At 57.1% G+C, this 56,366-nt stretch carries 59 protein-coding genes, 5 tRNA genes and 2 rRNA genes (2 of these 66 cut by a window edge); 63 read left to right on the plus strand and 3 right to left on the minus strand.

The window, feature by feature from the left end; translation table 11 throughout:
- The 52 genes from ACP6KB_RS02270 to bfr form a co-directional block, all read left to right on the plus strand.
- Nucleotides 1–2,310 (plus strand): 23S ribosomal RNA (locus ACP6KB_RS02270); it begins 581 nt to the left of the window's first position.
- Nucleotides 2,311–2,439: 129 nt separating this feature from the next.
- Nucleotides 2,440–2,555, plus strand: a 5S ribosomal RNA gene (gene rrf / locus ACP6KB_RS02275).
- A 226-nt stretch (nt 2,556–2,781) separates the two neighbouring features.
- Nucleotides 2,782–3,741, plus strand: a complete 960-nt coding sequence (gene birA / locus ACP6KB_RS02280) for a bifunctional biotin--[acetyl-CoA-carboxylase] ligase/biotin operon repressor BirA (protein ID WP_442114243.1) — start codon at nt 2,782–2,784, stop codon at nt 3,739–3,741.
- A complete protein-coding gene (locus tag ACP6KB_RS02285; protein WP_442114244.1) occupies nt 3,731–4,477 on the plus strand; it encodes a pantothenate kinase in 747 nt (248 codons plus the stop codon). Before birA ends, ACP6KB_RS02285 begins: the two co-directional genes overlap by 11 nt.
- 7 nt (nt 4,478–4,484) lie before the next feature.
- On the plus strand, nt 4,485–4,913 hold the full coding sequence (locus tag ACP6KB_RS02290; protein WP_442111840.1) for a hypothetical protein: 429 nt from the start codon (nt 4,485–4,487) through the stop codon (nt 4,911–4,913).
- A gap of 143 nt (nt 4,914–5,056) precedes the next feature.
- Nucleotides 5,057–5,141: transfer RNA gene (locus ACP6KB_RS02295), tRNA-Tyr, on the plus strand.
- A gap of 23 nt (nt 5,142–5,164) precedes the next feature.
- A tRNA-Gly gene (locus ACP6KB_RS02300) sits at nt 5,165–5,238 on the plus strand.
- Nucleotides 5,239–5,264: 26 nt separating this feature from the next.
- Nucleotides 5,265–5,340, plus strand: a tRNA-Thr gene (locus ACP6KB_RS02305).
- A gap of 85 nt (nt 5,341–5,425) precedes the next feature.
- Nucleotides 5,426–6,619: an elongation factor Tu gene (tuf, locus tag ACP6KB_RS02310; RefSeq protein WP_442111841.1), complete on the plus strand. Its 1,194-nt coding sequence runs from the start codon at nt 5,426–5,428 to the stop codon at nt 6,617–6,619.
- 53 nt (nt 6,620–6,672) lie between these two features.
- Nucleotides 6,673–6,748, plus strand: a tRNA-Trp gene (locus ACP6KB_RS02315).
- 45 nt (nt 6,749–6,793) lie between these two features.
- A complete protein-coding gene (secE, locus tag ACP6KB_RS02320) occupies nt 6,794–7,162 on the plus strand; it encodes a preprotein translocase subunit SecE (protein ID WP_442111843.1) in 369 nt (122 codons plus the stop codon).
- A gap of 9 nt (nt 7,163–7,171) precedes the next feature.
- Complete coding sequence (gene nusG / locus ACP6KB_RS02325) at nt 7,172–7,705, plus strand: transcription termination/antitermination protein NusG (RefSeq protein ID WP_010220294.1); 534 nt, start codon at nt 7,172–7,174, stop codon at nt 7,703–7,705.
- Nucleotides 7,706–7,824: 119 nt separating this feature from the next.
- On the plus strand, nt 7,825–8,256 hold the full coding sequence (gene rplK / locus ACP6KB_RS02330) for a 50S ribosomal protein L11 (protein WP_442111845.1): 432 nt from the start codon (nt 7,825–7,827) through the stop codon (nt 8,254–8,256).
- Nucleotides 8,256–8,951, plus strand: coding sequence for a 50S ribosomal protein L1 (rplA, locus tag ACP6KB_RS02335; RefSeq protein WP_442111847.1), 696 nt, complete (start codon nt 8,256–8,258; stop codon nt 8,949–8,951). Before rplK ends, rplA begins: the two co-directional genes overlap by 1 nt.
- A 199-nt stretch (nt 8,952–9,150) precedes the next feature.
- Entirely contained in the window at nt 9,151–9,651 is a 501-nt protein-coding gene (gene rplJ, locus ACP6KB_RS02340) for a 50S ribosomal protein L10 (protein WP_442111849.1), read from the plus strand.
- A 78-nt stretch (nt 9,652–9,729) separates the two neighbouring features.
- Complete coding sequence (gene rplL, locus ACP6KB_RS02345) at nt 9,730–10,095, plus strand: 50S ribosomal protein L7/L12 (protein ID WP_442111851.1); 366 nt, start codon at nt 9,730–9,732, stop codon at nt 10,093–10,095.
- Nucleotides 10,096–10,313: 218 nt separating this feature from the next.
- A complete protein-coding gene (gene rpoB, locus ACP6KB_RS02350; protein ID WP_442111853.1) occupies nt 10,314–14,387 on the plus strand; it encodes a DNA-directed RNA polymerase subunit beta in 4,074 nt (1,357 codons plus the stop codon).
- Between the two features lie 64 nt (nt 14,388–14,451).
- The gene (gene rpoC / locus ACP6KB_RS02355) at nt 14,452–18,651 is read left to right on the plus strand and encodes a DNA-directed RNA polymerase subunit beta' (protein ID WP_442111855.1); all 4,200 of its coding nucleotides are present in this window, start codon (nt 14,452–14,454) and stop codon (nt 18,649–18,651) included.
- A gap of 210 nt (nt 18,652–18,861) precedes the next feature.
- Nucleotides 18,862–19,233, plus strand: a complete 372-nt coding sequence (rpsL, locus tag ACP6KB_RS02360; protein ID WP_003186084.1) for a 30S ribosomal protein S12 — start codon at nt 18,862–18,864, stop codon at nt 19,231–19,233.
- A gap of 121 nt (nt 19,234–19,354) precedes the next feature.
- Nucleotides 19,355–19,825, plus strand: coding sequence for a 30S ribosomal protein S7 (gene rpsG / locus ACP6KB_RS02365; RefSeq protein WP_008089143.1), 471 nt, complete (start codon nt 19,355–19,357; stop codon nt 19,823–19,825).
- Between the two features lie 30 nt (nt 19,826–19,855).
- Nucleotides 19,856–22,003, plus strand: coding sequence for an elongation factor G (fusA, locus tag ACP6KB_RS02370; protein ID WP_442111858.1), 2,148 nt, complete (start codon nt 19,856–19,858; stop codon nt 22,001–22,003).
- Between the two features lie 30 nt (nt 22,004–22,033).
- Entirely contained in the window at nt 22,034–23,227 is a 1,194-nt protein-coding gene (gene tuf / locus ACP6KB_RS02375; RefSeq protein ID WP_442111841.1) for an elongation factor Tu, read from the plus strand.
- A 143-nt stretch (nt 23,228–23,370) separates the two neighbouring features.
- The gene (rpsJ, locus tag ACP6KB_RS02380) at nt 23,371–23,682 is read left to right on the plus strand and encodes a 30S ribosomal protein S10 (RefSeq protein ID WP_003186070.1); all 312 of its coding nucleotides are present in this window, start codon (nt 23,371–23,373) and stop codon (nt 23,680–23,682) included.
- Nucleotides 23,683–23,762: 80 nt separating this feature from the next.
- A complete protein-coding gene (rplC, locus tag ACP6KB_RS02385; RefSeq protein WP_133210707.1) occupies nt 23,763–24,398 on the plus strand; it encodes a 50S ribosomal protein L3 in 636 nt (211 codons plus the stop codon).
- 12 nt (nt 24,399–24,410) lie between these two features.
- Entirely contained in the window at nt 24,411–25,013 is a 603-nt protein-coding gene (gene rplD, locus ACP6KB_RS02390; protein WP_442111860.1) for a 50S ribosomal protein L4, read from the plus strand.
- Complete coding sequence (gene rplW, locus ACP6KB_RS02395) at nt 25,010–25,309, plus strand: 50S ribosomal protein L23 (RefSeq protein ID WP_010220306.1); 300 nt, start codon at nt 25,010–25,012, stop codon at nt 25,307–25,309. The genes rplD and rplW overlap by 4 nt, the downstream gene beginning before the upstream one ends.
- 14 nt (nt 25,310–25,323) lie before the next feature.
- Nucleotides 25,324–26,148, plus strand: coding sequence for a 50S ribosomal protein L2 (gene rplB, locus ACP6KB_RS02400; RefSeq protein WP_133210703.1), 825 nt, complete (start codon nt 25,324–25,326; stop codon nt 26,146–26,148).
- Between the two features lie 16 nt (nt 26,149–26,164).
- The gene (gene rpsS / locus ACP6KB_RS02405; RefSeq protein WP_442111863.1) at nt 26,165–26,440 is read left to right on the plus strand and encodes a 30S ribosomal protein S19; all 276 of its coding nucleotides are present in this window, start codon (nt 26,165–26,167) and stop codon (nt 26,438–26,440) included.
- A gap of 11 nt (nt 26,441–26,451) precedes the next feature.
- A complete protein-coding gene (rplV, locus tag ACP6KB_RS02410; protein ID WP_003103908.1) occupies nt 26,452–26,784 on the plus strand; it encodes a 50S ribosomal protein L22 in 333 nt (110 codons plus the stop codon).
- Between the two features lie 13 nt (nt 26,785–26,797).
- Complete coding sequence (gene rpsC / locus ACP6KB_RS02415; RefSeq protein WP_010220308.1) at nt 26,798–27,484, plus strand: 30S ribosomal protein S3; 687 nt, start codon at nt 26,798–26,800, stop codon at nt 27,482–27,484.
- 12 nt (nt 27,485–27,496) lie between these two features.
- A complete protein-coding gene (gene rplP / locus ACP6KB_RS02420) occupies nt 27,497–27,910 on the plus strand; it encodes a 50S ribosomal protein L16 (protein WP_003255479.1) in 414 nt (137 codons plus the stop codon).
- Nucleotides 27,910–28,101, plus strand: a complete 192-nt coding sequence (rpmC, locus tag ACP6KB_RS02425) for a 50S ribosomal protein L29 (RefSeq protein WP_002555481.1) — start codon at nt 27,910–27,912, stop codon at nt 28,099–28,101. The genes rplP and rpmC overlap by 1 nt, the downstream gene beginning before the upstream one ends.
- A gap of 2 nt (nt 28,102–28,103) precedes the next feature.
- The gene (gene rpsQ / locus ACP6KB_RS02430; protein WP_133210701.1) at nt 28,104–28,370 is read left to right on the plus strand and encodes a 30S ribosomal protein S17; all 267 of its coding nucleotides are present in this window, start codon (nt 28,104–28,106) and stop codon (nt 28,368–28,370) included.
- A 23-nt stretch (nt 28,371–28,393) separates the two neighbouring features.
- The gene (rplN, locus tag ACP6KB_RS02435) at nt 28,394–28,762 is read left to right on the plus strand and encodes a 50S ribosomal protein L14 (protein WP_002555479.1); all 369 of its coding nucleotides are present in this window, start codon (nt 28,394–28,396) and stop codon (nt 28,760–28,762) included.
- A gap of 11 nt (nt 28,763–28,773) precedes the next feature.
- Nucleotides 28,774–29,088 (plus strand): 50S ribosomal protein L24, encoded by a 315-nt coding sequence (gene rplX, locus ACP6KB_RS02440; RefSeq protein WP_009397501.1) that lies wholly within the window; start codon nt 28,774–28,776, stop codon nt 29,086–29,088.
- A 20-nt stretch (nt 29,089–29,108) separates the two neighbouring features.
- A complete protein-coding gene (gene rplE, locus ACP6KB_RS02445) occupies nt 29,109–29,648 on the plus strand; it encodes a 50S ribosomal protein L5 (protein WP_028944480.1) in 540 nt (179 codons plus the stop codon).
- A gap of 13 nt (nt 29,649–29,661) precedes the next feature.
- Nucleotides 29,662–29,967: a 30S ribosomal protein S14 gene (gene rpsN / locus ACP6KB_RS02450; protein WP_010220312.1), complete on the plus strand. Its 306-nt coding sequence runs from the start codon at nt 29,662–29,664 to the stop codon at nt 29,965–29,967.
- Between the two features lie 208 nt (nt 29,968–30,175).
- A complete protein-coding gene (rpsH, locus tag ACP6KB_RS02455; protein ID WP_045182484.1) occupies nt 30,176–30,568 on the plus strand; it encodes a 30S ribosomal protein S8 in 393 nt (130 codons plus the stop codon).
- A 12-nt stretch (nt 30,569–30,580) separates the two neighbouring features.
- Complete coding sequence (gene rplF, locus ACP6KB_RS02460) at nt 30,581–31,114, plus strand: 50S ribosomal protein L6 (RefSeq protein WP_442111867.1); 534 nt, start codon at nt 30,581–30,583, stop codon at nt 31,112–31,114.
- A 10-nt stretch (nt 31,115–31,124) separates the two neighbouring features.
- On the plus strand, nt 31,125–31,475 hold the full coding sequence (rplR, locus tag ACP6KB_RS02465) for a 50S ribosomal protein L18 (RefSeq protein ID WP_038606178.1): 351 nt from the start codon (nt 31,125–31,127) through the stop codon (nt 31,473–31,475).
- 3 nt (nt 31,476–31,478) lie between these two features.
- Nucleotides 31,479–31,979 (plus strand): 30S ribosomal protein S5, encoded by a 501-nt coding sequence (gene rpsE / locus ACP6KB_RS02470; RefSeq protein ID WP_010220316.1) that lies wholly within the window; start codon nt 31,479–31,481, stop codon nt 31,977–31,979.
- Between the two features lie 2 nt (nt 31,980–31,981).
- Nucleotides 31,982–32,158, plus strand: a complete 177-nt coding sequence (gene rpmD, locus ACP6KB_RS02475; protein WP_009397493.1) for a 50S ribosomal protein L30 — start codon at nt 31,982–31,984, stop codon at nt 32,156–32,158.
- Nucleotides 32,159–32,161: 3 nt separating this feature from the next.
- Complete coding sequence (gene rplO / locus ACP6KB_RS02480; protein WP_010220318.1) at nt 32,162–32,596, plus strand: 50S ribosomal protein L15; 435 nt, start codon at nt 32,162–32,164, stop codon at nt 32,594–32,596.
- A complete protein-coding gene (gene secY / locus ACP6KB_RS02485) occupies nt 32,597–33,928 on the plus strand; it encodes a preprotein translocase subunit SecY (RefSeq protein ID WP_133210696.1) in 1,332 nt (443 codons plus the stop codon). It abuts the gene before it with no gap.
- 28 nt (nt 33,929–33,956) lie between these two features.
- Entirely contained in the window at nt 33,957–34,073 is a 117-nt protein-coding gene (rpmJ, locus tag ACP6KB_RS02490) for a 50S ribosomal protein L36 (RefSeq protein ID WP_002555468.1), read from the plus strand.
- Between the two features lie 131 nt (nt 34,074–34,204).
- Nucleotides 34,205–34,561 carry a 30S ribosomal protein S13 gene (gene rpsM, locus ACP6KB_RS02495; RefSeq protein ID WP_133210694.1) on the plus strand — a complete coding sequence of 119 codons (357 nt, stop codon included), beginning with the start codon at nt 34,205–34,207 and terminating at the stop codon, nt 34,559–34,561.
- A 30-nt stretch (nt 34,562–34,591) separates the two neighbouring features.
- Nucleotides 34,592–34,981, plus strand: coding sequence for a 30S ribosomal protein S11 (rpsK, locus tag ACP6KB_RS02500; protein ID WP_002555466.1), 390 nt, complete (start codon nt 34,592–34,594; stop codon nt 34,979–34,981).
- 15 nt (nt 34,982–34,996) lie between these two features.
- Nucleotides 34,997–35,617 (plus strand): 30S ribosomal protein S4, encoded by a 621-nt coding sequence (gene rpsD / locus ACP6KB_RS02505; protein WP_133210692.1) that lies wholly within the window; start codon nt 34,997–34,999, stop codon nt 35,615–35,617.
- A 22-nt stretch (nt 35,618–35,639) separates the two neighbouring features.
- Entirely contained in the window at nt 35,640–36,641 is a 1,002-nt protein-coding gene (locus ACP6KB_RS02510; RefSeq protein ID WP_003186012.1) for a DNA-directed RNA polymerase subunit alpha, read from the plus strand.
- Between the two features lie 42 nt (nt 36,642–36,683).
- Nucleotides 36,684–37,070, plus strand: a complete 387-nt coding sequence (gene rplQ / locus ACP6KB_RS02515) for a 50S ribosomal protein L17 (RefSeq protein WP_133210690.1) — start codon at nt 36,684–36,686, stop codon at nt 37,068–37,070.
- A 172-nt stretch (nt 37,071–37,242) separates the two neighbouring features.
- On the plus strand, nt 37,243–38,691 hold the full coding sequence (locus tag ACP6KB_RS02520) for a catalase (RefSeq protein WP_442111872.1): 1,449 nt from the start codon (nt 37,243–37,245) through the stop codon (nt 38,689–38,691).
- 155 nt (nt 38,692–38,846) lie between these two features.
- Nucleotides 38,847–39,311 (plus strand): bacterioferritin, encoded by a 465-nt coding sequence (gene bfr / locus ACP6KB_RS02525; RefSeq protein ID WP_442111874.1) that lies wholly within the window; start codon nt 38,847–38,849, stop codon nt 39,309–39,311.
- 134 nt (nt 39,312–39,445) lie between these two features.
- On the opposite strand, the gene uvrA is transcribed toward bfr, so the two are convergent.
- Nucleotides 39,446–42,280 (minus strand): excinuclease ABC subunit UvrA, encoded by a 2,835-nt coding sequence (gene uvrA / locus ACP6KB_RS02530; protein ID WP_442111876.1) that lies wholly within the window; start codon nt 42,278–42,280, stop codon nt 39,446–39,448.
- Nucleotides 42,281–42,414: 134 nt separating this feature from the next.
- Here uvrA and ACP6KB_RS02535 point away from each other — a divergent pair, with 134 nt between their 5' ends.
- The 4 genes from ACP6KB_RS02535 (at nt 42,415) to ACP6KB_RS02550 (ending at nt 45,646) form a co-directional block, all read left to right on the plus strand.
- Nucleotides 42,415–43,809, plus strand: coding sequence for an MFS transporter (locus tag ACP6KB_RS02535; RefSeq protein ID WP_442111878.1), 1,395 nt, complete (start codon nt 42,415–42,417; stop codon nt 43,807–43,809).
- 9 nt (nt 43,810–43,818) lie between these two features.
- Complete coding sequence (locus ACP6KB_RS02540) at nt 43,819–44,346, plus strand: single-stranded DNA-binding protein (RefSeq protein ID WP_133210680.1); 528 nt, start codon at nt 43,819–43,821, stop codon at nt 44,344–44,346.
- 328 nt (nt 44,347–44,674) lie between these two features.
- On the plus strand, nt 44,675–45,145 hold the full coding sequence (locus tag ACP6KB_RS02545; protein ID WP_442111880.1) for a hypothetical protein: 471 nt from the start codon (nt 44,675–44,677) through the stop codon (nt 45,143–45,145).
- 33 nt (nt 45,146–45,178) lie between these two features.
- Nucleotides 45,179–45,646, plus strand: coding sequence for a hypothetical protein (locus ACP6KB_RS02550; RefSeq protein ID WP_442111882.1), 468 nt, complete (start codon nt 45,179–45,181; stop codon nt 45,644–45,646).
- A 106-nt stretch (nt 45,647–45,752) separates the two neighbouring features.
- Here ACP6KB_RS02550 and ACP6KB_RS02555 read toward each other — a convergent pair whose 3' ends face one another.
- Entirely contained in the window at nt 45,753–46,196 is a 444-nt protein-coding gene (locus ACP6KB_RS02555) for a TM2 domain-containing protein (RefSeq protein ID WP_442111884.1), read from the minus strand.
- 323 nt (nt 46,197–46,519) lie between these two features.
- Here ACP6KB_RS02555 and fdnG point away from each other — a divergent pair, with 323 nt between their 5' ends.
- From fdnG to ACP6KB_RS02590, 7 genes are all read left to right on the plus strand, one after another.
- Nucleotides 46,520–49,585: a formate dehydrogenase-N subunit alpha gene (gene fdnG / locus ACP6KB_RS02560; protein WP_442111886.1), complete on the plus strand. Its 3,066-nt coding sequence runs from the start codon at nt 46,520–46,522 to the stop codon at nt 49,583–49,585.
- Nucleotides 49,585–50,535, plus strand: coding sequence for a formate dehydrogenase subunit beta (gene fdxH, locus ACP6KB_RS02565; protein WP_442111888.1), 951 nt, complete (start codon nt 49,585–49,587; stop codon nt 50,533–50,535). Before fdnG ends, fdxH begins: the two co-directional genes overlap by 1 nt.
- The gene (locus ACP6KB_RS02570) at nt 50,532–51,185 is read left to right on the plus strand and encodes a formate dehydrogenase subunit gamma (protein WP_442111890.1); all 654 of its coding nucleotides are present in this window, start codon (nt 50,532–50,534) and stop codon (nt 51,183–51,185) included. Before fdxH ends, ACP6KB_RS02570 begins: the two co-directional genes overlap by 4 nt.
- 4 nt (nt 51,186–51,189) lie before the next feature.
- Nucleotides 51,190–52,116: a formate dehydrogenase accessory protein FdhE gene (gene fdhE / locus ACP6KB_RS02575; protein ID WP_442111892.1), complete on the plus strand. Its 927-nt coding sequence runs from the start codon at nt 51,190–51,192 to the stop codon at nt 52,114–52,116.
- Between the two features lie 80 nt (nt 52,117–52,196).
- Nucleotides 52,197–53,627 (plus strand): L-seryl-tRNA(Sec) selenium transferase, encoded by a 1,431-nt coding sequence (selA, locus tag ACP6KB_RS02580; protein WP_442111894.1) that lies wholly within the window; start codon nt 52,197–52,199, stop codon nt 53,625–53,627.
- Nucleotides 53,624–55,543 (plus strand): selenocysteine-specific translation elongation factor, encoded by a 1,920-nt coding sequence (gene selB, locus ACP6KB_RS02585; RefSeq protein WP_442111896.1) that lies wholly within the window; start codon nt 53,624–53,626, stop codon nt 55,541–55,543. Before selA ends, selB begins: the two co-directional genes overlap by 4 nt.
- Nucleotides 55,544–55,549: 6 nt before the next feature.
- Nucleotides 55,550–55,645, plus strand: a tRNA-Sec gene (locus ACP6KB_RS02590).
- A 3-nt stretch (nt 55,646–55,648) separates the two neighbouring features.
- On the opposite strand, the gene ACP6KB_RS02595 is transcribed toward ACP6KB_RS02590, so the two are convergent.
- Nucleotides 55,649–56,366: the 3' portion of an asparaginase gene (locus ACP6KB_RS02595; RefSeq protein WP_442111898.1), read on the minus strand. Its footprint extends 275 nt past the window's final position; only the last 718 of its 993 coding nucleotides appear in the window; its start codon lies off the right edge, out of view; it ends in the stop codon at nt 55,649–55,651.

The following is a 56,366-nucleotide window of genomic DNA, read 5'->3' on the forward strand; positions in this document are numbered from 1 at the left end:
TATTCAGTGGCGAGCTTAACCGAATAGGGGAGGCGTAGCGAAAGCGAGTCTTAATAGGGCGTTTAGTCGCTGGGTATAGACCCGAAACCGGGCGATCTATCCATGGGCAGGTTGAAGGTTAGGTAACACTGACTGGAGGACCGAACCGACTACCGTTGAAAAGTTAGCGGATGACCTGTGGATCGGAGTGAAAGGCTAATCAAGCTCGGAGATAGCTGGTTCTCCTCGAAAGCTATTTAGGTAGCGCCTCATGTATCACTGTAGGGGGTAGAGCACTGTTTCGGCTAGGGGGTCATCCCGACTTACCAAACCGATGCAAACTCCGAATACCTACAAGTGCCGAGCATGGGAGACACACGGCGGGTGCTAACGTCCGTCGTGAAAAGGGAAACAACCCAGACCGTCAGCTAAGGTCCCAAAGTCATGGTTAAGTGGGAAACGATGTGGGAAGGCTTAGACAGCTAGGAGGTTGGCTTAGAAGCAGCCACCCTTTAAAGAAAGCGTAATAGCTCACTAGTCGAGTCGGCCTGCGCGGAAGATGTAACGGGGCTCAAACCATGCACCGAAGCTACGGGTGTCACTTAGGTGACGCGGTAGAGGAGCGTTCTGTAAGCCTGTGAAGGTGAGTTGAGAAGCTTGCTGGAGGTATCAGAAGTGCGAATGCTGACATGAGTAACGACAATGGGAGTGAAAAACTCCCACGCCGAAAGACCAAGGTTTCCTGCGCAACGTTAATCGACGCAGGGTTAGTCGGTCCCTAAGGCGAGGCTGAAAAGCGTAGTCGATGGAAAACAGGTTAATATTCCTGTACTTCTAGTTATTGCGATGGAGGGACGGAGAAGGCTAGGCCAGCTTGGCGTTGGTTGTCCAAGTTTAAGGTGGTAGGCTGAGATCTTAGGTAAATCCGGGATCTTAAGGCCGAGAGCTGATGACGAGTTGCCTTTAGGCGACGAAGTGGTTGATGCCATGCTTCCAAGAAAAGCTTCTAAGCTTCAGATAACTAGGAACCGTACCCCAAACCGACACAGGTGGTTGGGTAGAGAATACCAAGGCGCTTGAGAGAACTCGGGTGAAGGAACTAGGCAAAATGGCACCGTAACTTCGGGAGAAGGTGCGCCGGTGAGGGTGAAGGACTTGCTCCGTAAGCCCATGCCGGTCGAAGATACCAGGCCGCTGCGACTGTTTATTAAAAACACAGCACTCTGCAAACACGAAAGTGGACGTATAGGGTGTGACGCCTGCCCGGTGCCGGAAGGTTAATTGATGGGGTTAGCTAACGCGAAGCTCTTGATCGAAGCCCCGGTAAACGGCGGCCGTAACTATAACGGTCCTAAGGTAGCGAAATTCCTTGTCGGGTAAGTTCCGACCTGCACGAATGGCGTAACGATGGCGGCGCTGTCTCCACCCGAGACTCAGTGAAATTGAAATCGCTGTGAAGATGCAGTGTATCCGCGGCTAGACGGAAAGACCCCGTGAACCTTTACTATAGCTTTGCACTGGACTTTGAATTTGCTTGTGTAGGATAGGTGGGAGGCTTTGAAGCGTGGACGCCAGTTCGCGTGGAGCCATCCTTGAAATACCACCCTGGCAACTTTGAGGTTCTAACTCAGGTCCGTTATCCGGATCGAGGACAGTGTATGGTGGGTAGTTTGACTGGGGCGGTCTCCTCCTAAAGAGTAACGGAGGAGTACGAAGGTGCGCTCAGACCGGTCGGAAATCGGTCGTAGAGTATAAAGGCAAAAGCGCGCTTGACTGCGAGACAGACACGTCGAGCAGGTACGAAAGTAGGTCTTAGTGATCCGGTGGTTCTGTATGGAAGGGCCATCGCTCAACGGATAAAAGGTACTCCGGGGATAACAGGCTGATACCGCCCAAGAGTTCATATCGACGGCGGTGTTTGGCACCTCGATGTCGGCTCATCACATCCTGGGGCTGAAGCCGGTCCCAAGGGTATGGCTGTTCGCCATTTAAAGTGGTACGCGAGCTGGGTTTAGAACGTCGTGAGACAGTTCGGTCCCTATCTGCCGTGGACGTTTGAGATTTGAGAGGGGCTGCTCCTAGTACGAGAGGACCGGAGTGGACGAACCTCTGGTGTTCCGGTTGTCACGCCAGTGGCATTGCCGGGTAGCTATGTTCGGGAGAGATAACCGCTGAAAGCATCTAAGCGGGAAACTTGCCTCAAGATGAGATCTCACTGGAGCCTTGAGCTCCCTGAAGGGCCGTCGAAGACTACGACGTTGATAGGTTGGGTGTGTAAGCGCTGTGAGGCGTTGAGCTAACCAATACTAATTGCCCGTGAGGCTTGACCATATAACACCCAAGCAATCTGCAGCGCAGATTGTGGTGGTGAAGACGAAAGTCACCGAAAGTTTGCAAAACCACAGAGTCACATACCCAATTCGCTGGAGTGTCTAACAAGACCTTCTGGCAACAGAATTTCTTGACGACCATAGAGCATTGGAACCACCTGATCCCATCCCGAACTCAGCAGTGAAACGATGCATCGCCGATGGTAGTGTGGGGTTTCCCCATGTGAGAGTAGGTCATCGTCAAGATTAAATTCCGAAACCCCTATCTGCGCATGCAGGTAGGGGTTTTGTCTTTCCGCCGACCAAAATCTGCTGGGATGGGCTTCTTCTTGTGGGAGCGGGCTTGCCCCGCGATCTCAATCTGCCTGACACACCGCATCGCGGCTCCAGCCAGGCCGCCGAGCCTACTGTTTTCTATGCAATCCCCGCCTGCATGGCTATCATGCCAGCCTCATTACGATTCGAGATTGGCATGCTGAAGTTGTTGAAGCTCCTCGCGGATGGTCGGTTCCATTCCGGGCAGGACCTGGGGGTCGCCCTTGGCGTCAGTCGTAGTGCTGTCTGGAAGCAGTTGCAGCACCTCGAGGCCGAGCTGAATCTACCTATTCATAAGGTCCGTGGTCGTGGCTATCAGTTGGCGAAGCCGCTGGCCTTGCTGGAGGAGTCGGCAATCGTCGAGCACTCGCAAGGTGAGTGTTGGCCAGCACTTATCTTTGACAGCATCGATTCGACCAACGCCCAGGCCTTGCGCGCAATTGCTGAAGGCCAGGTTGCCCCCTTCCTGGTGCTGGCCGAGCGCCAGACTGCAGGTCGCGGACGCCGTGGGCGGCAGTGGGCCAGTCCTTTTGCTGAAAACCTCTACTACAGTCTGGTGCTGCGTATCGATGGCGGTATGCGCCAGCTCGAAGGGTTGAGTCTGGTTGTGGGGCTTGCGGTCTTGCGTACGTTGCAATCATTTGCAGTCGCTGAAGCCGGCTTGAAGTGGCCGAACGACATCTTGGTCAACAACCATAAGATTGCTGGCATCCTCCTGGAGCTCGTCGGTGATCCAGCAGATGTTTGTCATGTTGTGCTGGGGATCGGCATTAACGTGAATATGTTGGCTACCGAGGAGGTCGATCAGCAGTGGACTTCTGTATGCCGTGAGACGGGTGCCGCAATCGATCGCAACCTATTGGTCGCCAGGCTCAATGACAGCTTGCAGGTTTACCTGGAGAAGCATCGGCAATCCGGTTTCGGCGGGTTACAGCAAGAATGGGAGCAGGCACATGTTTGGCAGGGTAGGCCGGTGTCCTTGATTGCTGGCGTCAATAAGATCGATGGTGTGGTATTGGGTATCGACGGGCAGGGTGCATTACGTCTTGCGGTCGATGGAGTAGAGAAGAGCTTCAGTGGTGGTGAGCTCAGTTTGAGGTTGCGTGATGATTCTTGAGCTCGATTGCGGTAACAGCTTTATAAAGTGGCGTGTTATCCGCAGCGCTGATGCGTCTATCGTTGCGGGTGGGGTAGTGGCCTCTGATCAGGCCCTATTGGCAGAAATCAGCGCTCTTCCTGAGGCCCCTCGACGTGGCCGCCTCGTCAGTGTTCGCAGTGAGGAGGAGACAAGCAGTCTTTCGGCGCTATTGTTCGAGCGCTTTGGGCTGCAGATATTGGTTGCCCAGCCAGCCAAAGAGGTTGGCGGTGTGCGCAACGGATATGAGGACTACCAGCGTCTTGGTCTGGATCGCTGGCTGGCAGTGCTGGGGGCATATCGCCTGGCGGCCGGTGCGTGTCTGGTCATGGACTTTGGCACGGCGGCCAAGGCTGATTTTGTCGCTGCTGATGGCGAGCACCTGGGGGGCTTCATCTGCCCGGGGATGCCATTGATGCGCAGTCAGTTGCGCACTCACACCCGACGGATTCGCTACGACGATGCGTCCGCTGAGCGAGCGTTGTCGAGTATGGCGCCCGGACGCTCAACGGTTGAAGCGGTTGAGCGGGGTTGTGTGCATATGCTGCAGGGTTTTGTGCGCTCTCAGTTGGAGCACGCGCAGGCTTTGTGGGGCAATGACTTCACCGTATTGCTGACGGGGGGCGATGCGCCTCTGGTGCAAGAGGCTGCGCCGCAGGCTCGGGTGGTGCCTGACCTGGTGTTTGTTGGTCTGGCAATGGCTTGTCCCCTGGACTGAGGTGATTATGCGCTGGTTGTTTCTGTTGTTGGTGGTGCTCAATGGCGTCTATTACGTCTGGCATCAGCAGGAGGCGCCCTTGAAGGTTAAAGAGGTAGCGCCGCTATCGCTGTATAAGGGCAGTCAGCAGGATATTCATCTGCTCAGCGAGTCGCAGCAGGGTAAACCGTCTTCCAAGCGGGGGGCGGAGTGCCTCTATATAGGTGGCTTGGACACCCAGGAGCAGCTCAATGCCTTGCGTCAGCGACTCCTTACTCTGGATGTGGTCGCGCGGCAGGTGTCTGGTCGGCTGGGTGATGCGACGGGTTTGTGGCTGCAAATTTCACCTCGGAGCCAGCGTTTGCTGGACCAAACCCTGCTTTCCAGTCTTTCCAACGATTTCAAAGACTTAAAACATAAAATAATGTTGTGCGAGGGTGTTGCAACCGTCGAATAGTTTGCATAGAATGGCGCCCGCTCCACAGGGAACACCACTAGATGGATATCTGTGAAGCGCTGTCAAATTAGCTAACCTCAAGATTTTAATGAGAAAAAGCTTGACAGAAGGACGGCAAGAGTTGAAAATGCCGCCCACGTTCAGGAGGGGTTCCCGAGCGGCCAAAGGGATCAGACTGTAAATCTGACGTCTACGACTTCGAAGGTTCGAATCCTTCCCCCTCCACCAGTTTAGCGAGAGCAGCTAGCTCCGCGGGTATAGTTTAGTGGTAGAACCTCAGCCTTCCAAGCTGATGATGCGGGTTCGATTCCCGCTACCCGCTCCAAGTTTGCTGTTGTTGCACAGTGTTACGCTCTTGTAGCTCAGTTGGTAGAGCACACCCTTGGTAAGGGTGAGGTCAGCGGTTCAAATCCGCTCAAGAGCTCCATATAACAAGGCAGATATGAAAATATCTGCCTTTGTTTTAATGGCTGTACCAACCTGCTTATTTCTTCTTGTTGAGGACTGTCTCGATGGCTAAGGAAAAGTTTGATCGTAGTCTGCCGCACGTTAACGTCGGCACCATTGGTCACGTTGACCATGGCAAGACCACGCTGACCGCAGCGCTTACTCGCGTCTGCTCCGAAGTTTTCGGTTCGGCTGTTGTTGAATTCGACAAGATCGACAGCGCTCCAGAAGAGAAGGCTCGCGGCATTACCATTAATACCGCGCACGTTGAGTACAACTCGAATATTCGTCACTACGCTCACGTTGACTGCCCAGGTCACGCTGACTACGTGAAGAACATGATCACCGGTGCTGCCCAGATGGACGGCGCGATCCTGGTTTGCTCGGCCGCCGATGGTCCGATGCCGCAAACCCGTGAGCACATCCTGCTGTCCCGTCAGGTTGGCGTTCCGTACATCGTGGTCTTCCTGAACAAGGCTGACCTGGTAGACGACGCTGAGCTGCTGGAACTGGTCGAGATGGAAGTTCGCGACCTGCTGTCCACCTACGACTTCCCAGGCGACGACACCCCGATCATCATCGGTTCGGCTCGTATGGCGCTGGAAGGCAAAGACGACAACGAAATGGGCACCACCGCTGTCAAGCGTCTGGTTGAAACTCTGGACAGCTACATCCCAGAGCCAGAGCGTGCTATCGACAAGCCGTTCCTGATGCCAATCGAAGACGTATTCTCGATCTCGGGTCGTGGTACCGTTGTTACCGGTCGTATCGAGCGTGGTATCGTCCGCGTTCAAGACGCTCTGGAAATCGTTGGTCTGCGTGACACCTCCACCACCACCTGCACCGGTGTTGAGATGTTCCGTAAGCTGCTGGACGAAGGCCGTGCTGGCGAGAACTGCGGCGTTCTGCTGCGTGGCACCAAGCGTGACGACGTTGAGCGTGGTCAGGTTCTGGTCAAGCCAGGTTCGGTTAAGCCGCACACCAAGTTCACCGCAGAAGTTTACGTTCTGAGCAAGGAAGAAGGCGGCCGTCACACTCCGTTCTTCAAAGGCTACCGTCCACAGTTCTACTTCCGTACTACTGACGTGACTGGTAACTGCGAGCTGCCAGAAGGCGTTGAAATGGTAATGCCAGGTGACAACATCCAGATGACTGTCACTCTGATCAAAACCATCGCAATGGAAGATGGTCTGCGTTTCGCTATCCGTGAAGGCGGTCGTACCGTCGGCGCTGGCGTCGTAGCAAAGATTATCGAATAAGTAGTTGATTTCTCTCGATCAGGTCGGCATAATGGCCGGCCTGATAAGCTTTTAGGTCAGTAGCTCAATTGGCAGAGCGACGGTCTCCAAAACCGTAGGTTGGGGGTTCGATTCCCTCCTGACCTGCCAGATTCACCTCGTGTGTCTGGCTTTCTTTTCACAGGATCTTCCTAGATGACTCCCAAGGCTGAAGCCCAAGACTCTCGTTTTGATCTGCTCAAGTGGCTGGCTGTTGTCGCTTTGGTAGTTGTTGGTGTTGTAGGTAATCTTTATTACTCTGCTTCGCCGATTCTGTATCGCGTACTCGCTCTGCTTGTTCTTGCTGCGGCTGCTGGCTTTATCGCCTTGCAGACCGTCAAGGGTAAGTCGTTCTTTACGCTGGTGAAGGAAGCTCGCACCGAGATTCGTAAAGTCGTATGGCCAACCCGCCAAGAAACCACGCAAACCACGCTCATCGTAGTGGCGGTTGTTCTGGTGATGGCGCTGCTGCTGTGGGGTCTTGACTCCCTGCTGGGTTGGTTGATTTCCTTGATTGTTGGCTAAGGGTGTCCCGTGGCTAAGCGTTGGTACGTTGTGCATGCTTACTCGGGTTACGAGAAGCATGTAATGCGCTCGCTGATCGAGCGCGTAAAGCTGGCTGGCATGGAAGACGGTTTCGGCGAAATTCTGGTCCCGACTGAAGAAGTCGTTGAGATGCGCAATGGCCAGAAGCGCAAGAGCGAGCGTAAGTTCTTCCCAGGTTACGTGCTGGTTCAGATGGACATGAACGAAGGTACTTGGCACTTGGTCAAAGATACCCCTCGTGTCATGGGCTTCATTGGTGGTACCGCAGACAAGCCTGCGCCGATCACCGACAAAGAAGCTGAGGCTATCTTGCGTCGTGTTGCTGATGGCAGCGACAAGCCTAAGCCGAAGACCTTGTTCGAGCCGGGCGAAGTGGTCCGCGTAATTGACGGTCCGTTTGCCGATTTCAACGGTACTGTTGAAGAAGTTAACTACGAAAAGAGCCGGATCCAAGTGGCCGTGCTTATTTTCGGACGCTCTACCCCGGTAGAGCTCGAGTTCAGCCAGGTCGAAAAGGTCTAGCAGAACAACGCATCCCATACCCCGCAGCCCTATGTGCTGCGGGGTTTTGTCGTCACTGGGATAAAACGCAAGTAATCCGGGGAGCCTTCAGGCGTTCGTACCCGATATTGGAGTAGCTCATGGCTAAGAAGATTCAGGCTTACATCAAGCTGCAAGTAAAGGCCGGCCAGGCCAACCCAAGCCCACCCGTTGGTCCAGCACTGGGTCAACACGGTGTGAACATCATGGAATTCTGCAAGGCCTTCAACGCCCGTACTCAGGGTCAAGAAGCCGGCCTGCCGACTCCTGTGATCATCACTGTTTACAGTGACCGCAGCTTCACCTTCGAAACCAAAAGCACCCCTGCTTCGGTTCTGCTGAAGAAAGCAGCTGGCCTGACCAGCGGTTCTGCACGTCCGAACACCGTTAAAGTCGGTACTGTGACCCGTGCTCAGCTGGAAGAGATCGCAAAAACCAAAAGTGCTGATCTGACTGCCGCTGACCTGGATGCAGCCGTGCGTACTATCGCCGGTTCTGCTCGCAGCATGGGCCTCAACGTGGAGGGTGTGTAATGGCTAAGCTGACCAAGCGCCAAAAGGCCATTGCTTCGAAGCTCGAAGCTGGCAAAGTCTACAACTTCGAAGAAGCAGCAAACCTGCTGGCCGAACTGTCCACCGTGAAGTTCAGCGAATCCTTCGACGTTGCCGTCAACCTCGGCGTTGACCCACGTAAATCCGACCAAGTCGTTCGTAGCGCTACTGTGCTGCCACACGGCACTGGCAAGACTGTACGTGTAGCTGTCTTCACCCAGGGTCCAGCTGCTGAGGCCGCTCTGGCTGCCGGCGCTGACCGTGTAGGTATGGACGATCTGGCTGCCGAAATGAAAGGCGGCGACCTGAACTATGACGTCGTTATTGCTTCCCCGGACGCAATGCGTGTTGTAGGTCAGCTGGGTCAGGTTCTGGGTCCACGCGGCCTGATGCCTAACCCGAAAGTCGGCACCGTAACTCCAGACGTAGCCACCGCGGTTAAAAACGCCAAGGCTGGTCAGGTTCGCTACCGTACCGACAAAAACGGCATCATCCACACCTCCGTTGGCAAAGTCGGCTTTGAAGCTGGCAAGCTGAAGGAAAACGTTGAAGCCCTGATCGCTGATCTGAAGCGTATCAAGCCAGCTTCCTCGAAAGGTATCTACGTCAAGCGCGTTACCCTGAGCACCACCATGGGTCCAGGCCTGGTCATCGACCAGGGCTCGCTGAGCGCGTAAGACAAAACCGGCGCGAGCGATCGCGCCAGTTTGAAAAAATTGGGGTCCCTGCCTGGCGGGGGCTATCCAAGACCGTAGGCGGCGCAAGCCTTAAACCTTAAGCCTACGCAGATGGTGCTCCCGATTCCTTACCGAATCAGACACCAAAACGACATCCGGCTTCGGCCAGATGAAACGGTAACAAGCAGGAGTTTTACCCGTGGCAATTAGACTCGAAGACAAGAAGGCCATCGTCGCTGAAGTCAACGAGGCTGCCAAAGTCGCTCTGTCCGCTGTTGTGGCTGATGCCCGTGGCGTGACTGTAGGCGCAATGACCGGACTCCGTAAAGAGGCTCGTGAAGCTGGCGTATACGTACGTGTCGTACGTAACACCCTGCTCAAGCGCGCTGTTGCTGACACTGAATTCAGTGTCCTCAACGACGCCTTCACTGGCCCGACCCTGATCGCTTTCTCCAACGAGCACCCGGGCGCTGCTGCCCGTCTGTTCAAAGAGTTCGCCAAGGGTCAGAGCAAGTTCGAGATCAAGGCAGCTGCGTTTGACGGCAAGTTCATTGCCGCTAACGAAATCGACGTGTTGGCTACCCTGCCAACTCGCGACGAGGCTATCGCGAAGCTGATGAGCGTCATCCAGGGCGCTACCAGCAAGCTGGCTCGTACTCTGGCAGCTATTCGCGACCAGAAAGAAGCTACTGCTGCCTAAGGCACAGAAAGCGCTTTCTAAATCACATGTTTAATTTGATGGCTGCATAAGCTGTCACCCCAATACAGGATTCAAGTCATGTCTCTGACTAACGAACAAATCATCGAAGCAATCGGCCAGAAAACCGTTCTGGAAGTTGTTGAGCTGATCAAAGCGATGGAAGAAACCTTCGGTGTTACCGCTGCTGTTGCCGCTGCTGGCCCAGCTGCTGCCGCTGCCGTTGTTGAAGAGCAAACCGAGTTCAACGTTGTTCTGGCCGCTGCTGGCGAGAAGAAAGTCAACGTGATCAAGGCTGTTCGTGAAATCACCGGTCTGGGCCTGAAAGAAGCCAAAGAGAAAGTTGACGGCGCTCCTGCTGTCATCGCTGAAGGCGTTTCGAAAGAAGCCGCTGAAGACGCGAAGAAGAAGCTGGAAGAAGCAGGCGCTACTGTCGAGCTGAAGTAATCTCGACTTTGCGACTCCAGCCGGAGCGTTAAGCAAACGGCTGACGGCTGGTGGCTTTTGCCACCGGCCTTTTTCCGTTATTGGTGGTCGATCAGGTCGGCCCCGATAACGAGCGGTAACCACCGAATGGGTGGCGCAAACCATGGGGTTTGCACGATTTTCTGGCTGCTCCCGTCGGGAGAAGCCAAACAAGCAGGTGACCAAGCTGGGGAACGCTGATGGCTTACTCATACACTGAGAAAAAACGTATCCGCAAGGACTTTAGCAAGTTGCCGGACGTCATGGATGTGCCTTACCTCCTGGCCATCCAGCTGGATTCGTATCGTGAATTCTTGCAAGCGGGAGCGACCAAAGATCAGTTCCGCGACGTGGGCCTGCATGCGGCCTTCAAATCGGTTTTCCCGATCATCAGCTACTCCGGCAATGCTGCCCTGGAGTACGTTGGCTATCGTCTGGGCGAACCGGCTTTTGATGTCAAAGAATGCGTCCTGCGCGGCGTGACCTACGCGGTTCCGCTGCGGGTAAAAGTGCGCCTGATCATTTTCGACAAAGAATCGTCGAACAAAGCGATCAAGGACATCAAAGAGCAAGAAGTCTACATGGGTGAAATCCCCCTGATGACTGAAAACGGTACCTTCGTTATCAACGGTACCGAGCGTGTAATCGTTTCCCAGCTGCACCGTTCGCCAGGTGTGTTCTTCGACCACGACCGTGGCAAGACGCACAGCTCGGGCAAGCTGCTGTACTCGGCACGTATCATTCCTTACCGCGGTTCCTGGCTGGACTTCGAGTTCGATCCGAAAGACTGTGTATTCGTCCGTATCGACCGTCGTCGTAAGCTGCCTGCTTCGGTACTGTTGCGTGCTTTGGGCTACAGCACTGAAGAAGTGCTGGACGCTTTCTACACCACCAACGTATTCCACATCTCCGGCGAGAAACTGAGCCTGGAGCTGGTGCCTCAGCGCCTGCGTGGTGAAGTTGCAGTCATGGACATCCATGACGAAACCGGTAAGGTGATTGTCGAGCAGGGTCGTCGTATTACCGCTCGTCACATCAACCAGCTGGAAAAAGCTGGCGTGAAGCAGCTCGACGTTCCAATGGAATACGTCCTGGGCCGTACCACTGCCAAGGCTATCGTTCACCCGGCGACTGGCGAAATCCTGGCCGAGTGCAACACCGAGCTGAACACCGAACTGCTGATCAAGATCGCCAAGGCGCAGGTTGTCCGTATCGAGACCCTGTACACCAACGATATCGATTGCGGTCCGTTCATCTCCGATACTCTGAAGATCGATTCCACCAGCAACCAACTGGAAGCGCTGGTCGAGATCTATCGCATGATGCGTCCTGGCGAGCCGCCAACCAAGGATGCTGCCGAGACCCTGTTCAACAACCTGTTCTTCAGCGCCGAGCGTTACGACCTGTCGGCCGTTGGCCGCATGAAGTTCAACCGTCGTATCGGTCGTACCGAGATCGAAGGTTCGGGCGTGCTGAGCAAGGAAGATATCGTCGAGGTCCTCAAGACCCTGGTTGATATCCGTAACGGCAAAGGCATCGTCGACGACATCGACCACTTGGGTAACCGTCGCGTCCGTTGTGTTGGCGAGATGGCCGAGAACCAGTTCCGCGTTGGCCTGGTGCGTGTTGAGCGCGCGGTCAAAGAGCGTCTGTCGATGGCCGAAAGCGAAGGCCTGATGCCTCAGGACCTGATCAACGCCAAGCCGGTAGCGGCCGCGGTGAAAGAGTTCTTCGGCTCCAGCCAGCTCTCGCAGTTCATGGACCAGAACAACCCGCTCTCGGAAATTACCCACAAGCGTCGTGTCTCCGCACTCGGCCCTGGTGGTCTGACCCGTGAGCGCGCAGGCTTTGAAGTCCGTGACGTACACCCGACCCACTACGGCCGTGTGTGCCCGATCGAGACCCCTGAAGGTCCGAACATCGGTCTGATCAACTCCCTGGCAGCCTATGCCCGCACCAACCAGTACGGCTTCCTGGAAAGCCCGTACCGCGTAGTGAAAGAGGGCGTGGTTACCGACGACATCGTGTTCCTGTCGGCGATTGAAGAAGCTGATCACGTTATCGCTCAGGCTTCGGCTGCGATGAACGAGAAGAAGCAACTGATCGACGAGCTGGTAGCCGTTCGTCACCTGAACGAATTCACCGTCAAGGCGCCGGAAGACGTCACCTTGATGGACGTATCGCCGAAGCAGGTAGTTTCGGTTGCTGCGTCGCTGATTCCGTTCCTCGAGCACGACGACGCCAACCGTGCGTTGATGGGTTCGAACATGCAGCGTCAGGCTGTACCTACTCTGCGTGCTGACAAGCCGCTGGTTGGTACCGGCATGGAGCGTAACGTTGCCCGTGACTCCGGCGTTTGCGTCGTGGCTCGTCGTGGCGGCGTGATCGACTCTGTCGACGCCAGCCGTATCGTGGTTCGCGTTGCTGATGACGAAGTTGAGACCGGTGAAGCCGGTGTCGACATCTACAACCTGACCAAATACACCCGTTCGAACCAGAACACCTGCATCAACCAGCGTCCGCTAGTGAGCAAAGGTGACGTGGTTCAGCGTAGCGACATCATGGCCGACGGTCCGTCCACCGATATGGGTGAGCTGGCACTGGGTCAGAACATGCGCATCGCGTTCATGGCGTGGAACGGCTTCAACTTCGAAGACTCCATCTGCCTGTCCGAGCGTGTGGTTCAGGAAGACCGCTTCACCACGATCCACATTCAGGAACTGACCTGTGTGGCCCGTGACACCAAGCTTGGCCCAGAGGAAATCACCGCGGACATCCCGAACGTCGGTGAAGCTGCGCTGAACAAGCTGGACGAAGCCGGTATCGTTTACGTAGGTGCTGAAGTTGGCGCTGGCGACATTCTGGTTGGCAAGGTCACGCCAAAAGGCGAAACCCAGCTGACGCCAGAAGAGAAGCTGCTGCGTGCAATCTTCGGTGAGAAGGCCAGCGACGTTAAAGACACCTCCCTGCGCGTGCCTACTGGCACCAAAGGTACTGTCATTGACGTACAGGTCTTCACCCGTGACGGCGTTGAGCGCGATAGCCGTGCGCTGTCCATCGAGAAGATGCAGCTCGACGAAATCCGCAAGGACCTGAACGAAGAGTTCCGTATCGTTGAAGGCGCAACCTTCGAGCGTCTGCGTTCTGCCCTGAACGGCCAGGTCGTCGACGGTGGTGCAGGCCTGAAGAAAGGCACTGTCATCACCGACGAAGTACTGGACGGTCTGGAGCACGGCCAGTGGTTCAAACTGCGTATGGCCGAAGATGCGCTGAACGAGCAACTCGAGAAGGCTCAGGCCTACATCGTTGATCGTCGCCGTCTGCTCGACGACAAGTTCGAAGACAAGAAGCGCAAGCTGCAGCAGGGCGATGACCTGGCACCGGGCGTACTGAAGATCGTCAAGGTCTACCTGGCAATCCGTCGTCGCATCCAGCCGGGCGACAAGATGGCCGGTCGTCACGGTAACAAAGGTGTGGTCTCTGTGATCATGCCGGTCGAAGACATGCCGCACGACGCCAACGGTACGCCAGTTGACGTGGTACTCAACCCTCTGGGTGTACCATCGCGTATGAACGTTGGTCAGATCCTCGAAACCCACCTTGGCCTGGCGGCTAAAGGTCTGGGCGAGAAGATCAACCGCATGCTAGAAGAGCAGCGCAAGGTTATTGAACTGCGTAAGTTCCTCACCGAGATCTACAACGAGATCGGTGGTCGTCAGGAAAGCCTGGAAGACTTCTCCGACCAGGAAATCCTGGATCTGGCGAAGAACCTCAAAGGCGGTGTGCCAATGGCCACTCCAGTCTTCGACGGTGCCAAGGAGCGCGAGATCAAGGCCATGCTGAAACTGGCAGACATGCCAGAAAGCGGTCAGATGCAGCTGTTCGACGGCCGTACCGGTAACAAGTTCGAGCGTCCAGTGACCGTTGGTTACATGTACATGCTCAAGCTGAACCACTTGGTGGACGACAAGATGCACGCGCGTTCCACTGGTTCTTATAGCCTGGTTACCCAGCAGCCGCTGGGTGGTAAGGCGCAGTTCGGTGGTCAGCGTTTCGGGGAGATGGAAGTGTGGGCGCTGGAAGCATACGGCGCGGCATACACCCTGCAAGAAATGCTCACAGTGAAGTCGGACGACGTGAACGGTCGGACCAAGATGTACAAAAACATCGTGGACGGCGATCACCGTATGGAGCCGGGCATGCCCGAGTCCTTCAACGTGTTGATCAAAGAGATCCGTTCGCTCGGTATCGATATCGATCTGGAAACCGAATAACACGTGACGCGAATCGGGAGTGTGGCTGAAAAGCCCACTCCCTGCTCCGCCAGGAGGAAAGGCCTTGAAAGACCTACTGAATTTGCTGAAAAACCAGGGTCAAGTCGAAGAGTTCGACGCCATCCGTATCGGATTGGCCTCGCCTGAGATGATCCGTTCGTGGTCGTTCGGTGAAGTTAAAAAGCCGGAAACCATCAACTACCGTACGTTCAAGCCTGAGCGTGACGGCCTGTTCTGCGCCAAGATCTTTGGCCCAGTCAAGGACTACGAGTGCCTGTGCGGTAAGTACAAGCGCCTGAAACACCGTGGCGTCATCTGTGAGAAGTGCGGCGTTGAAGTCGCCCTGGCCAAGGTTCGTCGTGAGCGCATGGCGCACATCGAACTGGCCTCTCCAGTTGCTCACATCTGGTTCCTGAAATCGCTGCCGTCCCGTATCGGCCTGCTGATGGACATGACCCTGCGTGATATCGAGCGCGTTCTCTACTTCGAGAGCTATGTCGTTATCGATCCGGGCATGACCACGCTGGAAAAAGGTCAACTGCTCAACGACGAGCAGTATTTCGAAGCGCTGGAAGAGTTCGGTGATGACTTCGACGCCCGCATGGGTGCCGAGGCTGTCCGCGAGCTGCTGCACGCTATCGACCTGGAGCACGAGATCGGCCGCCTGCGCGAAGAGATTCCGCAGACCAACTCGGAAACCAAGATCAAGAAGCTGTCCAAGCGTCTGAAACTGATGGAAGCCTTCCAGGGCTCGGGCAACCTGCCTGAGTGGATGGTCCTGACCGTTCTGCCGGTTCTGCCGCCAGACCTGCGTCCATTGGTTCCGCTTGATGGCGGTCGCTTCGCGACTTCTGACCTGAACGATCTGTATCGTCGGGTGATCAACCGTAACAACCGTCTGAAGCGCCTGCTCGACCTGTCCGCGCCGGACATCATCGTGCGCAACGAAAAGCGCATGCTGCAGGAAGCTGTCGATGCCTTGCTGGATAACGGCCGTCGCGGCCGTGCCATCACCGGTTCGAACAAGCGTCCTCTGAAGTCCCTGGCCGACATGATCAAGGGTAAGCAAGGTCGTTTCCGTCAGAACTTGCTCGGTAAGCGTGTTGACTACTCTGGCCGTTCGGTAATTACCGTAGGTCCGACCCTGCGTCTGCATCAGTGCGGTCTGCCGAAGAAGATGGCTCTGGAGCTGTTCAAACCGTTCATTTTCGGCAAGCTGGAAATGCGTGGTCTGGCGACCACCATCAAAGCTGCCAAGAAGATGGTCGAGCGCGAGCTGCCAGAGGTGTGGGACGTTCTCGCTGAAGTGATTCGCGAACACCCCGTACTGCTCAACCGTGCACCGACCCTTCACCGTCTGGGTATCCAGGCCTTTGAACCGGTACTGATCGAAGGTAAAGCTATTCAGCTGCACCCGCTGGTCTGTGCTGCGTACAACGCCGACTTCGACGGTGACCAAATGGCCGTTCACGTGCCGCTGACGCTGGAAGCCCAGCTCGAAGCGCGCGCGCTGATGATGTCGACCAACAACATTCTGTCGCCAGCTAACGGTGAGCCAATCATCGTTCCGTCGCAGGACGTTGTATTGGGTCTGTACTACATGACCCGTGAAGCCATCAATGCCAAGGGCGAAGGTCGCGTATTTGCTGACCTGCAGGAAGTCGACCGCGTATTCCGCGCCGGCGAAGCTGCCCTGCACGCCAAGATCAAGGTTCGTATCAACGAAACCGTTAATGATCGTGATGGCGGCAGCGTCAAGAACACCCGTATTGTCGACACCACTGTCGGCCGTGCACTGCTGTTCCAGGTTGTACCACCAGGTCTGTCGTACGACGTGGTCAACCAGCCAATGAAGAAAAAGGCGATCTCCAAACTGATCAACCAGTGCTACCGCGTGGTTGGTTTGAAAGAGACCGTGATCTTCGCTGACCAGCTGATGTACACCGGTTTTGCCTACTCGACCATCTCCGGCGTCTCCATCGGCGTTAACGACTTCGTTATCCCGGACGAGAAAGCCCGCATCATCGGTACCGCTACCGACGAAGTGAAAGAGATCGAGAGCCAGTACGCCTCCGGCCTGGTAACCCAGGGCGAGAAGTACAACAAAGTAATCGACTTGTGGTCCAAGGCGAACGACGAAGTTTCCAAGGCGATGATGGCCAACCTCTCGAAAGAGAAAGTCATCGACCGTCATGGCGACGAAGTCGAGCAAGAGTCCTTCAACTCGATGTACATGATGGCTGACTCCGGTGCCCGGGGTTCGGCAGCTCAGATTCGTCAGCTGGCCGGTATGCGTGGTCTGATGGCCAAGCCGGACGGCTCGATCATCGAGACGCCGATCACCGCGAACTTCCGTGAAGGTCTGAGCGTACTTCAGTACTTCATCTCGACTCACGGTGCTCGTAAAGGTCTGGCGGATACCGCGTTGAAAACCGCGAACTCCGGTTACCTGACCCGTCGTCTGGTAGACGTTGCCCAGGATCTGGTTGTTACCGAGATCGACTGTGGCACCGAGCAAGGCCTGCTGATGACGCCGCACATTGAAGGCGGTGATGTAGTAGAGCCGCTGGGTGAGCGTGTACTGGGTCGTGTTATCGCCCGTGACGTGTTCAAGCCAGGCACCGACGATGTCATCGTTCCGGCCGGTACCCTGGTCGACGAGAAGTGGGTTGAGTTCATCGAGCTGAACAGCATCGACGAAGTGATCGTGCGTTCGCCGATCAGCTGCGAAACTCGCTACGGCATCTGCGCCAAGTGCTACGGCCGTGACCTGGCTCGCGGTCACCAGGTGAACATCGGTGAAGCTGTCGGCGTTATCGCTGCTCAGTCGATCGGTGAGCCGGGTACTCAGCTGACCATGCGTACGTTCCACATCGGTGGTGCTGCAAGCCGTACCTCGGCTGCCGACAGCGTCCAGGTGAAGAACGGCGGTATGGTGCGTCTGCACAACCTGAAGCAGGTTGAGCGTGCTGACGGTAACCTGGTTGCCGTATCGCGTTCCGGTGAGTTGGCGATTGCCGACGAATTCGGTCGTGAGCGTGAGCGCTACAAGCTGCCTTACGGTGCGGTAATTTCGGTGAAGGAAGGCGACAAGGTCGACGCTGGCGCAATCGTCGCCAAGTGGGACCCGCACACCCACCCGATCGTTACCGAAATGAAAGGTACCGTGACCTTCGTGGGCATGGAAGAAGGCATCACCATCAAGCGTCAGACTGACGAATTGACTGGTTTGACCAACATTGAAGTTCTGGACGTCAAAGACCGTCCGGCTGCAGGTAAGGAAATCCGTCCTGCAATCAAGATGGTCGACGCCAATGGCAAAGACTTGCTGCTGCCAGGTACCGACGTACCGGCTCAGTACTTCCTGCCGGCGAACGCTCTGGTTGGTGTGGCTGACGGTGCTCAGATCGGCGTTGGTGACGTTATTGCGCGTATTCCGCAAGAAACGTCGAAAACCCGTGACATCACCGGTGGTCTGCCGCGCGTTGCTGACCTGTTCGAAGCGCGCCGTCCGAAAGAAGCGTCGATTCTGGCTGAAGTCAGCGGCACCATCGCCTTCGGTAAAGAGACCAAGGGCAAGCGCCGTCTGGTCATTACCCCGAACGATGGTAGCGATCCGTACGAAGAGCTGATTCCGAAGTGGCGTCACCTGAACGTCTTCGAAGGCGAACAAGTGAACCGCGGCGAAGTTATCTCCGACGGTCCTAGCGATCCGCACGACATCCTGCGTCTGCTGGGTGTGAGCGCGCTGGCCAAGTACATCGTCAACGAGATTCAGGACGTTTACCGTCTGCAAGGCGTGAAGATCAACGATAAGCACATCGAGACCATCCTGCGTCAGATGCTGCGTAAAGTTGAGATCACCGAGTCGGGTGACTCCAGCTTCATCAAGGGCGACCAGATGGAACTGACCCAGGTACTGGTAGAGAACGAGCGTCTGGCGACTGAAGATAAGTTCATCTCCAAGTTCTCGCGCGTACTGCTGGGTATCACCAAGGCCTCGCTGTCCACCGAGTCGTTCATCTCGGCGGCCTCCTTCCAGGAGACCACCCGTGTTCTGACCGAAGCGGCGGTAACTGGCAAGCGCGACTACCTGCGCGGCCTGAAAGAAAACGTGGTCGTGGGTCGTCTGATCCCGGCCGGTACCGGTCTGGCCTACCACAGCGAGCGTAAGCGTCGCCGTGATGCCGACAAACCGCTGCGCGTAAGTGCCAGTGAGGTGGAAGCCGCACTGACCGAAGCGCTGAATTCCAGCGGTAACTGAAAGTAGGACAGGGCCCTGGCTGACCCGATCTGGTCATTGGCAACATAAATTGTTGCCGATGACTGGAGGGGGGAGGCTGGGGCCTTGTCTTGACTGGGCGCAAGATCCTCTTTAGACTCTTGTACCCCTAAATTTGGTGGGACTTCGTCCTGCCAATTTTTGCTTTTCTTGCAAGACAATAGCGTCGCAAGACAACAGTGGAGCTAGTAGATGGCAACTATCAACCAGCTGGTACGTCAGCCGCGTAAGCGTATCGTCGAGAAATCCGACGTTCCTGCGCTGCAGAACTGCCCGCAACGTCGTGGCGTGTGCACCCGTGTGTACACCACTACGCCGAAAAAACCTAACTCGGCACTGCGTAAAGTATGCCGTGTGCGTCTGACCAACGGTTTCGAGGTTTCCTCGTACATCGGTGGTGAAGGCCACAACCTGCAAGAGCACAGCGTCGTACTGATCCGTGGCGGCCGTGTAAAAGACTTGCCAGGTGTTCGTTACCACACCGTTCGCGGTTCCCTGGATACTTCCGGTGTTAAAGGTCGTAACCAAGGCCGTTCGAAGTACGGTACCAAGCGTCCGAAGTAATCGGTCGTTTGTAGCAGTTTGCAGCAATTCATTTTATTGAGTCGATAAGAGTAAGGTCGGGCACGCACCCCTTGGGGGCACCTGTCCCGGGCTAACCTGAAGACCGTTTGAGGGCTTATCAATGCCAAGACGTCGTGTAGCAGCCAAGCGTGAGATTCTGGACGATCCAAAATACGGAAGCCAGATCCTCGCCAAGTTCATGAACCACGTAATGGAAAGCGGCAAGAAAGCCGTTGCCGAGCGTATCGTTTACGGTGCACTGGACAAGGTTAAAGAACGCAAGAACAGCGATCCCCTGGAAATCTTCGAGAAAGCTCTCGACGCCATCGCTCCGCTGGTCGAAGTTAAGTCGCGCCGTGTTGGCGGTGCTACCTACCAGGTTCCTGTAGAAGTTCGTCCATCCCGTCGTAACGCCCTGGCAATGCGCTGGTTGGTAGACTACGCCCGTAAGCGTGGCGAGAAGTCTATGGCTCTGCGCCTGGCTGGCGAGCTGCTGGATGCCGCTGAAGGCAAAGGTGCTGCAGTCAAGAAGCGTGAAGACGTGCACCGTATGGCTGAAGCCAACAAAGCGTTCTCGCACTACCGCTTCTAATTCAGGCATCACTATTTTTGCGAGGGCTCTATGGCTCGTACCACACCAATTAACCGCTACCGTAACATTGGTATTTGCGCGCACGTTGACGCGGGCAAAACTACCACTACCGAGCGGATCCTGTTCTACACAGGTCTGAGCCACAAAATGGGCGAGGTGCACGACGGCGCCGCGACCACCGACTGGATGGTGCAGGAGCAGGAGCGGGGTATTACCATTACCTCCGCTGCTGTAACCACTTTCTGGGAAGGTTCCCGTGGCCAGTACGGCAAATACCGCGTAAACGTCATCGATACCCCAGGCCACGTTGACTTCACTATTGAAGTAGAGCGTTCGCTGCGTGTACTCGACGGCGCGGTCGTTGTGTTCTGCGGTACTTCCGGCGTTGAGCCGCAGTCCGAAACCGTATGGCGTCAGGCTAACAAGTACGGCGTTCCACGTGTTGTTTACGTGAACAAGATGGACCGTGCTGGTGCCAACTTCCTGCGCGTTGTAGGTCAGATCAAAAACCGTCTGGGTCACACCCCGGTTCCGGTTCAGCTGGCTATCGGCTCGGAAGACAACTTCCAGGGTCAGGTCGACCTGATCAAGATGAAGGCGATCTACTGGAACGAAGACGACAAGGGCACCACTTATCGTGAGGAAGAGATTCCTGCCGATATGCTGGACCTGGCTGAAGAGTGGCGCGCCAACATGGTCGAAGCCGCTGCAGAAGCCACCGAAGAGCTGATGAACAAGTACCTTGAAGAAGGTGAGCTGACCGTCGAAGAAATCAAAGCCGGTCTGCGCGCGCGCACCCTGGCCAGCGAGATCGTTCCGGCTGTCTGCGGTTCTTCCTTCAAGAACAAGGGCGTTCCTCTGGTTCTCGATGCTGTCATCGACTTCCTGCCTGCTCCTACCGAGATTCCTGCGATCAAGGGTATCCACCCTGACCTGATCGAGATTCCGAAGGATGAGCTGAAGCCTGAGCAGTATGACGAGCGTCATGCTGACGACGCTGAGCCGTTCTCGGCTCTGGCGTTCAAGATTGCCACCGACCCGTTCGTTGGTACTCTGACTTTCGTCCGCGTTTACTCGGGTATGCTGCAGTCTGGCGACTCCGTGATCAACTCGGTCAAGGGCAAGAAAGAGCGCGTTGGTCGTATGGTGCAGATGCACGCCAACCAGCGTGAAGAGATCAAAGAAGTACTGGCAGGCGATATCGCTGCTCTGATCGGCATGAAGGACGTCACCACTGGTGACACCCTGTGCAACGCCGACAAGCCGATCATCCTTGAGCGTATGGACTTCCCAGAGCCTGTGATCTCGGTAGCTGTTGAGCCGAAGACCAAGCAGGACCAGGAAAAAATGGGTATCGCACTGGGCAAGCTGGCTCAGGAAGACCCATCGTTCCGCGTCAAGACCGACGAAGAAACCGGCCAGACCATCATCTCCGGTATGGGTGAGCTTCACCTGGACATCCTCGTTGACCGTATGAAGCGCGAGTTCAACGTCGAAGCCAACATCGGTAAGCCACAGGTTTCCTACCGTGAGCAGATCACCAAGGACAATGTCGAGATCGAAGGTAAATTCGTTCGTCAGTCCGGTGGTCGTGGTCAGTTCGGTCACTGCTGGATTCGCTTCTCGCAGCCAACAGTGGACGCGCAAGGCAACATCACCGAAGGTCTGGAATTCCACAACGAAGTTGTAGGCGGTGTGGTTCCTAAGGAATACATCCCGGCGATCCAGAAGGGTATCGAAGAGCAGATGAAGAACGGCATCGTTGCCGGCTATCCGCTGATCGGCCTGAAGGCAACCGTGTTTGATGGTTCCTACCACGACGTCGACTCCAACGAGATGGCGTTCAAGGTGGCGGCCTCCATGGCGACCAAGCAGCTGGCCCAGAAGGGTGGCGGTAAAGTGCTTGAGCCGATCATGAAGGTAGAAGTTGTGACCCCTGAGGACTACATGGGTGACGTGATGGGTGACCTGAACCGTCGTCGTGGTCTGATCCAGGGTATGGAAGATTCGGTGTCCGGCAAGGTTGTCCGTGCTGAAGTTCCGCTCGGAGAGATGTTCGGTTATGCGACCGACGTTCGTTCCATGTCTCAGGGTCGCGCGAGCTACTCCATGGAATTCTCCAAATACGCCGAAGCTCCGTCGAATATCGTCGAAGCACTCGTTAAAAAACAAGGCTAATCCAGCCCTTTAGGCAAGAGGTTCACTGTCGTGGCTAAAGAAAAATTTGATCGTTCCCTTCCGCACGTCAACGTTGGCACCATCGGTCACGTTGACCACGGTAAAACCACTCTGACCGCAGCTCTGACTCGCGTCTGCTCCGAAGTTTTCGGTTCGGCCGTTGTTGAGTTCGACAAAATCGACTCGGCTCCAGAAGAAAAAGCTCGTGGTATCACCATCAACACCGCGCACGTCGAGTACAACTCGAACATTCGTCACTACGCTCACGTTGACTGCCCAGGTCACGCTGACTACGTGAAGAACATGATCACCGGTGCTGCCCAGATGGACGGCGCGATCCTGGTTTGCTCGGCCGCCGATGGTCCGATGCCGCAAACCCGTGAGCACATCCTGCTGTCCCGTCAGGTTGGCGTTCCGTACATCGTGGTCTTCCTGAACAAGGCTGACCTGGTAGACGACGCTGAGCTGCTGGAACTGGTCGAGATGGAAGTTCGCGACCTGCTGTCCACCTACGACTTCCCAGGCGACGACACCCCGATCATCATCGGTTCGGCTCGTATGGCGCTGGAAGGCAAAGACGACAACGAAATGGGCACCACCGCTGTCAAGCGTCTGGTTGAAACTCTGGACAGCTACATCCCAGAGCCAGAGCGTGCTATCGACAAGCCGTTCCTGATGCCAATCGAAGACGTATTCTCGATCTCGGGTCGTGGTACCGTTGTTACCGGTCGTATCGAGCGTGGTATCGTCCGCGTTCAAGACGCTCTGGAAATCGTTGGTCTGCGTGACACCTCCACCACCACCTGCACCGGTGTTGAGATGTTCCGTAAGCTGCTGGACGAAGGCCGTGCTGGCGAGAACTGCGGCGTTCTGCTGCGTGGCACCAAGCGTGACGACGTTGAGCGTGGTCAGGTTCTGGTCAAGCCAGGTTCGGTTAAGCCGCACACCAAGTTCACCGCAGAAGTTTACGTTCTGAGCAAGGAAGAAGGCGGCCGTCACACTCCGTTCTTCAAAGGCTACCGTCCACAGTTCTACTTCCGTACTACTGACGTGACTGGTAACTGCGAGCTGCCAGAAGGCGTTGAAATGGTAATGCCAGGTGACAACATCCAGATGACTGTCACTCTGATCAAAACCATCGCAATGGAAGATGGTCTGCGTTTCGCTATCCGTGAAGGCGGTCGTACCGTCGGCGCTGGCGTCGTAGCCAAAATCATCGAGTAATACTCGATAGGTTGAAAAAGCCCCCGCTCAGCGGGGGCTTTTTTTATTGGGTTGACACCCAATAGGGGCGTCTATAGAATCACGCCTCCTTTTAACGGGCGTAGTGCGCCCGGTGGGAATAGCAGCCTGGAGTCTGAAATCCAATGCAAAATCAGCAAATCCGTATCAGGTTGAAGGCTTTTGACCATCGCCTGATCGACCAATCCACCCAGGAAATCGTGGAAACCGCGAAACGTACTGGTGCTCAAGTGCGTGGTCCAATTCCACTGCCTACTCGCAAAGAGCGGTTCACCGTTCTGGTCTCCCCGCACGTCAACAAAGACGCGCGTGACCAGTACGAGATCCGTACTCATAAGCGCGTTCTGGACATCGTCCAGCCAACGGATAAAACCGTTGATGCGCTGATGAAGCTTGATCTTGCAGCAGGTGTGGAAGTGCAGATCAGCCTCGGCTAAGACCTGGTCTTAGTCGTGTAACGCTCTGAAATGGGCGGCCATAGCGGGTGAAAGCCCCGTACACTCATGAGGTTTACAACATGACTATTGGTGTAGTCGGTCGTAAAGCGGGTATGACCCGTATTTTCACCGAAGAAGGTGTCTCCATTCCGGTCACGGTCATTGAGATCGAGCCGAATCGTGTCACCCAGTTCAAAACTGAAGAAACCGATGGCTACCGTGCAGTGCAAGTCACTGTAGGTGAGCGTCGTGCTTCGCGCGTGACTGCTGCTCAAGCAGGTCACTTCGCTAAGGCGAACGTTGCCGCTGGTCGTCTGGTCCAGGAATTCCGTCTTGAAGAAGGCGAGTTCAAGGCTGGCGACTCGATCAACGCTGAAATCTTCGCTGCAGGTCAGCTGGTAGACGTTACCGGTCAGTCCAAAGGTAAAGGCTTCGCCGGTACTATCAAGCGCTGGAATTTCCGTGGTCAAGATAACACCCACGGTAACTCCGTTTCCCACCGCGTCCCGGGCTCTATCGGCCAGTGCCAGACTCCTGGTCGTGTATTCAAGGGCAAGAAAATGTCCGGTCATATGGGCGCCGAGCGCGTGACCGTTCAGTCCCTGGAAGTAGTGCGCGTCGACGCTGAACGCAATCTGTTGCTGGTCAAGGGTGCCGTTCCAGGCGCTACTGGCGGTAACGTGGTTGTGCGTCCGGCTGCCAAGGCTCGCGGTTAAGGGGAAGCTGACATGCAACTTAATGTAAATGACGCTCAAGCGATCGAAGTTTCCGAACTGACTTTCGGTGGCGAATTCAACGAGACGCTGGTTCACCAAGCAGTCGTGGCCTACATGGCCGGCGGCCGTCAGGGCACCAAGCAGCAGAAAACCCGTTCCGACGTCGCTGGTGGCGGTAAGCGCCCATGGCGTCAGAAAGGTACTGGTCGCGCTCGTGCCGGTACTATCCGTAGCCCAATCTGGCGTGGCGGCGGTACCACTTTCGCAGCTCGTCCTCAAGACCACTCGCAAAAGCTCAACAAGAAGATGTACCGCGCAGCTCTGCGCTCCATCCTCGCTGAGCTGGTGCGTACCGACCGTCTGGTCGTGGTTCAGGACTTCGCTGTTGAAGCACCGAAAACCAAAGACCTGCTGAACAAGCTGAACGGCATGGGTCTGAGCGACGTACTGATCGTTTCTGACGCTGTTGATCAGAATCTGTACCTGGCTGCTCGTAACCTGCCGCACGTCGACGTACGTGACGTACAGGGTTCCGATCCGGTCAGTCTGATCGCATACGACAAAGTGTTGATCACTGTGTCGGCCGTGAAGAAATTCGAGGAGCTGCTGGGATGAACCAGGAACGCGTATTTAAAGTCCTCCTTGGCCCGCACGTTTCCGAGAAGGCTACCGTTCTGGCTGAGAAAAAAGGCCAGTTCGTATTCAAGGTTGCTACTGATGCAACCAAGCTGGAAATCAAGAAAGCTGTCGAAGGCCTGTTCGGCGTAAAAGTCGAAAACGTGTCGACTGTTAACGTTCTGGGTAAAACCAAGCGTACCGCACGTGGTCTGGGCAAGCGTAATGACTGGAAGAAGGCGATCGTCTCCCTTCAGCCAGGCCAAGATCTCGATTTCAGCAGCAGTGCTGAGTAAGGAAGGGGTGCATCATGGCAATCGTTAAATGCAAACCGACTTCCGCTGGCCGCCGTTTCGTGGTCAAGGTGGTCAACAAGGAGCTGCATAAAGGCGCTCCTCACGCACCGCTGCTCGAGAAGAAGTCGAAGTCTGGTGGTCGTAACAACAATGGCCGCATCACTACGCGTCACGTAGGTGGTGGTCACAAGCAGCATTACCGTATGGTCGACTTCCGTCGCAACGACAAAGATGGCATCGTCGCCACTGTCGAGCGTATCGAATACGATCCAAACCGTACTGCTCACATCGCACTGCTGTGCTACGCAGACGGCGAGCGCCGCTACATCATCGCCCCTAAAGGCGTTGCTGCTGGCGACCAGCTGATCGCAGGCGCTCTGGCTCCAATCAAGCCAGGCAACTCCCTGCAACTGCGCAACATTCCAGTGGGTAGCACCATCCACGGCATCGAACTGAAGCCGGGTAAAGGTGCTCAGATCGCACGTTCCGCTGGTGCTTCGGCTCAGCTGATCGCTCGCGAAGGTGTCTATGTGACCCTGCGTCTGCGCTCCGGTGAAATGCGTAAAGTCCTGGCTGAATGCCGTGCGACCCTGGGCGAAGTCTCGAACTCCGAGCACAGCCTGCGTTCGCTGGGTAAAGCCGGTGCCAAACGCTGGCGTGGCGTTCGCCCAACCGTTCGTGGTGTTGCCATGAACCCGGTTGACCACCCACATGGTGGTGGTGAAGGTCGTACCTCCGGTGGTCGTCATCCGGTATCGCCATGGGGCTTCCCAACCAAGGGTGCTAAGACTCGTGGTAATAAGCGTACCGACAACATGATCGTCCGTCGTCGCAAGTAAATAGAGGGATACGACAGTGCCACGTTCTCTGAAAAAAGGTCCTTTTATCGATCTTCACCTACTGAAGAAGATCGAAGTGGCGGCGGAAAAGAACGATCGCAAACCAGTTAAAACCTGGTCGCGTCGTTCGATCATCCTGCCACAAATGGTCGGTCTGACCATCGCGGTACACAACGGTCGTCAACACGTCCCAGTTCTCGTGAACGAAGACATGGTCGGCCATAAACTGGGCGAGTTTGCCGGTACCCGCACTTATCGTGGGCACGTGGCTGACAAGAAAGCCAAGCGTTAAGGGGTAAGGAAATGGAAGTAGCCGCTAAGTTGTCGGGCGCTCGAATCTCCGCCCAGAAAGCCCGCTTGGTCGCCGACCAGATCCGCGGGAAGAAGGTGGGCGAAGCGCTCAACCTGTTGGCTTTCAGCAGCAAAAAAGCCGCTGAAATCATGAAGAAAGTCCTCGAGTCGGCCGTAGCCAACGCCGAGCATAACGAAGGCGCAGACGTTGATGACCTGAAGGTCTCCACCGTTTTCGTCAACGAAGGGCGTTCGCTGAAGCGTATCATGCCACGTGCCAAAGGCCGTGCTGATCGCATCGTCAAGCGGTCTTGCCATATCACTGTCAAGGTTGCGGACAAGTAACGGAGTCGATCAGATGGGTCAGAAAGTACATCCCACTGGCATTCGCCTGGGAATCGTCAAGGAGCACACCTCCGTCTGGTACGCAGACGGTCGGACTTATGCGGACTATTTGCTCGCAGATCTGAATGTGCGTGAGTACCTCCAAGACAAACTAAAAAGCGCGTCCGTTAGCCGTATCGATATCCATCGTCCGGCTCAAACTGCACGCATCACCATCCACACCGCTCGTCCAGGTATCGTTATCGGGAAGAAAGGTGAAGATGTTGAAAAACTGCGTCAGGACCTGACCAAGCAAATGGGTGTGCCTGTGCACATCAATATCGAAGAGATCCGCAAGCCGGAACTCGACGGTATGCTGGTAGCTCAGAGCGTAGCTCAGCAGCTGGAGCGTCGTGTGATGTTCCGTCGCGCCATGAAGCGCGCCGTACAGAACGCCATGCGCATTGGTGCCAAAGGCATCAAGATCCAAGTGAGCGGTCGTCTCGGCGGTGCTGAAATCGCACGTACTGAATGGTATCGCGAAGGTCGTGTGCCACTGCACACCCTGCGTGCTGACATTGACTATGCCACTTACGAAGCTCACACCACTTACGGTGTGATCGGTGTGAAGGTTTGGATTTTCAAAGGCGAAGTTATTGGTGGTCGCCAAGAAGAACTGAAACCACAAGCACCAGCGCCTCGTAAAAAAGCTGCTAAGTAAGGGGTACGCCAAATGTTGCAACCAAAGCGTACAAAATTCCGCAAGCAGATGACTGGCCACAACCGTGGTCTGGCACTGCGCGGTAGCAAAGTTAGCTTCGGCGAGTTTGCTCTAAAAGCTGTTGCTCGCGGTCGTCTCACCGCTCGCCAGATCGAATCGGCACGTCGTGCCCTGACCCGTCACGTGAAGCGTGGCGGTAAGATCTGGATCCGTGTATTCCCGGACAAGCCGATCTCCAAGAAGCCTCTCGAAGTGCGGATGGGTAAAGGTAAGGGTTCCGTGGAGTACTGGGTTGCCCAGATCCAGCCAGGTAAAGTCCTGTACGAGATCGAGGGTGTTTCTGAAGAGCTGGCGCGCGAAGCTTTCGCCCTGGCTGCTGCAAAGCTGCCTCTCGCCACCTCCTTTGTTAAGCGGACGGTGATGTGATGAAAGCGAATGAACTTCGTGAAAAATCCGCACAGCAACTGAACGAGCAACTGCTCGGCTTGCTGCGCGACCAGTTCAATCTGCGTATGCAGAAAGCAACTGGCCAGTTGGGGCAGTCGCACCTGCTCTCGCAAGTTAAGCGTGACATCGCTCGCGTGAAAACTGTGCTCAACCAGCAGGCAGGTAAGTAATCATGGCTGAAGTTGAAAAAACTGTCCGTACGCTGACTGGCCGTGTCGTCAGCGACAAGATGGACAAAACCATCACCGTACTGATCGAGCGTCGCGTAAAGCACCCGATCTACGGTAAATACGTTAAGCGTTCGACTAAGCTGCACGCGCACGACGAAACCAATCAGTGCCATATCGGCGACAAGGTCTCCATCCGTGAGACCCGTCCGCTGGCCAAGACCAAGTCCTGGGCACTGGTTGAAGTTCTCGAACGCGCTGTTGAAGTCTAAGGGCTAAGGGTCGGAGAAATTTTATGATTCAGACTCAATCCATGCTCGATGTGGCCGATAACAGCGGCGCTCGTCGCGTCATGTGCATCAAGGTGCTCGGCGGTTCCCACCGCCGTTACGCCGGTATCGGTGACATCATCAAGGTAACCGTCAAGGAAGCAATTCCGCGCGGTAAAGTGAAGAAAGGCCAAGTGATGACTGCTGTTGTAGTCCGCACTCGCCACGGTGTCCGTCGTGCTGACGGCTCCATCATCCGCTTTGATGGCAACGCTGCTGTTCTGTTGAACAACAAGCAAGAGCCGATCGGCACCCGTATCTTTGGGCCAGTGACCCGTGAACTTCGTACCGAGAAGTTCATGAAGATCGTCTCGCTCGCCCCAGAAGTGCTGTAAGGAGATCCGACATGCAAAAGATTCGTCGTGACGACGAGATCATCGTGATCGCCGGCAAAGACAAAGGTAAGCGCGGTAAGGTGCTCAAGGTTCTCGCTGACGACCGTCTGGTCGTTGGTGGGATCAACCTGGTGAAGCGTCATACCAAGCCTAACCCGATGTCGGGCGTACAAGGCGGTATCGTCGAGAAAGAAGCGCCACTGCACGCTTCCAACGTCGCCATTTTCAACGGCGAAACCAACAAGGCTGACCGCGTTGGTTTCAAAGTAGAAGACGGCAAGAAAATTCGTGTCTTCAAGTCGACCCAAAAAGCGGTTGATGCTTGAACACTGCTAGGTAGAAGACCATGGCACGACTGAAAGAGATTTACCGGAAGGAAATTGCTCCGAAGCTTAAGGAAGAACTTAAGCTGGCGAACGTGATGGAAGTTCCGCGCGTTACCAAGATCACCCTGAACATGGGTCTGGGCGAAGCTGTCGGCGACAAAAAAGTCATCGAACACGCTGTTGCTGACCTGGAAAAGATCACCGGTCAAAAAGCCGTTGTGACTTTCGCTCGGAAATCCATCGCGGGCTTCAAAGTCCGTGAGGGCTGGCCGATCGGCGTTAAAGTTACTCTGCGCCGTGATCGTATGTACGAATTCCTGGACCGCCTGCTGGCGATCTCCCTGCCTCGGGTTCGCGACTTCCGCGGCCTGAATGCCAAGTCCTTCGATGGTCGTGGCAACTACAGCATGGGTGTCAAAGAGCAGATCATTTTCCCGGAAATCGACTACGACAAGATCGATGCTCTGCGCGGTCTGGACATTACCCTGACCACCACTGCTAAGAACGATGACGAAGGCCGCGCTCTGCTGCGTGCTTTCAAATTCCCGTTCCGCAACTGATTGGAGTAGGAAAATGGCCAAGAAGAGCATGAAAAACCGTGAGCTGAAGCGTCAGCTCACTGTTGCCAAGTACGCCAAGAAGCGTGCCGAGCTGAAAGCGACCATCGTGAACCTGGAAGCAACTCCAGAAGAGCGTTTTGCCGCCGTCGTAGCTCTGCAGAAGCAACCGCGTGACGCCAGCGCTTCGCGCCTGCGTAACCGTTGCCGCATCACCGGTCGTCCACACGGCGTTTACCGCAAGTTCGGCCTCGGCCGTAACAAGCTGCGTGAAGCAGCAATGCGCGGTGACGTTCCAGGTCTGGTTAAAGCCAGCTGGTAAGACGTACCGGCAGCGTCCAGGTGGCGGAGGAGCAATCTTCCGACCACCGGTGACTTTGCAACGAAACAAGCCCCTTCTGGGGCTTGTTTCGTTTCTGGGATCTGTCTAGAATGACCGGCTCTCCTGAGCCCGGGTTTTTTGACCTGGCCGCTCAGGCGACTGTAGTAGCCGAGAGGCTAATTTTTCTTGTATCAGGAGCGTCTAGCCCATGAGTATGCAGGACCCGTTAGCGGACATGCTAACTCGCATCCGTAATGCCCAGATGGCTGAAAAGTCCGTCGTAAGCATGCCTTCGTCGACTCTGAAGGTTGCGGTCGCCAAAGTTCTGAAAGACGAAGGTTACATCGCTGGCTACCAAGTCAGCAGCGAAGTAAAACCATCGCTTTCCATCGAGCTGAAATACTTCGAAGGCCGTCCGGTTATCGAAGAAGTCAAGCGCGTAAGTCGTCCAGGCCTGCGTCAGTACAAGTCCGTCGAAGATCTGCCGAAAGTACGTGGCGGTCTGGGCGTGTCTATCGTCTCCACCAACAAAGGTGTGATGACTGATCGTGCTGCGCGCGCTGCCGGTGTCGGCGGCGAAGTTCTCTGCACAGTGTTCTAAGGGGGGATAAGCATGTCTCGCGTCGCTAAGAACCCCGTTAAGCTGCCAGCTGGTGTCGAAGTCAAATTCGCCGGCCAACAGCTTTCGGTGAAGGGTGCCAAGGGCACTCTCGAACTGAACGTTCACTCGTCCGTAGAAGTAGTTGAAGAAGCTGGTGAGCTGCGTTTCGCTGCTCGCAATGGCGATCAACAAACTCGCGCTATGGCCGGTACTACCCGTGCTCTGGTTAACAACATGGTCCAAGGCGTAAGCCAAGGCTTCGAGCGTAAGCTCCAGCTGGTCGGTGTTGGTTACAAAGCACAAGCCAAAGGCACTGTGCTGAACCTGGCGCTCGGCTTCTCGCATCCAGTGGATTACGAACTGCCGGCCGGTATCACCGCTGAGACCCCAAGCCAGACCGATATCCTGATCAAGGGTATCGACAAGCAGCTGGTAGGTCAGGTGGCCGCTGAAATCCGCGGTTTCCGTCCACCAGAGCCATACAAAGGCAAGGGTGTGCGTTACGCGGACGAAGTCGTCCGTCGTAAAGAAGCCAAGAAGAAGTAGGGCCTAGCAAATGACCGACAAAAAAGTTACTCGACTGCGTCGCGCTCGCAAAGCACGCCTGAAAATGCACGAACTCGAAGTCGTGCGTCTCTGCGTGTTCCGCTCCTCGCAGCACATCTACGCCCAGGTCCTTTCGGCCGACGGCAGCAAAGTCCTGGCCAGCGCCTCGACTTTGGACAAAGAACTGCGTGATGGCGCCACCGGCAACATCGACGCGGCCACTAAGGTTGGCAAGCTGGTAGCTGAGCGCGCGAAAGCCGCCGGTGTATCTCAAGTTGCCTTTGACCGTTCCGGCTTCAAGTACCACGGCCGCGTCAAGGCGCTGGCTGATGCTGCTCGTGAAGGCGGGCTGGAGTTCTAAGTTATGGCAAATAACGATCAAAAGCGCGACGAAGGCTACATCGAGAAGCTGGTTCAAGTTAACCGCGTTGCCAAAACCGTAAAAGGCGGCCGTATCTTCACTTTCACCGCGTTGACCGTGGTTGGTGATGGTAAAGGTCGTGTTGGTTTCGGCCGTGGCAAATCGCGCGAAGTACCTGCTGCGATCCAGAAAGCTATGGAAGCTGCTCGTCGCAACATGATTCAGGTTGACCTGAACGGCACCACCCTGCAGTACGCTACCAAGTCCGCCCATGGCGCGTCGAAGGTGTACATGCAGCCTGCCTCGGAAGGTACCGGTATCATCGCCGGTGGCGCAATGCGTGCCGTCCTGGAAGTTGCTGGCGTTCAGAACGTCCTGGCCAAGTGCTATGGCTCGACTAACCCGGTAAACGTGGTTCACGCCACTTTCAAGGGTCTGAAAGCTATGCAATCTCCTGAGTCCATTGCTGCCAAGCGCGGCAAGAGCGTTGAGGAGATCCGCTGATCATGGCTACCGTTAAAGTAACGCTGATCAAAAGCACCGCCGGCCGTCTCCCTAACCACAAACTGTGCGTTAAGGGTCTGGGTCTGCGCCGCATCGGTCACACTGTAGAAGTCCAAGATACTCCTGAGAACCGCGGGATGATCAACAAGGCTTACTACATGCTGCGCGTCGAGGGTTAATCGATGAAACTCAATGATCTGAGTCCAGCGCCGGGTTCCCGTCGCGAGAAGCATCGTCCGGGTCGTGGTATCGGTAGTGGTTTGGGTAAGACTGGTGGCCGTGGTCACAAAGGTCAAACCTCCCGCTCCGGTGGCACCATCGCTCCAGGCTTTGAAGGCGGTCAACAGCCGCTGCACCGTCGTCTGCCGAAGTTCGGCTTCGTTTCCCTGAAAGCCATGGACCGCGCCGAAGTGCGTCTGTCCGAGCTGGCCAAAGTGGAAGGCGACGTTGTCACCGTGCAATCCCTGAAGGATGCCAACGTGATTAACCAGAACGTACAGCGTGTGAAAATCATGCTGTCGGGCGAAGTTACTCGCGCAGTCACCATCAAGGGTATCGCAGCCACCAAAGGTGCGCGTGCGGCTATCGAAGCAGCTGGCGGCAAGTTCGAGGAATAAATGGCTAAGCAAGGTGCTCTCTCTTCGCTCGGCAAAGGCGGGATGTCTGAACTTTGGGCTCGTCTGCGTTTTCTGTTTCTGGCGATCATCGTCTATCGGATAGGCGCACACATCCCAGTTCCAGGTATTAACCCGGACCGGCTGGCGGAACTGTTTCGACAGAATGAGGGGACCATTCTTAGCTTGTTCAACATGTTTTCCGGCGGCGCGCTGGAACGGATGAGCATCTTTGCATTGGGGATCATGCCGTACATCTCGGCATCGATCATCATGCAACTGATGACCGCCGTCAGCCCGCAGCTGGAGCAGTTGAAGAAGGAAGGTGAAGCTGGCCGTCGCAAGATCAGCCAGTACACCCGCTACGGCACCGTAGTCCTGGCGTTGGTCCAGGCCATTGGCATGTCCATTGGTCTGGCCGGTCAGGGCGTGGCGTTTTCTGCTGACTTTGGCTTCCATTTCGTTGCGGTGTCCACGTTTGTGGCCGGCGCGATGTTCATGATGTGGCTGGGTGAGCAGATCACTGAGCGCGGTGTAGGCAACGGTATCTCGATGTTGATCTTCGCAGGTATCGTCGCCGGTCTTCCGAGAGCAATCGGGCAGTCTTTCGAGTCTGCGCGTACAGGCGATATCAACATTTTCGCCCTGGTCGCTATCGGTTTGCTGGCAGTAGCGATTATCGGTTTTGTGGTGTTCATTGAGCGTGGTCAGCGTCGTATCGCCGTTCACTACGCCAAGCGTCAGCAGGGTCGTAAGGTCTTTGCTGCGCAGACCAGCCACTTGCCGCTGAAAGTGAACATGGCGGGTGTTATCCCTGCCATTTTCGCGAGCAGCATCTTGCTGTTCCCGGCTTCGCTGGGTGCCTGGTTCGGTCAGTCCGAAGGTATGGGCTGGTTGCAGGACATCTCGCAGTCGATCGCTCCTGGTCAGCCGTTGAATATTCTGCTGTTTAGTGCAGGGATCATTTTCTTCTGCTTCTTCTATACGGCGTTGATGTTCAATCCGAAAGACGTAGCGGAGAACCTGAAGAAGTCCGGTGCCTTTATTCCGGGCATCCGTCCAGGTGAGCAGTCTGCGCGCTACATTGATGGCGTTCTGACCCGCTTGACCATGTTCGGTGCTCTTTATATGACGGCCGTCTGCTTGCTTCCCCAGTTCCTGGTGGTTGCTGCAAACGTTCCGTTCTACCTTGGCGGGACCTCGTTGCTGATTGTGGTAGTGGTTGTGATGGACTTCATGTCCCAAGTACAATCGCACCTCGTTTCGCACCAGTACGAATCCCTGATGAAGAAAGCCAACCTGAAAGGCTACGGTGGCAGCGGTTTGCTGCGCTGAGAGACCCTTAAGGTTCGAGGAGTTGGTGATGAAAGTTCGTGCATCGGTGAAAAAGCTGTGCCGTAACTGCAAAATTATTCGCCGCGAAGGTGTTGTTCGAGTAATTTGCAGTGCGGAACCACGTCACAAGCAGCGCCAAGGCTGAGTGTGATCTGCGCTTCAAACCCAGCAGCTAGTGTGCTGCTGGGTTGATTAATTGTTTCTACAGCGATATTATCTCGCGCCCTATTTCTTGGCTTCCGGGGCGTAGGTAGCTGTCAATTGGAGTCCCACTGAATGGCCCGTATTGCAGGCGTCAACATTCCAGATAACAAGCATACTGTTATCTCGCTGACCTACATCTATGGTGTTGGTCGCACTACTGCGCAGAACATCTGCGTAGCTACTGGGGTCAACCCAGCCGCAAAGATCAAGGATCTGAGCGACGAGCAGGTTGAATCGCTGCGTACTGAAGTTGCGAAGTACATCACCGAAGGTGATCTGCGTCGTGACATCAACATGAAAATCAAGCGTTTGATGGACCTGGGTTGCTACCGCGGCCTGCGTCATCGTCGGGGTCTGCCAGTACGCGGTCAGCGTACCAAGACCAACGCGCGTACCCGTAAAGGTCCGCGTAAGCCGATCCGCAAGTAATCGCACCAGCGAATCGACAGGAATTTAGAAATGGCAAAACCTGCTGCTCGTCCTCGTAAAAAAGTCAAAAAGACAGTGGTTGATGGCATCGCCCACATCCATGCGTCTTTTAACAACACCATCGTGACCATCACCGATCGTCAAGGTAACGCTCTGTCCTGGGCTACCTCCGGCGGTTCGGGTTTCCGCGGTTCCCGCAAGTCCACCCCGTTCGCTGCTCAAGTAGCTGCTGAGCGTGCTGGTCAAGCTGCGCTGGAATATGGTCTGAAGAACCTCGACGTTAACGTCAAGGGTCCAGGTCCAGGTCGTGAGTCCGCTGTTCGTGCTTTGAACGGTTGTGGCTATAAGATCGCCAGCATCACCGACGTGACGCCAATCCCGCACAACGGGTGCCGTCCGCCGAAGAAGCGCCGCGTGTAATCAGGAGACAGATAAATGGCACGTTACATTGGTCCAAAATGCAAACTGTCTCGTCGTGAAGGCACCGATCTGTTCCTGAAGAGCGGCGTTCGCGCTCTGGAATCGAAGTGCAACATCGAAGCAGCCCCAGGTATCCACGGTCAGCGCCGTGGCCGTCAGTCCGACTACGGCACCCAGCTGCGTGAGAAACAAAAAGTACGTCGCATCTATGGCGTTCTCGAGCGTCAGTTCAGCGGTTACTACAAGCAAGCAGCTGCCTCCAAAGGCGCTACTGGCGAAAACCTGCTGCAACTGCTCGAATGCCGTCTGGATAACGTCGTTTATCGTATGGGCTTCGGCGCTACTCGTGCTGAATCCCGTCAGCTGGTTTCGCACAAAGCGATCAGCGTTAACGGCAAGACTGTAAACATTCCGTCCTACCAAGTTCGTCCGGGTGACGTGGTCGCAGTTCGCGAGAAATCGCTGAACCAGCTGCGCATTGTTCAAGCCCTTGAACTGTGCGCCCAGCGTGGCCGCGTTGAGTGGGTAGATGTGGATGCTGCTAAGAAGTCGGGCGTTTTCAAGAACGTTCCAGCTCGCAGCGACCTGTCCGCCGACATCAACGAAAGCCTGATTGTCGAGCTCTACTCCAAGTAAGGGCTAGAAAATAGGTGCATCCATGCAGATTTCGGTAAATGAGTTCCTGACGCCCCGCCACATTGATGTGCAGGTCGTCAGTCCAACCCGCGCTAAAATCACGCTCGAGCCTCTCGAGCGTGGCTTTGGCCATACCCTGGGCAACGCGCTGCGCCGCATCCTGTTGTCCTCTATGCCTGGCTGTGCAGTAGTCGAGGCCGAGATTGACGGTGTACTCCATGAGTACTCGGCAATCGAAGGTGTACAGGAAGACGTCATTGAAATCCTGTTGAACCTGAAAGGCCTGGCTATCAAACTGCACGGTCGTGACGAAGTTACGCTGACCTTGTCGAAAAAGGGTTCGGGGGTGGTTACCGCTGCCGATATTCAGCTGGATCATGATGTCGAGATCGTTAACCCCGATCACGTAATCGCTAACCTGGCGTCTAACGGCGCCCTGAACATGAAGCTCACCGTAGCTCGTGGTCGTGGTTATGAGCCGGCCGATTCGCGTCAGAGCGATGAAGACGAAAGCCGCAGCATTGGTCGCTTGCAGCTCGACTCTTCGTTCAGCCCGGTTCGCCGTATCGCATACGTGGTGGAAAACGCCCGTGTCGAGCAGCGTACCAACCTGGACAAGCTGGTTATTGATCTGGAAACCAACGGTACCCTGGATCCTGAAGAGGCTATCCGTCGTGCTGCAACCATCCTGCAACAGCAGTTGGCTGCGTTCGTCGACCTCAAAGGTGACAGTGAGCCAGTGGTAGTCGAACAGGAAGACGAGATCGATCCGATCCTGCTTCGTCCGGTTGACGATCTGGAATTGACCGTGCGTTCGGCCAACTGCCTTAAGGCGGAGAACATTTACTACATCGGCGATCTGATTCAGCGCACCGAAGTAGAACTGTTGAAGACTCCGAACCTGGGCAAGAAGTCCCTGACTGAAATCAAGGACGTTCTGGCCTCCCGTGGTCTGTCCCTCGGCATGCGCCTCGACAACTGGCCGCCTGCAAGTCTTAAGAAAGACGACAAGGCGACTGCCTGATCGTCGTAATCACCGAACGTAGTGTTTGGTAAGGAATGAATCATGCGTCATCGTAAAAGTGGACGTCACCTGAGCCGTACCAGCTCTCACCGCAAAGCCATGTTCCAGAACATGGCGGTGTCGCTGTTCGAGCACGAGCTGATCAAAACTACCCTGCCAAAAGCCAAGGAACTGCGCCGCGTTGCCGAGCCGCTGATCACCCTGGCCAAGGAAGACAGCGTAGCTAACCGTCGTCTGGCTTTCGACCGTACTCGTTCGAAAGAAGCCGTTGGTAAGCTGTTCAACGATCTGGGCAAGCGCTATGCCACCCGTCAGGGCGGCTACCTGCGTATCCTCAAGTGCGGCTTCCGCGCTGGCGATAACGCACCAATGGCGTACGTCGAGCTGGTTGATCGTCCTGTCGGTGGCTCGGTAGAAGCTGCTGAATAAGACGTCAGTCTGAAACAAAAAACCGGGCCTTGTGCCCGGTTTTTTGTATCTATATGTATTGAAACAATCTATTGATCTAAGTCATCTAATGAATTTGTTGCTGTCATAGTTCTGGTCGATACTCATTCCACGCCGATTAGCCGGCCGTTTGAGACCGATAAGGAGATAGCGCATGAGCCAGACCAAGATTCTCACCACCGCCAGTGGTGCCCCGGTTGCCGACAACCAGAACTCTCGATCTGCAGGGCCACGAGGGCCACTGCTGCTGGATGACTTCCACCTGATTGAAAAGCTCGCACACTTCAACCGTGAGAACATCCCGGAGCGCCGTGTTCACGCCAAGGGCTCGGGTGCCTACGGTACCTTTACCGTCACCCGGGATATCACTCAGTACACCAGTGCCAAGCTGTTCAGCAATGTCGGCAAGCAAACCGAGACGTTCCTGCGTTTCTCAACCGTTGGTGGCGAGCGTGGCTCAGCGGATACCGAACGTGACCCGCGCGGCTTTGCCGTGAAGTTCTACACCGAGGAAGGTAACTGGGACATCGTTGGCAACAACACGCCGGTTTTCTTCATTCGTGACCCTTTGAAATTCCCCGATTTCATCCACACCCAGAAGCGCCTGCCGCAAAGCAACCTGAAAAGCGCGCAGATGATGTGGGACTTCTGGTCGCATTCGCCTGAAGCGTTGCATCAGGTCACCATTCTGTTTTCCGACCGTGGCATTCCTGACGGTTACCGCCACATGCACGGCTTCGGTAGCCACACCTACAGCTTGATCAATGCGGAGGGCCAGCGCACCTGGGTCAAGTGGCACTTCAAGACCAAACAGGGCATCAAGAACCTGGCGCCGGCTGAGGCTGCCCGCCTGGCAGGTACTGACCCGGACTACGCCCAGCGTGATCTGTTTGAGGCCATCGAGCGCGGTCACTATCCGAAGTGGGCTGTTTGCATCCAGGTCATGAGCGAAGAAGAAGCCGACAGCCGCGACGAGAACCCGTTTGACGTGACCAAGACCTGGTCGCAGAAAGACTACCCGTTGATTGAAGTGGGGGAGCTGGAACTGAACCGTAACCCGCTCAACTACTTCGCTGAAGTCGAGCAAGCTGCGTTCGGGCCGAGCAACATGGTTCCAGGCGTCGGCTTGTCGCCGGATCGTATGCTTCAGGGGCGCGTGTTTGCCTACGCTGACGCGCATCGTTACCGCGTGGGTACCAACCATCAGCAATTACCGGTAAACGCCCCACGTAGCCCGGTGAACAGCTACCAGCGTGATGGCGCCATGGCGTTTGGCAGTAATGGCGGCGCAGCACCGAACTATGAACCCAACAGCTACGCCAATGCGCCAAAACAGGCCCCGCAGTTTGCTGAGCCAGCACTGGCCCTTAACGGTGTGGCTGATCGTTACGACCACCGTGAAGACACCGACTACTACAGCCATGCCGGCGCGCTGTTCCGTTTGATGAACGCTGAGCAGAAGGCCTTGCTGATCAGCAACATTGCCGGTGCCATGACTGGGGTTTCCGATGATGTGGTGCGGCGCCAGTTGCAGCACTTCTTTAAGGCCGATCCGGCCTATGGAGAAGGCATTGCCAAGGCTTTGGACATAAATCTCGCCTAAGTCGAAGTGATAAGAAGAACCGCCCTCATTTGGGCGGTTTTTCAATGAATATCACTACCGTTTACCGGCTTTTTTGCACTTTTTTGCCTGATTCCAAGTGACCTTCCGGGCATCCTGGTTCAAACTATAACTTTCACACAGGGAGAGGCAGGGCGATGCAAGGTCACCCGGACGTAATCGATTATCTCAACACGTTGCTAACGGGCGAACTGGCGGCACGTGACCAATATTTCATCCACTCGCGGATGTACGAAGACTGGGGCTTGAGCAAGCTCTATGAGCGTATCAACCACGAGATGGAAGAAGAGACCCAACACGCCGATGCCCTGGTGCGTCGTATCCTGATGTTGGAAGGTACTCCGCGCATGCGTCCGGACGACCTCGACGTTGGTGCTACAGTGCCAGACATGATCGCTGCTGACCTACGCCTGGAGTACAAGGTTCGTGCCGCGCTGTGCAAGGGCATTGAACTGTGCGAACTGCACAAGGACTACATCAGCCGCGATATCCTGCGTCTGCAACTGGCCGATACTGAAGAAGATCACGCCTACTGGCTGGAAAAGCAGCAGGGGCTGATCAAGTCCATTGGCCTGGAGAATTACCTGCAATCGCAGATGTAAATTCCCCCAACAAAAAGCCCCGCACTTGCGGGGCTTTTTGTTGTGTGTAGGAGCGGGCTTGCCCCGCGAGGCGATGTGACTGACAGGTTGCTATCGCGGGTCAAGCCCGCTCCCACAACAAGCCCGCGCCTACATCAGGCGCGGTCGCGTTCCAGGAGCGGCTTGAGGTAGTAGCCGGTGTACGACTGCTTCATCTCGGCGACTTCTTCTGGTGTGCCGCAGCCGATGATCTGGCCACCTTTGGAGCCGCCCTCAGGGCCGAGGTCGACGATCCAGTCAGCGGTCTTGATCACGTCCAGGTTGTGCTCGATCACCACCACGGTATTACCGTGGTCGCGCAGGCGGTGCAGAACATCAAGCAATTGCTGGATATCCGCGAAATGCAGACCTGTGGTCGGCTCATCGAGGATGTACAGGGTTTTGCCGGTATCGCGCTTGGACAGCTCACGAGACAACTTCACTCGCTGTGCCTCGCCACCGGACAGGGTGGTTGCTGACTGTCCCAGCTTGATGTAGGACAGGCCAACATCCATCAAGGTCTGCAGCTTGCGCGCCAGTGCCGGTACGGCGTCGAAGAACTCACGGGCCTCCTCGATGGTCATCTCAAGGACTTCGTGGATGTTCTTGCCCTTGTACTTGATCTCCAGGGTTTCGCGGTTGTAACGCTTGCTCTTGCAGACATCGCAAGGCACGTAGATGTCCGGCAAGAAGTGCATTTCGACTTTGATCAAGCCGTCGCCCTGGCAAGCCTCGCAGCGTCCACCTTTGACGTTGAAGGAGAAACGCCCCGGGCCGTAACCGCGCGAGCGCGACTCGGGAACGCCGGAGAACAGTTCGCGGATCGGTGTGAACAGGCCGGTGTAGGTCGCCGGGTTCGAACGCGGGGTGCGTCCGATCGGGCTCTGATCGATATCCACCACCTTGTCCAGATGCTGCAGACCATCACAGCTGTCGTGCGCAGCGGCTTCCAGGGTACTGGCGCCGTTGAGGGCAGTTGCGCTGAGCGGGAACAGGGTGTTGTTGATCAGGGTCGATTTGCCTGAACCCGACACGCCCGTTACGCAGGTCAGCAGGCCGATCGGGATGTCGAGGTCGACGTTCTGCAAGTTGTTGCCGCGAGCGCCTTTGAGCTTGAGCGAAAGCTTTTTGTTGCGTGGCGTGCGTTTGGCCGGGACGGCGATCTTCACGCGCCCGGACAGGTACTTGCCGGTCAGCGAGTCGGGGTGGGCCATGACGTCGGCGGGCGAACCCTCGGCAACGATCTGCCCGCCATGCACACCGGCACCCGGGCCGATGTCCACCACGTAGTCGGCCAAGCGGATGGCGTCTTCGTCGTGCTCGACGACGATCACCGTGTTACCGATGTCGCGCAGGTGATTGAGGGTTGCCAGCAAACGGTCGTTATCGCGTTGGTGCAAGCCGATCGAAGGCTCGTCGAGGATGTACATCACTCCGACCAGGCCGGCGCCAATCTGGCTGGCCAGGCGGATGCGCTGCGCTTCACCGCCGGAGAGAGTGTCGGCGCTGCGATCGAGGGTCAGGTAGTCGAGGCCGACATTGACCAGGAACTGCAGGCGCTCACAGATTTCCTTGAGAATCTTGTCGGCAATTTCGCCGCGTCGCCCCGTCAGCTTGAGGCCGCCAAAGTATTCGCTGGCATCACCGATCGGCAGGTTGGTCACTGCTGGCAGGGTCTTTTCACCGACCCAGACGTGACGGGCCTCGCGGCGCAAACGCGTGCCACGGCAATCCGGGCATGGCTGGGTGCTGAGGAACTTGGCCAGCTCCTCGCGAACGGTGGCAGATTCGGTCTCGCGGTAGCGCCGTTCAAGGTTTGGCACGATGCCTTCGAACGGGTGCGAGCGCTTGACGATGTCGCCGCGGTCATTGAGGTACTTGAAGTCGACGTTTTGCTTGCCGCTACCGTGCAGAATCACTTTCTGCTGTTCAGCGGGCAGTTCGCCGAAGGGCACTTCAAGGCTGAAGTCATAATGCGCAGCCAACGAGCCGAGCATCTGGAAGTAGTAGACGTTACGCCGGTCCCAGCCACGAATCGCACCTTCGGCCAGGGTCAGTTCACTGTTGACCAGGCGTTTGGTATCGAAGAACTGTTTAACCCCCAGGCCATCGCAGGTCGGGCAGGCGCCGGCCGGGTTGTTGAAGGAGAACAGCTTGGGCTCCAACTCGCTGATCGCATGGCCGCAGATCGGGCAGGCGAAACGCGCGGAGAAAATCATTTCTTCGAACGGCTCGTCATCCATCGCGGCAACCAGAGCGATACCGTCGGCCAGCTTCAGCGCGGTCTCGAACGATTCAGCCAGACGCTGCTGGAGGTCCTCACGGACTTTGAAGCGGTCGACCACCACTTCAATGGTGTGCTTTTTCTGTTTGTCGAGCTTTGGCAGCTCATCGAGTTCGAACAGCTTGCCGTTTACCCGGGCACGGACGAAACCTTGCGCGCGCAGCTCATCGAACACCGCCAGATGCTCGCCTTTGCGTTCGCGAATCACCGGGGCCAGCAGCATCAACTTGCTGCCTTCAGGCTGGGCCAGCACCAGATCGACCATCTGGCTGACCGTTTGCGCCTCCAGCGGGATGTCGTGGTCCGGGCAGCGTGGCGTACCTACGCGGGCGTAGAGCAGACGCAGGTAGTCGTAGATTTCGGTAATGGTGCCGACGGTCGAACGCGGGTTGTGCGAGGTCGATTTCTGCTCGATAGAAATCGCCGGTGACAGCCCTTCAATGGTGTCGACGTCAGGCTTTTCCATCATCGACAGGAATTGCCGGGCATAGGCCGACAGCGACTCGACGTAGCGGCGTTGGCCTTCTGCGTACAGCGTGTCGAAGGCCAGCGAAGACTTGCCGGACCCGGACAAACCGGTGATGACGATGAGTTTGTCCCGGGGCAGGGTCAGGTCGATATTCTTCAGGTTGTGGGTTCGTGCCCCACGAATCAGGATCTTGTCCACTGCGGCCTCGCTTGGCGGGCATAACATAAACGATTGAGTATACGGCTCCCTGCCATTACGCGGCAAAGCGTCACGTATATGCCGTTACGCGGTGGGACTGATAGAATCGCCGCCGGTTCACACGAGGTTTATCCATGCACGATTCCCACAGCGAACGCATGAGTGGCAGCGAAACCCGCGCCGCAAGCGGCCTGGCCCTGGTGTTCGCCTTCCGTATGCTCGGCATGTTCATGGTTTTGCCAGTGCTGGCGACCTATGGCATGGACCTGGCTGGCGCGACGCCTGCGTTGATTGGCCTGGCTATTGGTGCCTATGGCCTGACCCAGGCATTCCTGCAAATCCCGTTTGGGATCATCTCTGATCGCATCGGCCGGCGCCCAGTGATCTATCTCGGGCTGGTGATTTTTGCCCTGGGTAGCGTGCTGGCGGCCCAGGCGGATTCGATTTGGGGCGTGATCGCCGGGCGCATCCTGCAAGGTGCCGGGGCGATCTCGGCTGCCGTCATGGCGTTGCTGTCAGACCTGACCCGTGAGCAACACCGCACCAAGGCCATGGCCATGATCGGCATGAGCATCGGCCTGTCGTTTGCCGTGGCCATGGTGGTTGGCCCGCTGCTGACCCGTGCCTTTGGCTTGTCCGGTCTGTTCCTGGCCACTGCAGCCATGGCCGTGGTGGGTATCGCCCTGATTGCCTTCGTCGTGCCGGCGTCACACGGCGCTTTGCAGCACCGTGAGTCAGGCGTCGCCAAGCAGGCCCTGGGGCCGACCTTGCGCCACCCTGATCTGTTGCGCCTGGACGTGGGTATCTTCGTTCTGCATGCGATCCTGATGGCCAGCTTTGTTGCCTTGCCGCTGGCGTTCGTCGAGCGTGGCGGCCTGCCCAAGGAAGAGCATTGGTGGGTGTACCTGACCGCCTTGCTGGTCTCATTTTTTGCAATGATCCCGTTTATCATTTACGGCGAAAAAAAGCGCAAGATGAAACGTGTCCTGCTGGGCGCGGTCAGTGTTTTGATGCTTACCGAGGTGTACTTCTGGCTGTCGGCTGACAACTTGCACGAACTGGTGATCGGCACCGTGATATTCTTTACTGCCTTCAACCTGCTGGAGGCATCCTTGCCTTCGCTGGTGAGCAAGGTGTCGCCTGCTGGCGGCAAGGGCACGGCGATGGGGGTGTACTCCACCAGCCAGTTCCTCGGTGCTGCACTGGGAGGCATTCTCGGTGGCTGGTTGTTCCAGCACGGTGGCTTGAGCACAGTGTTCCTGGGCTGCGCCGCCTTGTGTGCCGTGTGGTGGATTGTTGCGCTGAGCATGCGTGAGCCGCCGTACGTGACCAGCCTGCGCATGCCGTTGTCGGCCGAGGCGGTCCGCGAAGCGGGACTGACCGAACGGCTGTTGGCCGTACCGGGTGTGACCGACGCAGTGGTGGTAGCCGATGAAGCTGCCATCTATATCAAACTTGATACACAAATTTTGGATCGCACGACCCTGGAGCGCCTGGTAAACCCGGCCTCCGAAGCGTGCGAAGCCTAGGAGAACGTTATGGCCCGTGGGGTTAACAAAGTCATTCTGGTCGGTACGTGCGGCCAGGATCCAGAAGTCCGCTACCTGCCCAACGGTAACGCCGTGACCAACCTGAGCCTGGCTACCAGCGAGCAGTGGACCGACAAGCAGACCGGCCAGAAGGTCGAGCGCACCGAGTGGCACCGTGTGTCGATGTTCGGCAAGGTCGCCGAGATCGCCGGTGAGTACCTGCGTAAAGGTTCGCAGGTGTACATCGAAGGCAAGCTGCAAACCCGCGAGTGGGAAAAAGACGGCATCAAGCGTTACACCACTGAAATCATCGTCGACATGCAGGGCACCATGCAGCTGCTCGGCGGCCGTCCACAGAACCAGGACGGTGGCAATCAGTACAACCAGGGTGGCAACCAGGGCGGTAACTACAACCAGGCGCCACGCCAGCAGGCTCCACGTCCGCAGCAAGCGCCACAGCAGCGCCCGGCGCCGCAACAGGCGGCACCACAGCCAGCTCCGGATTTCGACAGCTTTGATGACGATATTCCGTTCTGACGAGCACCTGAGCGAAAACTGTATAGTTTTCCTTGAAGAACCCCGCACTTGCGGGGTTTCTTTTTTTTTGGGGAGTGATAGCTGCTGGGCTGTTTACGGCCTTTCGGTATTTCAAGCGGGTACCGCGCCTCGCCGAGCAGGCGACTGGGCAAACTGACTCATAGCACTATGAAGGTTGTTTAGAAATCTGACCTATAAATTCGGGGTTTTTTCTTATTGTGCAGTAAGAATTTTCCCAAGTTTATTTTTTTGCAATGTCTTAGGTTTTTCAGCGCTATGGCGCTCGTTAGAATTCACAAGGAAATTATTTCTGGTGAATGAAATGCGAATGAGTGAGAGTGAAAGGCTGAAGTGGACAGTTATGGTGGGTTCCTTGCCAGGGGAGTACGTGGTTGAAACGTTTTCTGATCACTACGCTGCACATATAAAGTCGAAAGAAGTGGGGGAGCCGGCAGGCTTTCTCAGCTTTATCGGGCTGCTGATTGGCGCGGTGATTTGCTTGGTTGGTTTTTTGATGGCCATCTTCGGGCCGTCCACGGTAAAGGTCAGTATGTTAAGTGGTCCAACATTTTTCCAGTTTATACAACTCAATCCAGGGCCGATATTTAGTCTTGGCGCTATTATTATTGGTGTTTGCAACTGGGTGTTGAGTCCCGGCGTGGTGATGGCTCCCGACGAGTATTTGCTGAAGTACTATTCAGTTGAATGCCAGGGTGCCACTGAATTTAACGGCAATGTAGTAGCTGAATATAGGGGTGAGAACACCTTCATGATTTCCCCTAAAGACACACTCTCCTAGCTAACGTACACGAAGCTTTGTTGGGCGGATTGAATGCAAGAGCATGAAAGTGTGGCGCCGAAGTGGCAAGTCCTTGTAGACACCCTGCCTGGGGAATATGTAGTTGAAACCTTCGACGATGACTACGCTGATTACCTGGAGTCAACGCTGGACAGAGACCCCGTTGATGTTTTCTTCTCCAGGCTCGCTACGTGTCTGGGGATAGCAATTTGTCTGGTCGGTTTTTTTACCATTATCTTCGGGCCTCCGACGGTAATGGTCAGCAGATTTAATGGCCCCACGTTGATCCAGTATATTCAACTTCATCCTGGTCCTGTATTCAGCTTTGGCAGCCTTGTTATTGCCATCACCGAGTGGGCGTCGAGGGAAGAAATACTGACTCGCGAAAAATATTTGCTCCATTACTACTCGGTTCTGGGGGCGGATGCCATAGAGTTGAATGAAAAGGTTTCTGCTGAGTATTTAGGCGAAGGGGCTTTTCGCATTTTCAGCAAAGACTGATCTGTTCGCTCTGGGCAATCTGCCGTATTCAACGATGGAGGCTGAAGCTGGCCGAAAATACGGGCGACTTCAGACCATCCTTCGCTCGAGGCAATGTTAAGGCCGATTAGAACCAGCTTTTCTTGCCGACGACGTAAGTCTGCTCGAAGTCTTCTTCAGACTTGATCAGGTAAATAATGAATTCGATGAAGGCAATGATGCCGATGATCATCGACGGGATGCCGAGCAGCAACCAGCCGAACAGGAACACCAACAGCATGATCACGCCCTGAGCGGTGTAGCCCAGGTAAAATTTGTGCGCGCCGAACGCACCGAGAAAGAATGCCAGCAGGGCAGCCGGGATTTTTTTCGAGTTACCCACCAGTGTAGTGCTGTCGGCGTAAATCGCTTCAGCGGCGCTACCAGTGTTGGTGAAGTCTACACGGCTACCAGCTTTCGGCAGAACGGCGCTTTTCCATTGGCCGACTTCAAAGCTGTAACGGTTGCCATCGTCGCCAGAGATAACGCCATTGCGAGTGTTTGAGTCAAAACTCAGAATCTTGCCTTTCATTTGAAGCTCCTTGGACATTCACGTGCCGACTGTGGCGCGTTTCTTTCTTTGCGGTATAGAGTGGGACTACCTTCCCATGGCCATCATATTGCCATGGTTCTTGCTTGAAGTGTTACACGAGGTAAATGTCCGCGATCTGGCTAATGACCGCGTTCACAGCCCTGTGATAGGGCCTGTCCAAAGTGCCAGTAGTCTCCTGCCATCGCGCTTCCTGAAATCTTGACTACAGTATCAACTGGTGACTGCTGCAAAAGTCGCCACCGTGATCGTTCAAGAGACGCCGGCAACGTCCCGTGCGTCCACCACCTGATCAGGAGTGCACGATGGATCTCAACCGTCGGCAGTTCTTCAAGGTCGCAGCTGTAGGCCTTGGAGGCTCGAGCCTGGCGGCGTTGGGCATGGCCCCGACACCCGCTTTCGCCGAGCAGGTGCGTCACTTCAAGCTGGCGCATACCAAAGAAGCCCGTAACACCTGTCCTTATTGCTCAGTCGGCTGTGGTTTGATCATGTACAGCCAGGGGGATGGGGCCAAGAACGTGGCGCAGAACATCATCCATATCGAGGGTGACGCCGACCATCCGGTGAACCGCGGCACGCTGTGCCCGAAAGGCGCCGGCCTGCTCGACTTTATCCACAGCCCCAACCGCCTGCAGTACCCTCAGGTGCGCAAGCCGGGCAGCAAGGAGTGGACCCGGGTCTCCTGGGATGAGGCGCTGGATCGGATCGCCGATTTGATGAAGGCTGACCGTGACGCCAACTTCATCGAGAAGAACGCCCAGGGGCAGACGGTCAACCGCTGGCTGAGCGTCGGCTTTCTGGCCGCTTCAGCTTCGTCCAACGAAGCTGGCTACATGACCCACAAGGTTATTCGCAGTCTTGGCATGCTGGGGTTCGACAACCAGGCACGTGTCTGACATGGCCCGACGGTGGCAAGTCTTGCCCCGACGTACGGCCGTGGAGCCATGACCAACCACTGGACCGATATCGCCAACGCGAATCTGATCCTGGTGATGGGTGGCAACGCTGCAGAAGCCCATCCGTGTGGCTTCAAATGGGTGACCGAGGCCAAGGCGCATAACCAGGCCCGGCTGATCGTGGTCGATCCGCGTTTTACCCGAACCGCTTCGGTGGCCGACTATTACGCGCCGATCCGTACCGGTACCGACATCGCTTTCATGGGCGGGTTGATCAATTACCTGCTGACTGAAAACAAGATTCAGCACGAGTACGTGCGCAACTACACCGACGTCTCGTTCATCGTCAAAGCCGGTTTCAGCTTTGAGGATGGCTTGTTCAGTGGTTACGACGCTGACAAGCGTAGTTACACCGACAAGTCAGGCTGGGGTTACGAGTTGGGTGAAGACGGTTTTGCCAAGGTCGATCCGACCCTGCAAGACCCGCGCTGCGTCTATCAGTTGATGAAGCAGCACTACAGCCGCTACACCCCAGAGTTGGCCAGCCAGATTTGCGGTATGCCAGTAGACAGCATGCGCAAGGTCTGGGAAGAGATCGCCACCTGCTCGCAACCGGGCAAGACCATGACGATTCTCTATGCCTTGGGCTGGACCCAGCACTCCATCGGTTCGCAGATCATCCGCAGTGCGGCCATGGTCCAACTGTTGCTGGGCAACGTCGGCATGCCGGGTGGCGGGGTGAACGCCTTGCGCGGGCACTCGAACATCCAGGGGCTGACCGACTTGGGGCTGTTGTCCAACTTGCTGCCGGGTTACCTCACCTTGCCTTCGGATGCCGAGCAGGACTACGACGCCTATATCGCCAAGCGCGCCCTCAAGCCGCTGCGACCTGGGCAGATGTCCTACTGGCAGAACTACGGCAAGTTCCATGTCAGCCTGATGAAGGCCTGGTACGGCGCCAATGCCACGGCTGAGAACCGCTGGGGCTACGACTACCTGCCGAAGCTCGACATCCCGGGTTATGACGTCCTGAAGATGTTCGACATGATGGCCAAGGAACAGGTCAACGGTTACTTCTGCCAGGGCTTCAACCCGATTGCTGCCTTGCCCGACAAGAACCGCGTCACCGCAGCGCTGAGTAAACTCAAGTGGTTGGTGGTGATGGATCCGCTGGCCACCGAAACTTCCGAGTTCTGGCGCAACGCCGGGCCGTTCAACGATGTCGATTCGGCGAACGTGCAGACCGAAGTGATTCGCCTGCCCACCACCTGTTTTGCCGAAGAGGACGGCTCGCTGGTCAACAGCAGCCGCTGGCTGCAATGGCACTGGAAAGGTGCTGAAGGCCCGGGCCAGGCCCGTACCGACGTGTGGATCATGAGTGCCCTGTTCCTGCGTCTGCGCGAGCGCTATCAGCGTGAAGGCGGCGCCTGGGCCGAGTCGATCCTCAAACTCAACTGGCCGTACAAGGTGGCGCACGAACCGACGCCGGAAGAAATCGCCAAGGAGTTCAACGGTTACGCCGTCGCCGATGTCACCGATGCGACCGGGGCGACGATCAAGGCCGGGCAGCAATTGGCGGGATTCGCCCAACTCAAAGACGATGGCAGTACTGCGTCTGGTTGCTGGATCTTCTGTGGCAGTTGGACCGAGCAGGGCAACCAGATGGCCCGGCGCGACAATGCCGATCCGTTTGGCATGAAGCAGAACCTGGCCTGGGCCTGGGCCTGGCCGGCGAACCGGCGGATTCTCTACAACCGGGCGTCGGCGGATGTCCAGGGCAAGCCCTGGTCGCCGAACAAGCGCTTGGTGTGGTGGAACGGCAAGGCCTGGGGCGGTACTGACGTGCCGGACTTCAAGGTCGATGTTGCGCCAGAAGCCGGAATGAACCCGTTCATCATGAACCCCGAAGGCGTGGCGCGTTTCTTCGCCCTCGACAAGATGGCCGAAGGGCCGTTCCCGGAGCATTACGAACCGTTCGAAACACCGATCGGGGTCAACCCGTTGCATCCGGACAACAAAAAGGCGATCAGCAACCCGGCTGGTCGGGTGTTCGATTCGGTGTGGGACAGCCTCGGGCAAGCCAAGGACTTCCCCTATGCCGCCACCACTTACCGGCTGACTGAGCACTTCCATTTCTGGACCAAGCATTGCCCGATCAACGCCGTGACCCAGCCGGAGCAGTTCGTCGAAATCGGTGAAGCGCTGGCCAAGGAGAAGGGTATCGCTGCGGGCGACCGGGTGCGTGTTTCCTGCAAACGCGGGCATATCGAGGCGGTGGCGGTGGTCACCAAGCGGATTCGGCCGTTGCAGGTCAACAACCAGACCGTGCATCAGATCGGTATTCCGCTGCATTGGGGCTTTACCGGGGTAACCCGGCACGGCTACCTGACCAACACCCTGGTGCCGTTCCTCGGTGACGGCAATACGCAAACGCCGGAATCGAAGTCGTTCCTGGTCAACGTGGAGAAAATCTGATGGCTAGCCAAGACATCATCGCCCGTTCGGCCACCACCACGGCGCCGTCGTCGATCCGTCACCAGGAGGAAGTCGCCAAGCTGATCGACACCACCAAGTGCATCGGTTGCAAGGCCTGTCAGGTGGCGTGTTCGGAATGGAATGAGCTGCGGGACGAGGTGGGGCACAACTACGGGACCTACGATAACCCCCACGACCTGAGCGCTGAAACCTGGACCCTGATGCGCTTCACCGAGCATGAGAACACCGAGGGCAATCTGGAATGGCTGATCCGCAAGGACGGCTGTATGCACTGTGCTGACCCAGGTTGCCTGAAGGCGTGCCCAAGCCCCGGGGCGATCATTAAGCATGCCAACGGCATCGTCGACTTCAATCAGGACCACTGCATCGGCTGCGGTTACTGCATTACCGGCTGCCCGTTCAACATTCCGCGGATTTCGCAGAAGGACCACAAGGCGTACAAGTGCACCTTGTGTTCCGACCGCGTCGCGGTAGGGCTGGAACCGGCGTGCGTAAAAACCTGCCCGACGGGTGCCATCGTGTTCGGCAGCAAAGAAGACATGAAGGAGCATGCTGCCGAACGCATCGTCGACCTCAAGTCGCGCGGCTTTGAGCACGCTGGCCTCTATGACCCGGATGGCGTGGGTGGTACTCACGTGATGTACGTGCTACACCACGCCGATCAGCCAAAACTCTACGCCGGCCTGCCGGACCAGCCGGTGATCAGCCCGTTGGTGGGGCTGTGGAAAGGCGTGAGCAAGCCGCTGGCGTTGCTGGCGATGGGCGCCGCAGTGCTGGCCGGGTTCTTCCACTATGTGCGCATCGGCCCGAACCGGGTCGAGGAGGACGAGCACCCGAGCGCGCCAGACACCAGTGTGCACGTGGTTGACCCGACCGTGCATGTGTACGACCCGAACAAGCCAGGTGCGCAAGGGGAGGAGCGGCCATGAAAGACAAACCCATCCTGCGCTACAACGCTAACGAACGTACCAACCATTGGGTGGTGGCGATCCTGTTCATCATGGCGGCATTGTCGGGGCTGGCGCTGTTTCACCCGGCGCTGTTCTGGCTCAGTCACCTGTTTGGCGGTGGGCCGTGGACGCGCATCCTGCACCCGTTCATGGGCGTATTGATGTTCGTGTTCTTCCTCGGCCTGGTGCTGCGTTTCTGGCGGGCGAATTACTTCATCGCCAATGACCGCCAGTGGCTCAAGGGTATTGGCCGGGTGATGCGCAATGAAGAGGAGGGCGTGCCGCCAATCGGCAAGTACAACCCCGGGCAGAAGCTGCTGTTCTGGACCTTGCTGCTGTGCATGCTGGTGCTGTTGCTCAGTGGCGTGGTGATCTGGCGTGCCTGGTTCAGCCAGTACTTCAGTATTGGCTCGATTCGCCTGGCGACACTGCTGCATGCGCTGGCGGCGTTTGTGCTGGTGCTGAGCATCATTGTGCACATCTATGCCGGGATCTGGATCAAAGGCTCGGTCAGCGCCATGCTGCATGGCTGGGTCAGCCGCGCCTGGGCGAAGAAGCACCATGAACTGTGGTACCGGGAAGTGACCCGGGAAGATCCACCCGACTCGCAGATCAGCAAAAAAGGATGATCATTTGAGCACCATTCTCGAGCCCGGACAGATCGAAGCGGCGGCCAGCACGCCGCCGTTTCTCTACCTGCCACCGGTCAATCTGTTTGCCTTGCGCGCGGCGCGGCTGGACACCCTCGCAGTGGGAAATGCGCTGGGAGACTACCTGCGTCTGGTGGCCGAACTGTGCCGCATCCAGCAAAGCCTGCTAGACCAGCCGCCTGTCGCGGCACCCGAGCAGACGCAGCGCCAACGCCTGTGCCTGGAACACGGCTTGCCACCATTGGCTGCCGATAGCCTGGTGCGCGAGGGGCACTGGTTGGCGTACCTCGATGCGCTGTTGCAGCGCTATGTGGCGCCCGCCAATGCCGAACTGCTTGCGGCAGTGGGCCGACTGCGTGAGGCCAGTGACGAGCAACGCAAACTCTGGGGGATTGCCTTGTTGACCGGGCAATTCAGCGCCGTGCCCGCCGCGCTGGTGCCGTTTTTGGGGGCTGCGCTGCAGGCAGCGTGGAGTCATTGGCTGCTGAACGTGCCGAGCGCCGATCTCAAGGCCGCTGATAGTCTGTGCCAGTGTCCGGCGTGTGGATCACCGGCGATGGCCGGGGTGATCCGCCATCGCGGTAAGTACAACGGTTTGCGCTACCTGGTGTGCTCGCTGTGCGCCTGCGAATGGCATGTGGTGCGGGTCAAGTGCATTTACTGCGAGCAGAGCAAGGGGTTGACCTATTTCAACCTTGACGATGACCGCTATGCCGCAGGTAAAGCACCGTTGCGTGCCGAGTGTTGTCCCGGCTGCAAAAGCTACCTGAAGCAGTTGTATCTGGAGTGCGATGCCGAGGCAGAGGCGCTGTCGGCAGACTTGGCGAGCCTGGCGCTGGACATGCGTCTGGATCAGGAGGGTTTCCAACGGTTGGCGCCGAACCTGATGCTGGCGCCGGGAGGGGAGTGAGGCTAGGGTCTACACTATCGCGCCTGTGGGAGCGGGCTTGCCCCGCGATCTGCACCATACCGTCGAAGGTACCCTCCAGAATGTCTTCCAACCTTGCCAAACTACCGACACGCCTGCCCTCCATCGACACCCTGTTGCGCCACCCCGCCTGCCAGCCGCTCACAGACCGCTACGGCCGCGATGCGCTACTGGCCAGCTTGCGCCAGCTCCTCGACGACTTGCGCGAACCTACCAGGCTTGGCCAGCTGGAGGCTGCCGAGTTGTCACCGGCGGTACTCGCCGGTCGTGCGGGTGAACGGCTCGCGGCCCAGCACCGCAGCCAGGTCCGGCGGGTGTTCAATCTGACCGGCACGGTGTTGCACACCAACCTGGGGCGGGCGCTGTTGCCACAGGAGGCCATCGATGCGGTGCAGATGGCCGCGCGTTACCCGCTGAACCTCGAATTCGATTTGGCCACCGGCAAGCGCGGCGACCGCGATGACCTGATCGAAGGCTTGATCCGCGAACTGACTGGCGCCGAGGCGGTGACCGTGGTCAACAACAACGCCGCTGCCGTACTGCTGGCGCTCAACAGCCTGGGCGCGCGCAAGGAAGGCATCATCTCCCGCGGTGAGCTGATCGAAATCGGCGGTGCCTTTCGTATTCCCGACATCATGGCCCGCGCCGGGGTCAAACTGCATGAAGTCGGCACTACCAACCGCACCCATGCCCGCGACTACGAAGCGGCCATCAGTCCACGCAGTGGCCTGCTGATGCGTGTGCATTGCAGCAACTACAGCATTCAGGGCTTTACCACTCAGGTCGAAACCAAGGCGCTGGCGCAGCTGGCGCATCAGCATGGCTTGCCACTGCTTGAAGACCTCGGCAGCGGCAGCTTGCTTGATCTGACGCGCTGGGGGCTGCCTGCCGAGCCGACCGTGCGCCAGGCGCTGGCTGACGGCGCCGATATCGTCACCTTCAGTGGCGACAAGCTGCTCGGCGGCCCGCAAGCGGGCATCATCGTTGGTCGCAAGGAGCTGATTGCCAAGATCAAGAAGAACCCGCTCAAGCGTGCCCTGCGGGTCGACAAACTGACCCTCGCCGCGCTGGAAGCCGTGCTGGGCCTGTACCGCAACCCCGACCAGTTGGCTGAGCGCTTGCCCAGCCTGCGTTTGCTCACCCGCCCACAGCCAGAGATCCTTGCTCAGGCTCAGCGTCTGGCGCCGGTACTCGGGCAGGTATTGGGCGCTGACTGGGACGTTGCCGCAGTGCCAGCGTTGAGCATGATCGGCAGTGGCAGCCAGCCGGTGGCCCGTCTGCCCAGTGCCGCCTTGTGCCTGCGACCGCAACAGACCAGGCGCTTGCGTGGGCGTAGCCTGCGTGGCCTTGAAGAGGCGCTGCGGCATTTACCGATTCCAGTGCTAGGGCGCATTGATGATGACGCCTTGTGGCTAGACCTGCGGCAACTGGATGACGAAGCCGGCTGGCTGGCGCAATTGCCTGAGCTGCAGCGGCTGGAGGCGGTGAGGTGATTGTCGGTACGGCAGGCCATATCGACCACGGCAAAACCTCATTGCTCGCTGCCCTGACCGGGCAAGTAGGTGACCATCGTCGTGAAGAGCGCGAGCGTGGCATGACCATCGACCTGGGCTATCGCTATGCGAGCCTCGAAGCCGATGCGCCGTTGACCGGCTTTATTGACGTGCCGGGCCATGAACGGTTTATCCACAACATGCTGGCCGGTGCGCAGGGTGTTGATCTGGTGGTGTTGGTGATTGCCGCCGATGACGGGGTTATGCCGCAAACCCGAGAGCACCTGGCGATCGTGCAGTTGCTCGGTATTCCCCGGCTGGTGGTCGCTATCAGCAAGTGCGATCGCGTCGAGCTGCGCAGAGTCCAGCAGGTGCACGCGCAAGTCAGTGATCTGCTGGCCGCCGGGCCCTATGCTGGCGCCGAGCAATTTCCCCTGTCCAGCGTCACCGGTGAGGGTGTCGATGCCTTGCGTCAGGCGTTGATCGCGGCTCAGCGCACGGTACGTGAACGCAGCCGCCGGGGCGGCTTTCGTCTGGCCATCGACCGCGCTTTTGCGGTGGCCGGGGCTGGCATTGTGGTAACTGGCACCGCGCTGGAGGGGCAGGTGCAGTTGGGCGACACGCTCTCGCTGGGCAAGGCGGGAAAATCGGTGCGGGTGCGCGGGCTGCATGCGCAGAACCAGCGGGTGGCCGAGGCCTGGGCAGGCCAGCGGGTGGCGCTGAACATCAGTGCCGAGCGCCTGGAACTTGAGCAGATTCATCGCGGCGACTGGTTGCTCGCCGAGTGGCTGCACGGGCCGACGCAGCGGGTGGATATCGAGCTGCACTTGCTGGCCAGTGAAACCCGCAGCTTTGCCCATTTCAGCCCGGTCCATGTGCACCTGGGAACCCAGGATGTCAGTGCCCGTGTGGCACTGTTGCAGGGCGAGCTGCTGTTGCCAGGTGAGCGCATGTTCGCCCAGTTACAGCTCAATGCGCCGTTGCAGGCGGTGCATGGCGATCGCTTGGTGCTGCGCGATCACAGCGCACAACGCACCCTCGGCGGTGGCCGGGTGCTTGATCCGTATGCGCCGGCGCGGCAACGTCGAAGTGAGGCGCGGCTGGCGCAGTTACACGCACTGGCCGAAGCCGACGGCCTGGAGCAGGCCTTGTCGGCACTGTTGGCCAACGACGACGTTGGCCTCGACCCGCAGCGCCTGGAGCGTCAGTTCAACCGTCTGCGTAGTAGCTGGGTGTTGCCAACGGATGTTCAGGTGATCGCCACACGCCAGGGCCCGTTGATGTTCACCACGGCGCGTTGGCAGACATTGAAGCAACGCGTGCTGGAGCAGTTGGCACGCTTTCATCAGCAAGAGCCCGACCAGCTCGGCCCCGACCGTGATCGGTTGCGTCGTTTTGTTGCCCTGGCGCTGGAGCGCCCGGCGTTTATCAGCCTGCTGGATGAACTGCTCGCCAGCGGGGCGATTGTTGGCAATGGGCCCTGGCTGCATTTGCCTGAACATCAGATACGCCTGAGCGAAGCTGACGAGGCCTTGTGGCTACAGCTACAACCGCTGCTCGAACAAGGACAATTCGACCCGCCGTGGGTGCGTGATCTGGCCAAGGCGCTGGGGCAAGAGGAAGCGCCAGTTCGACTGTTGCTGCGCAAACTGGCGCGCCTGGGACAGGTGCACCAGGTGGTGCGTGATCTGTTCTATCCCCAGGCCACAATCCGACAAATGGCAGCTATGCTGTTGCAGCTGGCCAGCGACGATCCGGTGGTGCAAGCGGCGGCGTTCCGTGATGTGCTGGGTATCGGCCGCAAGCGCAGCATTCAGGTGTTGGAGTATTTTGACCGGATCGGCCTGACCAGACGCGTCGGTGACCGGCGTCAGGTTCGTACCGACAGCGCCCTGGCACAATCGCCAGGGCTTTGAGTTCAAGGAAGGCAATCGCGCCCGGTGGCGCGGCCGGGCTTCAAACCCGGTTGGGGACGGCAGCCGTTCCCGGGCAGGTTCGACTCCCGCTGCCTTCCGCCATTTTTACTGCACCCGTTCGCCGCACAGGTCCAGTGCGAACCAGTGCTGCGCCGTGGCGATGTCCAACCCGGCACCGAGCAGCGAAAACAGTTTGCCCAGCGCTGCTTCACGGGTCATGCCGCCCGCCGAGACCAGCCCGGCATCGCGTAGCCGGCTACCTGCTGCGTAAGTGTCGAACCGCACACTGCCTTGCGGGCACTGGCTGATCGCGACCATTAGCACGCCGCGCTGGCGCGCTTCGGCCAAGGCCTGGAGCAAGGCCTCGTCATCGGAGGGGCCGGTGCCGCTGCCGTAGCATTCCAGCAGCAAGCCTTTGACCCCGCTGTTGATCAACGCACGCACATGAGCGGCCTGCAGCCCCGGGTAGATCGGCAACACCGCGAGGTTTACTGGCACACGCGGCTGGCAGTAGCTGAGCACCGCTGGCAGCTGTTCAGCGCGCCGGCCCTCGCGATGCCGTGGGAGTGCAGCAAAGGCATCGAAGGCTTCGCTGCGCTGCTTGCTGGCGCGGGCGCCGTGCAACAGTTGACCGGCAAAATACAGCTGCACGCCGTTGTCGATCCCTGCCTCGAACAAGCGCAGGGCACCGCACAGGTTGTCCCAGGCATCGCTGTCTGGGGCACCGGCGGGCAGCATCGAACCGGTCAGCACCACCGGCACTTCCAGTTCGAGCAACAGAAACGACAACGCTGCGGCGCTATAGGCCAGGGTGTCGGTGCCA

The sequence above is a fragment of the Pseudomonas sp. NUPR-001 genome, from assembly GCF_052147955.1.
Taxonomy (GTDB): Bacteria; Pseudomonadota; Gammaproteobacteria; order Pseudomonadales; family Pseudomonadaceae; genus Aquipseudomonas.

Bases quoted from the DNA above. Each gene is read 5' to 3' on its own strand.
- ACP6KB_RS02285 (WP_442114244.1), top strand. From the start codon at position 3,731: ATGATTCTTGAGCTCGATTGCGGTAACAGCTTTATAAAGTGGCGTGTT.
- rplN (WP_002555479.1), top strand. From the start codon at position 28,394: ATGATTCAGACTCAATCCATGCTCGATGTGGCCGATAACAGCGGCGCT.
- fusA (WP_442111858.1), top strand. From the start codon at position 19,856: ATGGCTCGTACCACACCAATTAACCGCTACCGTAACATTGGTATTTGC.
- rpsJ (WP_003186070.1), top strand. From the start codon at position 23,371: ATGCAAAATCAGCAAATCCGTATCAGGTTGAAGGCTTTTGACCATCGC.
- rpsD (WP_133210692.1), top strand. From the start codon at position 34,997: ATGGCACGTTACATTGGTCCAAAATGCAAACTGTCTCGTCGTGAAGGC.
- selA (WP_442111894.1), top strand. From the start codon at position 52,197: ATGTCTTCCAACCTTGCCAAACTACCGACACGCCTGCCCTCCATCGAC.
- rplD (WP_442111860.1), top strand. From the start codon at position 24,411: ATGCAACTTAATGTAAATGACGCTCAAGCGATCGAAGTTTCCGAACTG.
- ACP6KB_RS02535 (WP_442111878.1), top strand. From the start codon at position 42,415: ATGCACGATTCCCACAGCGAACGCATGAGTGGCAGCGAAACCCGCGCC.
- tuf (WP_442111841.1), top strand. From the start codon at position 5,426: ATGGCTAAGGAAAAGTTTGATCGTAGTCTGCCGCACGTTAACGTCGGC.
- rpsH (WP_045182484.1), top strand. From the start codon at position 30,176: ATGAGTATGCAGGACCCGTTAGCGGACATGCTAACTCGCATCCGTAAT.
- rplW (WP_010220306.1), top strand. From the start codon at position 25,010: ATGAACCAGGAACGCGTATTTAAAGTCCTCCTTGGCCCGCACGTTTCC.
- rplQ (WP_133210690.1), top strand. From the start codon at position 36,684: ATGCGTCATCGTAAAAGTGGACGTCACCTGAGCCGTACCAGCTCTCAC.
- ACP6KB_RS02540 (WP_133210680.1), top strand. From the start codon at position 43,819: ATGGCCCGTGGGGTTAACAAAGTCATTCTGGTCGGTACGTGCGGCCAG.
- rplE (WP_028944480.1), top strand. From the start codon at position 29,109: ATGGCACGACTGAAAGAGATTTACCGGAAGGAAATTGCTCCGAAGCTT.
- bfr (WP_442111874.1), top strand. From the start codon at position 38,847: ATGCAAGGTCACCCGGACGTAATCGATTATCTCAACACGTTGCTAACG.
- rplL (WP_442111851.1), top strand. From the start codon at position 9,730: ATGTCTCTGACTAACGAACAAATCATCGAAGCAATCGGCCAGAAAACC.
- rplR (WP_038606178.1), top strand. From the start codon at position 31,125: ATGACCGACAAAAAAGTTACTCGACTGCGTCGCGCTCGCAAAGCACGC.
- rpsE (WP_010220316.1), top strand. From the start codon at position 31,479: ATGGCAAATAACGATCAAAAGCGCGACGAAGGCTACATCGAGAAGCTG.
- secE (WP_442111843.1), top strand. From the start codon at position 6,794: ATGACTCCCAAGGCTGAAGCCCAAGACTCTCGTTTTGATCTGCTCAAG.
- rpsK (WP_002555466.1), top strand. From the start codon at position 34,592: ATGGCAAAACCTGCTGCTCGTCCTCGTAAAAAAGTCAAAAAGACAGTG.
- ACP6KB_RS02520 (WP_442111872.1), top strand. From the start codon at position 37,243: ATGAGCCAGACCAAGATTCTCACCACCGCCAGTGGTGCCCCGGTTGCC.
- ACP6KB_RS02550 (WP_442111882.1), top strand. From the start codon at position 45,179: ATGCAAGAGCATGAAAGTGTGGCGCCGAAGTGGCAAGTCCTTGTAGAC.
- ACP6KB_RS02290 (WP_442111840.1), top strand. From the start codon at position 4,485: ATGCGCTGGTTGTTTCTGTTGTTGGTGGTGCTCAATGGCGTCTATTAC.
- rplK (WP_442111845.1), top strand. From the start codon at position 7,825: ATGGCTAAGAAGATTCAGGCTTACATCAAGCTGCAAGTAAAGGCCGGC.
- birA (WP_442114243.1), top strand. From the start codon at position 2,782: ATGCTGAAGTTGTTGAAGCTCCTCGCGGATGGTCGGTTCCATTCCGGG.
- rpsM (WP_133210694.1), top strand. From the start codon at position 34,205: ATGGCCCGTATTGCAGGCGTCAACATTCCAGATAACAAGCATACTGTT.
- rplF (WP_442111867.1), top strand. From the start codon at position 30,581: ATGTCTCGCGTCGCTAAGAACCCCGTTAAGCTGCCAGCTGGTGTCGAA.
- ACP6KB_RS02545 (WP_442111880.1), top strand. From the start codon at position 44,675: ATGAGTGAGAGTGAAAGGCTGAAGTGGACAGTTATGGTGGGTTCCTTG.
- ACP6KB_RS02555 (WP_442111884.1), bottom strand. From the start codon at position 46,196: ATGAAAGGCAAGATTCTGAGTTTTGACTCAAACACTCGCAATGGCGTT.
- rpmJ (WP_002555468.1), top strand. From the start codon at position 33,957: ATGAAAGTTCGTGCATCGGTGAAAAAGCTGTGCCGTAACTGCAAAATT.
- ACP6KB_RS02510 (WP_003186012.1), top strand. From the start codon at position 35,640: ATGCAGATTTCGGTAAATGAGTTCCTGACGCCCCGCCACATTGATGTG.
- rpsN (WP_010220312.1), top strand. From the start codon at position 29,662: ATGGCCAAGAAGAGCATGAAAAACCGTGAGCTGAAGCGTCAGCTCACT.
- rpmD (WP_009397493.1), top strand. From the start codon at position 31,982: ATGGCTACCGTTAAAGTAACGCTGATCAAAAGCACCGCCGGCCGTCTC.
- secY (WP_133210696.1), top strand. From the start codon at position 32,597: ATGGCTAAGCAAGGTGCTCTCTCTTCGCTCGGCAAAGGCGGGATGTCT.
- rpsG (WP_008089143.1), top strand. From the start codon at position 19,355: ATGCCAAGACGTCGTGTAGCAGCCAAGCGTGAGATTCTGGACGATCCA.
- rpsQ (WP_133210701.1), top strand. From the start codon at position 28,104: ATGGCTGAAGTTGAAAAAACTGTCCGTACGCTGACTGGCCGTGTCGTC.
- rplX (WP_009397501.1), top strand. From the start codon at position 28,774: ATGCAAAAGATTCGTCGTGACGACGAGATCATCGTGATCGCCGGCAAA.
- rplP (WP_003255479.1), top strand. From the start codon at position 27,497: ATGTTGCAACCAAAGCGTACAAAATTCCGCAAGCAGATGACTGGCCAC.
- rplV (WP_003103908.1), top strand. From the start codon at position 26,452: ATGGAAGTAGCCGCTAAGTTGTCGGGCGCTCGAATCTCCGCCCAGAAA.
- fdxH (WP_442111888.1), top strand. From the start codon at position 49,585: ATGGCTAGCCAAGACATCATCGCCCGTTCGGCCACCACCACGGCGCCG.
- rplB (WP_133210703.1), top strand. From the start codon at position 25,324: ATGGCAATCGTTAAATGCAAACCGACTTCCGCTGGCCGCCGTTTCGTG.
- ACP6KB_RS02570 (WP_442111890.1), top strand. From the start codon at position 50,532: ATGAAAGACAAACCCATCCTGCGCTACAACGCTAACGAACGTACCAAC.
- rpmC (WP_002555481.1), top strand. From the start codon at position 27,910: ATGAAAGCGAATGAACTTCGTGAAAAATCCGCACAGCAACTGAACGAG.
- rpsL (WP_003186084.1), top strand. From the start codon at position 18,862: ATGGCAACTATCAACCAGCTGGTACGTCAGCCGCGTAAGCGTATCGTC.
- rplO (WP_010220318.1), top strand. From the start codon at position 32,162: ATGAAACTCAATGATCTGAGTCCAGCGCCGGGTTCCCGTCGCGAGAAG.
- rplA (WP_442111847.1), top strand. From the start codon at position 8,256: ATGGCTAAGCTGACCAAGCGCCAAAAGGCCATTGCTTCGAAGCTCGAA.
- rpsC (WP_010220308.1), top strand. From the start codon at position 26,798: ATGGGTCAGAAAGTACATCCCACTGGCATTCGCCTGGGAATCGTCAAG.
- rpoB (WP_442111853.1), top strand. From the start codon at position 10,314: ATGGCTTACTCATACACTGAGAAAAAACGTATCCGCAAGGACTTTAGC.
- rplC (WP_133210707.1), top strand. From the start codon at position 23,763: ATGACTATTGGTGTAGTCGGTCGTAAAGCGGGTATGACCCGTATTTTC.